The organism is Fodinibius saliphilus, from assembly GCF_005869845.1.
In the GTDB taxonomy this organism is placed as follows: Bacteria; Bacteroidota; Rhodothermia; order Balneolales; family Balneolaceae; genus Fodinibius; species Fodinibius saliphilus.
Genome location: NZ_VAWF01000001.1, coordinates 576,714 through 634,384, shown reverse-complemented (window position 1 = coordinate 634,384; position 57,671 = coordinate 576,714). Strand labels below are relative to the sequence as shown.

The following is a 57,671-nucleotide window of genomic DNA, read 5'->3' as shown; positions in this document are numbered from 1 at the left end:
TTTTCCATCCTTATATCGTTCTACTTCATCAGGGTTCTTTTCAAGAACTTCATCAATAATCGGCTCAATAAAGCTACTATCAGAAACTTGTATCAAGTTCATCTCTTTAGCAAGTATTTCAGCTTCTTTATCTTCTTCAAGCATCGCATCAAAAATCTCAGTCATTGCTGAAGAATTTATCTTATCTCCTTCCCGAAGCTCAATAAGCCCTGCTAGTCGTTCTTCTGAAATAGAAAAGTCTTTAATCCCAATGCTTTGCTCATTAAGTACACGCAGTACTTCAGATAAAATTAGGTTTGCTACCGCTTTTGGATAATCAACATAAGAAAGCACCGTCTCGTAATAATCAGCCAGATACCGATCTTCGGTAAGCGTTTGGGCATCAGCGATGCTCATATCAAAATCATCCCGAAATCGCTTTTTTCGCACATCAGGCATTTCCGGAAGTTTTTCCTTAATTTCCCCTAACATCTCGTCGGTTACAACAACCGGTGGAATATCCGGCTCGGGAAAATAACGGTAATCATGCGCTTCTTCTTTGCTACGCATAGTCCGGGTTTCCATTTTATTAGCATCCCAGAGCAATGTCTGTTGTATAACTTCCCCACCATCTTCGATAAGTGCAATTTGCCGATCAATTTCGTATTGAATGGCCCGCTCAACATTACGAAAAGAGTTCATGTTTTTTAGCTCGGTACGAGTACCAAACTTTTCTCGACCAATAGGACGTACCGAAACATTAGCGTCACATCGGAGGCTACCCTCTTCCATATTGCCATCACAGATCTCCAGGTACTGTACAATCTGCTTAATTCGTTTCAGGTATTCATACGCTTCAGCAGGTGTTCGGATATCGGGTTCGGATACAATTTCAATCAACGGTACCCCGGCCCGATTTAAATCGATCAAGGTATGATAAGGGTCCTGATCATGAATCGATTTTCCGGCATCCTCCTCCATGTGTATACGGGTTATACCGATCCGTTTATCTTCACCATCCGTTGTAATATCTATATGCCCATCGTGGCAAATCGGTGTATCATATTGCGAAATCTGATATCCCTTAGGAAGATCTGGGTAAAAATAATTTTTCCGCGCAAATATAGACTTCCGGGCAACATCACAGTTGGTAGCCAACCCCATCTTAATAATATAACGCACTAAATTCTCGTTTAAGACAGGAAGTGTACCCGGATGTCCTAAACAAAGTGGTGAGACCTGGGTATTCGGTGATCCGCCAAATTCTGTGGATACCGGCGCAAAAGCTTTACTTTCTGTTAAAAGCTGGGCGTGGACTTCAAGCCCAATAACTGCTTCATATTTTTCGTGAACCGAACTGCTCATGTACAACTATTGATTATCAGTTAATTTTGATGGCGAAAGATATTAAACGTCTGGGACTTTTATTAATGAATATCTCAAAATTTAAGGATTTCCTCTTTGAGGAAATTTATATTGGCAAAATTTTTGATTAATCCCAATTTAATGGTGTATAACGAATTACATATTTTTGAGGAGAGCCAGCATCTTTTTTGGGGATTGGTGATTTTTGTGTGTACCTCTCTCGGCACTTACCTGCTGGCAGGATCGTTCATTTTTATAGATTGGAATATGTTCAATCCCAACCAAGTTGCAGCCCTTATTTTATTTCTAATTAGTTTTCGAGGCATTTTTATTTTATCTGAGCCCCTTTATAAATTTGTACTCTATTTTGAGGAACGAACGCTCATCATTGAAATTAGTAAAGGCACCTTATATGAAAATACTATAAAAATACCGGTTGATAATATTGAATCATTAAAATTTACTTCCCACAATGAGCGCAAACCTTCAGAAGCTTTATTCGACTTTTCCACTTCTTACCATCTTATGTACCAAAGTCGTGAAAATGCCAGCTATCACAAACTTATTGATGTAGAGTCAGCCTCTATCACACTGAAAGTTGAAGACATTGCTGATATTATGCGATTCATTAAAAAAGAAAAACCAGAAGTACATATCCCAAAGGAGCAGGCGACCTATTTCAATCTGTAAAACCAATATCAGATCCTAATAAACCTTCTCTATTAGCCCCGATAGATAAACTCGATTTTAGACTTCTCCTGAACACTCCTACCTTCTCTTCGATTTAAAATTCCTTCAAAACAAATTGCAATTAAAAAACAATACTAACGAATGATCACAGTAGGTCAAAAGTTTCCAGAATTCAAAAAAACAGCATGCATTTCCTTAGAAAAAGGGGAAGAGTTCACTGATATCGCTGACGATATCTTAGATAATGATGTTGATCAGTGGACAACCATGTTTTGGTGGCCAAAAGATTTTACTTTTGTTTGCCCCACAGAAATTGCTGCTTTCAATGACAGTTTTGACGAGTTTCGTGACCGGGACTGTACCCTCATCGGAGCTTCCACAGATTCTGAATTTGTTCACCTTGCATGGAGAAATGACCATGAGGATCTTCGTGATCTAAAGTTCCCAATGTTGGCTGACACCTCTAAGTCTCTTGCTGAAGAACTCGGCATTCTGGAGCCCAATGAAAAAGTAGCTTACCGTGCTACCTTCATCATCGATCCGGATGGAATTATCCGTTGGGTAAGCGTTAATGACCTTAATGTTGGACGTAACGTTGATGAGGTTATTCGGGTTCTTGATGCGCTTCAAACAGATGAACTCTGCCCATGCAACTGGGAAAAGGGTGAAGAAACTCTTACCGTATAATTTAAGCTCTTACGTTTTATGTTTGGAATAGCAGATACTAAAGATGTAAAAGATGATCTGGTTGAAGATTTAGGGCTAGAGGAAGAATACTCTTCCTCTTCCCTTGATGCACTCGTTGATGGCGATTCTCGCTATATCAAAGATCTCAGAGTTAACCTGAAAAAGACGCTAAAGTCAGATCATTTGAGCAAAAAGGAAGCAGCTATTATTGCACTGGCTATAGCTGTCAATGAAAAAAACGAACCGCTTAAAAAGTACTTCCAATCACTGGCTAGAGACCATGAGGCCACGGAAGAAGAAATTGGTGACGCCGTAGCTTGTGCTTCTCTGTTGGCAGCTAATAATGTACTGTACCGGTTCCGCCATTTTGTTGACAAAGAAGAGTACGACAAGCAATCAGCCGGCATCAAAATGAATATCATGGCAAAGCCAAAACTTGAAAAAGAGTTTTTTGAGCTTGTCAGCCTTGCTGTTTCAGCAGCTAATGGATGTGAATTGTGTGTACAATCGCATGAACAATCACTTCTTAAACTAGACAGCAACGAAAAACGTATCTTTGATGCAATTCGACTGGCATCAGTTATAACGAGTCTTGACAAGGTTATATATTAACTTATATCCTTTTTACAATCCCCAAGGGCGGCCACCTGGAATATCGGTACCGCCCTCTTTTAATAGGTATAAGGATTGTTACTATTTGCCTACCAGATGCTCAAATAAGGTTCAGCCTAACATAGGTAAAAGTTATGCTCAAGGTCAGAGTATTCAAATTTACCATTAGTTACATATCTCTGAGCTGCCGGTTCCCCAGCGTAGGCTCCCCCCCTGATCATTTACATATATTTCTCCAAGATCATAATCGCTTACATCTTGTCTGCATCTTGGACTAGCTCCATTAGACCAGCTATTTCCGAATGCCGGTAATTCACTCACTACCTCACCACTACGCGATACCTGTACATCCCATCCCCTAACATTTTGGAAAACATTGTTACCCGGATCCTGATCAGTACCCAAATCCACAGAAAAGTTATTGTCATTGGGCAAATTAGGTCCTCCAACATCTATTGCACTGGTATTAATATCTTTGAATGTAGTTCCACGCACTATCAGTGTACCATCGAGTTGCCTGATAGCATCATAGGCTAAATTCACATTAGACTCTTGTGTAAGCACTCCTTCAATAATACTATCAGTTATTTTAACAACAGAAGCACGCATTAAAACTGCTGACCACTGCGTATACTCTATAGTAGAGTTCAGAATCTCGATATTAGTATTTGGCTGATCATTGTCCATTACTATCCCATATTTAAAACGAGCACCTGATGTTGACCCGGTACTGCTGGTAATAGTCGTATTTTCTAATGTTAGATCCACATCATCTTCCAGGTCGAAAGCATAGGCATTCACATGCCCTGTACCGGGTTTAAATACCGAATTGGTGACATTAATAGTAAGATTATGAACATCATCAACCTCGATAGCTCCAACATCTCCCATATTTGAAATATCCGTATCTTTAATATTTAGGGTTACATTTGAAGTGTTAAATCGGTTTAGATAAGCACGTCCAACATTATTCCCGTTAATATAGCTCCGGGTACCGTTATAGCCCCGAACATCTACTGTCATATTTGAGCCGGTTGATATGGCTACTCCTTCCCTGGCATTCATTGTTATTTTAATATCCTCCAATGCAACTGTTGATGAGCTCATGTCGCTTCCGCTCCATATATATACCGCATCGGGGTCGCCATTAAACGTTCCCCCGGTATAACCATTTTCAATATGTAGGTGTCTTAATATTACTCCCTCTCCAATTTTAATTGCCGGGTCCCTCTCAACATCTGGACTCAGCAGGTGTATACTGCTACGATCGACACTCTGGTCTCCCTTAACAATCAAGTTGCCGATAAAGGACAAAGGATAACTTTCTCCGTTATTTTCGTCATAGGTCCCTTTTGCAACACGCATGGTATCGATTGCCAAAAAGGGATCACTATCATTATTGCCAATGCGTGTCAATGCTGCGGATACCGTTTTCAAAGGTGTTGCCTCCATATAGCCGTTAATATCTTCATCAGTACCGCTATTTGCATCAACAAATATTCTTTTAGCTATTGCTGAATATACAACAGTATCAGCATCTGTTTCACCGTCAGAACTCACCTCCAGTTCCAAAATATACTCCCCAGGCAGATCAGGTGTAAAAGTAGGGGTTTCTGAGGATGCATTTGACAAGGTGACTGTACTGTTGGCAGGCTGATTAGTAAAACTCCAGGAATAACTGATAGTTCCACTTCCCGTCGAACCGGATCCATCTGCTGATATTTCAAACCCAACAGCTTCCTCCGAATCTGTTCCTGCATCTGCAGTTGCAGTAGGTGTTCCGCCATTTCCGCCTCCATCATCACCTCCTCCATTGTCTGGGCTAGTACTGTTTCCTGAACAGCCGAAGAGGATTAGCACTGACATTATTAATCCGAATATTGTAGCTTTGTTAGTCATGATTTAGTAATTTGATATTAGAAATCTTTAATTTCAGGAACATTTATTACGGTCTTCCATTGTTACATACGACAAGAGATTATAAAACAGCTCATCCAGATTAATCATCTATGGTATCTCAATCAGAAGTCACTCAACTACTTTGCCAGTTAAAAGATGGTCAAAAGAAGGTCTACGAAAAGCTTTACCCACTTATTTATGAAGAGCTTAGGAAGCTAGCTTATTCACACATGCATCGTCAGTCACCGGACCACACCCTCTCAAAGACTGAACTCGTGCATGAGACCTATTTAAAGATGATAGATCAGTCGAAGATTAACTTCACTGATAAAAGCCATTTTTTAGCAATTTCCTCTCGCTGTATGCGTCAAATTTTAATCGATTATGCCCGCAAGAAAACGGCTGAAAAGCGTGGAGGTAAACAGAAAGATCTCACGTATATAGACGAAATTTTTAAGAATCAGAATAAAAAGTCACAAGAACTTCTGGATATTGATGCAGCACTTGATAGACTGGAAAAACTAAATAGCAGACTCAGCAAAGTTGTTGAAATGCGTTTCTTTGGAGAAATGACAATTACAGAAACAGCAAATACCTTAGGCATTTCTGAGAGTACTGTTAAACGTGATTGGATGAAGGCTCGGGGCTGGCTATACAAAGAATTGAAAGGGCGGTTTAAGATGGAGTAATTTGACCTACCTTACATATTCTTTTACGTAGGTGCATAATGAAGGACCACAATAACTATTAATTGACTCGTACTTGGCATGAGTGAACTCGACTGGCAAGAAGTAGAGACTATTATTGATGAAGTATTAGACTTACCCCAAGATCAGCACCCTGCTTTCATCCAAAAAAGGTGTAAAAATAATAAAACCCTCAAAATAGAAGTCACCCAACTCCTTAACTCGATTTTTGAGTCAGAAGGCTGGCTTGACAACCCATCTACATACAAGAAGGAGTTTTATAACGAACTAGGTAACGAAATTGAGAGTATTACTGAAGAAAATTCCCTAATAGGTAAAAAAGTTGGCTCCTATTCTATTAAAAGCATCTTGGGAGAAGGTGGTATGGGTACAGTCTATATGGCTGAACGTGATGATAAAAAATTTGATCACAAGGTGGCTATCAAAATAATTCGACATGGGAGAGCTACACAATCAAATATACAACGATTTAAAAGAGAACAGCAGATTCTAGCGAACCTTAGCCATCGCGGAATAGCCCAGCTTTTTGACGGCGGAGTTACCGATGACGGGTTTCTCTATATCATCATGGAATATGTTAACGGCATGCCTATTGATGAATATTGCCGCAAATACAATACTTCGATTGATGATAAAATTGAGCTTTTTAAACAAGTACTACAAGCCGTTCGTCATGCCCATGAGAACCTGGTTATTCATCGGGATTTGAAACCTGGAAATATCCTGGTCGATCAATCCGGGAATGTTAAAATACTCGATTTTGGAATATCCAAACTCCACCAAGAAGAGGATGCTTCTTTAACACAGACAGGAGCACGACTTCTGACTCCAAAATATGCAGCACCTGAACAAATTAAGGAAACCAATATCACAACAGCTACCGATCTATATGCCCTCGGTATCATATTTTATCAATTATTAGCAGGGGCCTTTCCTTTCAATTTTGAAGATATCTCACAACATGAAATTGAACATATTATATTAAAAAAGGACCCCTCATCCCCAAGCTCATCAGTTGATTCGATAACCCTTAAAAAAAAGCTACGAGGCGATCTGGATGCAATTGTACTCAAAGCCATTCGTAAAGAAGCTGACCAACGCTACCGTGTTGCCAATGATTTTTTAAGTGATTTAGAAAATTACCGTAAGGGATTACCAGTTACCGCACGTCAAAATTCAGTGCAGTATCGGTCAAAAAAGTTTTTCCAACGACATAAACAAGGCCTTGCTACAGTTGTAGGTGTTATTTTACTCATCATCGGTTTTGCAAGCTTTTATACTTGGCGCATTGCCAAAGAGCGTGATCAGGCGCGTTTTGAAGCAGAACGCGCTGAACAAGTAAAAAACTTTATGCTTCAGATGTTTAATACCGGCAATCCAGATATGAAAAGCTATGCTGGCAATAATGCCACAGTCAATGATTTACTCTTGGCTGGATTCCATAGAACAGAACGAGAGCTAAATGATCAACCGAAAATATACATTGAAATGCTCTCTGCAATTGGGGATGCTTTATCAAATGTGGATGCATTCGAAACCGCTAAAGAAGCTTTAACAAAAGCATTAAATAGAAGTATTACACACTATGGTGAAAAGTCATTACAAACTGCTAACATTCATTCCCATCTCTCAAGTTACTATCACGAAGTCCACAAATACAACTTGGCTGAAAAACACATTCGCAAAGCAATTGATATTAAAATACAGTTATATGGAGACAATTCACCTGAGTTGGCAGAACCTTTTGCGATATACGCAAGTAATCAATTTTTGCAATCTCAATATCAAAAAGCAGAAAACTTATTTCTAAAATCGGATAGTCTTAAAAAAAGATATCATAAGACAGACAATATTTCTTATCACGTTACTTTAGCAAACTTAGGAGAAACTCAGTTATTTTTGGGTGAATATGGGCTAGCTGAGAAACATTTTAAAAAGGCTCTCTCCTATTTCAAGAATTATTATGAACACTCCCATCCCGAAATTGCCCGTACAAAGTATCGAATGGGATTATTATATCATCGTACCAGCAAACATAAGAAAGCTGAATCATACCTACTTGAAGCATTGGAAGAGTTCATCAAGTTGTATGGTCCCAATAGTTCTGAATTAAGTGCCAGCTATGGATTATTAGCCAGAAATTACCGCGTCTTAAGCGAATGGGAACAAGCCGAAAAATATGCACTCAAGGATATTGACCTAACTAAAAGTATCTATGGCGATTCCTCTGTTATATATGCAAAGAGTGTTAATAACTTTGCCATTATTCAAAAAGCTCAAGGCAATTTACAACAGGCAAAGAATAACTACGAGAAATCACTGGCTATTTATCGAAGTAAAATGGACAGCACCAATCCAGACTTGGCAATTCCTATGTATAACCTTGGAGATGTATTAATGGATCTAGGAAAATATAGTAAAGCCCAAAAGTTGTTAAAACAGGTAATCACTATAGACAAGCTACGCCTAGGAGAAAAACATCCTGAAGTTGGCTTAGACCTGAATAAATTAGGTTCAATCTTAATGAAGGCCAAGAAATATGCAAAATCAGATTCCATTTTTACTAAGGCGAAACCTATCTATGAAAACCATTTCCCGCAAGATCACTACCGGATTGGGGAGTTTTTTATGAATTATGGTCTCCTTAAATATCACCAACAAAATTTTTCAATATCAGAAAAATATTTCTCAAAAGCGGTTTCCATATTCAAGAAAAACTTTAATGATAACGATTTACGTATACAAAAAGCCCTGAGCTATATTAAAAACATAAAAGAAAGGCACCACAAGCGTTAGCTGCCTATCCCCCTGGTATTCTATAAGCCGTATAGGGGCTGCGTAATACAATGTATTGCTCCTTGTCCCCATACTAGATCGGCACATGGTATGCCAACAATATCGCGACCAGGGTAATATTGTCTGAAAAGCCTAAGGGCCTCTTGATCATAACGCTCATCATATAATGGGACCAATACGACCTCATTTGCAATATAAAAATTGGTATAGCTGGCCGGCACGTGACTTGACCCATCAACTGTTCTATCCTCTATACGGGTTTCAGGTAATGGCAAGGTTTCTATCGCAAATGAATATCCATGGCGGTCAGTGGCCCGCTGTAATATTTCTAAATTTTCATCTAACACCTTATAGTTGATATCATGCTCAATATCAGAACGCATTGCCAGTATTGTATCTTTATTTAAGAAACGGGCAACATCATCCACATGGCCGTCGGTATCATCTCCTGCCAACCCTCCTTTTAGCCAAATTACTCTCTGTATCCCTAAAAAATCTTGTAATCGTTGCTCAATATCATCTCTTGTCATTTGGGGATTCCTATTGCGATTTAATAATACAGATTCCGTTGTTATCAAGACTCCATCCCCATTGGTATCTATAGACCCACCTTCCAAAACCATTTCCGGTTCATAACGACTTATACCATACTTCGAGGCAAGGTAGCTAGGTAACTTATTATCTGAATCATATGGAGGATATTTATCTCCCCAACTATTATATTCCCAATCTGTTATCGCATACTCAGCCTCTTCTTCCCCCTCTCGATAAACAAAAATGGGGCCACAATCTCGAGCCCAAACATCATTAATTGATTGGATATGAAATATAATCTTATCTAGATTAATATTTCGCTCCCTCAACAAATTTACAACATGCTCATGTAGTATCCTGTTATCAACAAAGAGGTGAATATTCTCATAGCGATGTAATACCTCAATAATATCCAGATAAACATACTCCACCTTTTGTAAACGTTTGCCAGGCCACGTCTTCTTATTTGAAGGCCAATGCATTTGAGTAGCTGAGTGGTTATGCCACTCGGGTAACAGGGAATAGTTCAACTCTGCAGGTATCTTTTCAAGCATATTTCAATCTAATTTTGAGATGCCAGTAGCTCTACACTTCAAGTTATGAGGGTTGCTCAAATATACTATATACAGACAAAAATAAAAGGGCAGTGAGTATCAACCCCACTGCCCTTAACCTTAATATGCGTCATTTATTGACATCTCTCCGCGACCCTCTAACGCTGTATTTTACAGCGGTTTAACATAACATCACTCCTGTGATGCTTAATATGCGCCTCTCTTTAATTTCCTACCTTTTACAAATACCCTCACTTATATAATGCGTAAAATTTATGAGAAAAGTGACAAATTTTCCTAATTTATTTCAATTTTACCTGAAAAATGCTTTTTTAATTAAGGGAATTAATAAAAAAGGGGTAGGATATGACTATAAAAAAGGATGATACAAAGAGATCGTATTTTGTTAATAATATTCACGTCAACACTCAGAAAGCATATAACAAACTATTCTCACTTCTTTATGAAGAGCTAAAAAAACGTGCGTATCTACAACTAATGCCTGAGAAAAATAAAAATGGTATTAGCAACACTGACCTGGTACATGAGCTATATTTAAAGATGCTGAAGCAAAAAAGTTTGAAATGTAATAACTACAATCACTTTCTATCTATTGCTTCTAACTGTATGCATCAAATTCTAATAGATCAGGCTCGTAAACAGGATACAGAAATACGTGGTACCAACTACCAGGAAATAACTTTTCATGAAGAGTTGGGATCAGCAAATGAATGCCCAAAAAGCTACAGCCTTGTAAGTAAATCGGTCGAAGAACTTTCAGTTTATAACAAACGGCTCGCCAAAGTAGTTAGAATGCGATTCTTCCATGATATGACCATGCATAATATTGCCAAATCACTAAAATTATCAGAAAGAACCATAAAGCGTGACTGGAACCAAGCTAAAAACTGGTTGTATAATAATTTAAAAAGTGATTAGCGTTCAATCATTTTCAATATACCGATTTCCTATAGGTTGATAAGTATCTATCCTTCGATCTCTAAAGAATGGCCAAACTCTTCGCTGATTTTCAATTTCTAAAATGTCGATTTCAGCGATCACAGTCTCTTCATCATGACCTGCTTCTGCCAATACTTTTCCAAAAGGACTTGCTACAAAAGAATGTCCCCAGAAATTGACCTCTCCCTCCTCTCCAGTTCTATTCACACTTGCCACAAAACAACTGTTAGCGATTGCATGACTTTTTTGTATTGTTTGCCATGCATCTAGATAGCTCTTTCCAATCTCACCTTTTTCATCCGGCAATGTCCCAATAGCAGTTGGATATACAAGCAGTTCAGCGCCTTTTAGTGCTGCAATACGGGCAGCTTCAGGGAACCATTGATCCCAGCATATCAATGGAGCAATTTTAGCATATTTGGTATCAAAAACCCGATATCCCCCATCTCCGGGTGTGAAATAATATTTCTCATGAAAACCAGGGTCATCCGGGATGTGATGCTTGCGATATGTCCCCATTAAGTTACCATCTGCATCTATAACACAAACGGAATTATGGTAAATACCAGCAGCCCTTCGCTCAAAAAACGGCGCTACAACTACGACCTCCAGTTCTTTTGCCAGTTTTGAAAGCTCTTCAGTAACTGGACCTGGTATGGATTGTGCCAAATCGAAATATTTTTCATCTACAGTTTGACAAAAGTATGGTGTCTGAAATAACTCCTGTAATAATATTATTTGTGCCCCATCATTTGAGGCCTGTTCAATCTTTTTTATAGTCTTCTTCATATTTACTGTGATATCAGAAGAGCATCTGCACTGTATTAGTGCTAACGTTACCTTTTTTATATTCATGGAGCGCACTTTTAAAATCAACGATGAATGTAAATATACAAATCCTCTAACAAGAGGATAAAAAAGAGTTTTAAATAAAAAAGGACTGCCAGATTAACGACAGTCCTTTAAATCATTTATCAATTAGCCCATTATTCTAATAATCATAAAAATCAGAGTTTGAATTATCCAAATAAGTGATATTTGTTCCCGCAACGGTAGCACCCCGGGTTTCCCGTACCATGAAACCATAATTGGCACTATTCTGGATCTCTGTATTCGAAATAGTCAGATAAGCATCGTTATATACCCCTAAATTCCCGGCTGGCATATAAGTCGCCAAATCGCTGCTTCCTCCATACTCTATTTTAACATGATCCATCTCGTTATCAACAGAACCAGAAGCTATTAAGACACCACGCCAAGCTCCTTTCACTTTAGAACGCCCTGTGAAGATAATAGGATTACTACTAGTCCCTATCGCTTTTATTACGCCCGGATCAGTACCACTAGATACTAATAACTTAACATCAGTCCCCATTTCAAACAGCGTTCCGGCCTCGATCGACACTTCCTTTTCAATACTTACCGAACTTGAAAAATAGAACGTCCCGTTGTTAAGGTTACTCCAGGTTTCGCTGCCAGTGGCCTCTGTATCTCCTCCATAGACTTCCACATCTCCGTCATTAAAGTTGGTTAGGTTGTCAATAAAATCAACCTGCGTTGGATGAATTCGCATATCAGAGTTCTGATTATTATCAAACAAGGAGTTGGTTAGAGTGAATGTAGATCCATTTCGGCGGGTTTGAATACCATAACCTGCACTTCCGGTTATTTCGACATTGTCTAGCTCAACTTTGGCCCGATCAATGACCATATTGGCCTTATTGAAGTAGGTAGCCATATTTATACTGCCACCATAGCTGATTTCAACATGCTTCAAGATGTTATCAACAGAAGGTGACCCGATAAATATGCCTCGCCAGGCCCCTGGAGTTTTTGCCGTACCGGTAAATATAATTTTATTATTAGCTGCCCCAATGGCTTTGATGGTTCCATTATTACCTACCTTAAAACCCGCATCAGCTACAAACTCGATTTGGGTACCTGCATCAATAGTCACAAGGTGATCGAAACCTACATTATCCAAAATACTATACTTTGCCCCATTCAACACCGAAATATCCAGGTCAGCTTTTGTTGAGCCGCCAAAGCCTTCTACATATCCACCGTCAAAAGAACTTCCACTGTCAAAATAACCCAATTGACTGATATGGACATATGCATGTTCATCATCATTACTACTGAACTCCATATTTTCCATTGGGAATTCTGAACCACTTCGCCGTGTTTGAATCCCAAACATTCCACTGTTAGATATTTTAGTATTGGCAAGCTGAACTTTAGCCTGATCAATCGTTATATTTGCAGCCTCAAAATAAGTACCCGCAGATTTACTGCCCCCATAACTTATTTCGGCATATTTGATAGCGTTCTCTACAGTATTTGAATAAATATTAATGCCTTTCCAAAATCCATTTACAGATTGGCTTTCACCAGTAAAAATAATTCTATTACTGTCAGTACCAACTGCCGATAATATACCGTCGCTCGCTACTTTTAGCCCCAAGTTTTCTTTAAAATGTATTACAACACCTGGATCAACGGTTAACTTAGCATTGACGTCAACATCACCAACTACTAAATAGTCCGGAATACTAGGTTCTGAAAATATATCTGTTAAGGTACTGTCGGTATTAATATCACCTTCAAGTTCTATTGTTGATTCAGATGATATAACGGATATTGTTGTAGTGGCATCATCGATTATGCCTTTTGAACTATTTTCTATTTCCAGTTTAACTTCATAGTCACCCGCGACATCGGGGATAAACTTTATCTTTGGTTGAGTGGTATTACTTAAGGTAACTGAACTATTTGTTGGTTTGTTCGTAAGTGACCACTGAATATCATAGCCGATATTCTGTTCGTCTTTGGAATTGCCGGCATCCAAGTTAACTTCAACATTGGTTTCGGGTAAACTAGGCGAATGATCGATTACCGCATCTAAGGTAGGTGGATTAGTCGACTTTCCTGAGCCTGAAGGACTGCTGCTACACCCCTGTATTAAAAAAACAGAAGCAATAACCGCTATAACAGTAACTAAATATTTCATAATTTTATTTTTTATTTATTGAGATTAAGATCCAAGACATCTATTGTTATCTACTCTTGAAGAGCCTTGGGGGCTACTGCTTGTAAATGCGAGCCGGTAAGCACAATTGGTTCAAAGTATTTATTATATTCATCACAAATATATCTCTACACAATTATTGGAATCTAATACCCCTTTTGCACCTATGAAATCCCAAGCGGAAATAACCCAGCTATTGGTACATATTAAGGAAGGTTCGGAAAAGGCCTACGACGCTTTATTTCCTTTAGTGTATAACCAACTTAGACAGCTTGCCCATGCTCGGCTAAACAAGGAATATTCTGAAGTAACCTATTCCAAAACAGCATTGGTCCATGAAGTGTATCTAAAAATGGTGCAGCAAGGGAGTATAGAAGCGACTGATCGCAACCACTTTTTTGCCATTTCATCGCGCTGTATGCGTCAGATATTAATTGATCATGCTCGTAAAAAGAAGGCTGAAAAACGTGGCGGGAACCAGCACGAACTAACATATATTGATGGTCTTTTAAATAAAGACACCAGTGCTGAAACCCTTTTAGAAATTGATAAAAAACTTGCTGAACTAGCCCAACTCAGTCAACGGATGGCAGATATAGTAGAACTTCGCTTCTTTGGGGATATGACCATTGATGCAACGGCTGATGTTTTGGATATTTCTGTAAGCACCGTAAAAAGAGATTGGGCTAAGGCCCGGGGATGGCTTTATAAAGAACTGAAATGAGAGACCAACTTTTTTGCTGCATATAACCACTTAACTTAAATACTGGCTATAAAGCCTAACAGCTAATCCTTATTTTAATTAATTAAAACTTTTTGTTCCTTCCTTAGAGTTTTTAAACAATAAAAAATGTCATCTTTCGGCCAGATAAAATTACCACACTAACAGGGTATAAAAGTATGGGACAAACAAATTGGGATAGGGTTGAACAGATTCTTGATGAGGCCTTAACCAAGCCTAAAAACACACGCCTAACCTTTATTGAACAGCAATGTGGCGATAATAAACAGCTGAAGTCATGGATTACCGAACTCTTAGAATCCATTGAGTCCTCAGAGGGTTTCTTGGAAACCGGCAGTGTAGAAAAAGATATTCTGATTCCTAATATCATTGAAGATTTACCTGATGAGCATTACTCTTCTCTTGTTGGAAAACAACTTGGGGCCTACTCCATCACAAAATTGATTGAACATGGCGGAATGGGATCGATTTATCTGGCCGAACGTACTGACGGGGCTTTCCACCATAAAGTGGCTATTAAAATAATTCGGCGCGGTATGGACACCCCCTCCAATATTGCTCGTTTTAAACAGGAACAAAATATCCTGGCCAGTCTCCACCACCCCCATATCGGGCGGCTTTATGATGGCGGTGTTACCAACGAGGGACTTCCATACCTTGTGATGGAATATATCAATGGACAACCTATTGACGAGTATTGTGATGAGCATACCCTCTCTATTGATGAACGTCTTACCCTGTTCCGAAAAGTGTGCAACGCTGTGCAGTATGCCCATAATAACCTCGTTATCCATCGCGATTTAAAACCTGCGAATATACTCATCACCCCGGAAGGTCAAGTAAAAATATTGGATTTTGGTATCGCAAAGCTGCTTGATTCCAACTCCGAAATAGAAAATATCCATAAAACTCAGGCCGGTGCACAAATGCTTACTCTGGCATATGCTGCCCCGGAGCAAATAAATCATGAAACCATAACCACCGCTGCTGACAATTATGCACTGGGCATAGTTTTATATAAACTGCTGATAAGTGTTCATCCATTTGAACCTGGTGAAACAAAAAATCGGGGAGAGCTAAAAAAGCTAATTACTCAAAAAACTGCTCCTAAACCTTCTTCTCATTTTCGAACTTTAGATACCGATACCCAATCAAAAATCGCAGCAAAACGAGGCTTTTCGCCTCATAAGCTTGTTAAGCTTATCTCCGGAGATCTGGATGCTATTGTGCGTAAAAGCTTGCGCAAAAAAGCTGCTAACCGATATAACTCAATTGAACTCTTTGTTGAAGACTTGCGTCGCTATGGTACCGATCAACCGGTTACAGCACGTGCCGAACATTTTCGCTATGTAGCAACGAAATTCTTAAAACGGAATAAAATAGTCATTAACACGGCAGCGGCCTTTTTAATCATATTAATAGGCTTATTCAGTTATCATAGCATCCAGGTTTCACAAGAACGCAATCAAGCACAACTGGAAGCTAAAAAAGCATCTGCCGTTACTAACTTTCTAACAAGTATGATCGAGGCAAACACCCCCAGTGAAGCCCAGGGAGATACCGTATCTATTACAGATTTTCTCGATAGTAGCTTTGAAGAAGTTCAAAATCTTAAAAAGACCCCGTTGGTTCAAGCTGAAGTATTAACTACAATGGGCCGGACTTACCGTACACTAGGCGACATTCAAAAAGCATCTACACTTATAAATAAGGCCCTTAATATATTAGCAAAAGAACAAGTTAAGAATGCCAAAATAGCAAAATCTTATAACGTATATGGTATCATCCAACGTGACTTGGGAAACTATAGTAAATCTACGAAGGCACTGCAGGAATCAATAAATATATATCGTCACATTCGACGTAAAAATACTGATGAATATATTAAATCGCTTAGAGATTTAGCATATGTAGAACGCTTACAGGCAAACTATGGTAACGCTTTGACGCTCATAAAAGAAGCTTTAAAAATAAGTAAAACTCTTTATAAAGAACCAAATGTCAAGACAGCTGAAACGTTATTTATTTATGCCTCAATTCTTCGCTTTCAGAAAAAGTATAAAAGTGCAATAACTATCCAAAAAGAATCACTCGAAATGGTTCGAGAAGTAACAGAAGCTCCCCACCCAGGAATTGCCGCAAATTTAGTCAACCTGGCTAATCTCTATAATAACAAGGGTAAAATAAGAAAAGCCATAGAACTCAATAAGGATGCTTTAAAAATGAGTAATAGTCTTTATGGCGAAGAACACCAAGAAATTGCAAATATTTCAGGTACACTAAGTGGTAACTACTTAGATGCTGGCAAACTGGACTCAGCAGAACAGTATCTCAAAAAAGCATTAAAAATTCAGCGAAAAATAAACCCTGAGAATCCACGACTAGGCAATTTTTACAATAAATATGCTAAAATATACTTTCTTAGAGAAGAGTATAAACTTGCCGAAACTTTCCTAAAAAAAGCACAACATAACTTAGAAAAAAAACATCCTGAAAATCATCCGAGAATAATAAATATCAAAACTAATCAAGCTGAACTTGCTGCCAAGCAAAATAAATTTGATAAAGCCCGTAAGCTTCTCTCTGAGATTTCTAACATTTCGAAAAGTAACTATAATAAACTCGACAACTCGTTGAAAAAAAAGATAGAGAGTTTAAAAAAACTGGTAAATAGTAAATAAATTATATCATTATTTACATTTCATTGTGATCAATTAAATGCAAAAGTTCTGTTATTAATATAATTGGGTTGGAGCAAAACAAATTACCCCCCTATCCTGTAAAAATTTAGGTTAAATAAAAATAGAGAGTCACTTAACTCTCTATTTTCAACATTAAGCTTTAAACTATTTCTTTTTTTCTATCTCAATTGGCTCTTCATTATCATTAATTAGATTACCGATAATGCTCCAGGTGAAGTCCACCTTTACTTTATTTTTAAAATATGGAGCATCCATAGAGAAATATTGATCCGTTAAATAAAAGTGTGTCCCTACTGATTGCGGATCATACCGCGCCTGTCCGTGACAACTCATACAATTTGTCTGCATGCCGTAGAGATTCATCTTTTCCCCAACTTTTTGATAGGATTTAGGATAATATTCGCGAACATCTTTATTTCCCTCTTTAAATACTTCCAATCCAAATCCCGCTTCAAGGTACGGGTTATAGGCATACAAAGATGCTGCATTTTTTCCAGAACCGCCCCGTTCGGCCTGTGCAGGTTGAACCATATTATATGCAACAGCCATAGCATAGTGATTCGCAGCACGATCCAGTTGTTCTATGGGGCGATACCCCGCTATAATACTAGAGCTTGGACTGTAAGGCTTGTCAGGATTTTCGGACCACCAAAATGTCTGCCATGACCAGCGCGTAATCTCTCGCGTAGTAACATGCATACCTAAAAGCACAGCGTAGTCACCAGCTTTGGCATCCTTTCGTTGCTTTGCCTGCTCTTTATCTAGTTTAAAATGGATAAAATCATTTATCGAATAAATATTTTGAGAGCGATCTGTTTCCCCATCTTCTGTAACATATACACTATGGTTCCATTCCTTACTACCAAAAGGCCGCTCGGGCTTACCCCCATCTCCCGGCCAAGCAGCAATACTATATACACCATCTGCATTAGGTTTCGTTAACACCTTAAATACTGGTTTTAAAGAAACACCACTATTGGGAAAGTTAGAAATATTTGCAATCCTCCCCTTGACCAACATCTCATCTAGTGTGCTTTGATAGAATAAATTATTTTCAAATATATGGTCTGCAGCAGTTGGATCATACTTCACAAATCCTATGACTCCGGCCTCTCCCGGTTTAGGCAAAGCTTTCATACTTGCATGAAACTGACGCAGAGTTTTAAGCTCTCCTCTGTTTCGTTTAACATGATGTAGTTCTACCTGATCGTTCTTTTTCCTGTTCTTGTAAGCAGTAATAATATCATCTGGCGTATACCATGTTTCAAAACGACGTAACTTCTGACCATTGATCTGTTGGTCAGTAAATTCAGTTAACGCCTGCCATATTCCCCAACCATGGCTAATAATATTTCGGTTTGTTTCTAGGTTATTCACCTCAGATGATGAACTTACCCATTTTTTAATAGTTGTAGAATCCGTTGGATACGGGTTCCCCGTTATCAGTTCACCTGGCATAGGGACAGCCTCAAAAACATTCGCTGATAGAAGCTGTGATTTTTCTTTTGACTTATTATCTGTATTTGAATCTTCAGTTCGGCATGACACTAAAATTAGAAATGTCAATGCTATAGTAATCCCTCTCTTAAACATATTTCAATCCTCTCTGTTAGTTAGTGATATATTTTATATTACTAATGTTCTTGATATATACGCAAAAGTCAACCTTGAAAACTCTCCATTATATGGCGTATAATTATTTAAGCAATATTTTAAAAATTTTGGTTCCGATATGTATACCTTCAAAAAGAATTACCATAAAAGAAAGGTGCTATTGTTATAAGGTTTTATTACGTCTAACTAAATAGTCATCAATTGCACCGCGATTTTACTTTTCAAAAAAAGGTATTACACATATTTCATCACCTGTATGGACTAAAAAAGTCACCTTAACCTACTATGGTTTTAAGATTTTTTTGAGCCTTAATAAAGCAATCCATGCAATATTTTTTCATGAATTTGCAATTTACCCATTTCCAATTTAGATAATATCAATATTTCTACTCCGTGAACAATACACACAATAAAATACTACCGCAACAAGCTCAAAGCATCAAATTTACTCTTTTATTAAATGTAGGATACCCCTTATAAATCCGCTTTTATTTAGTGTAAAAGTACAAAATCACCTAATTTATATAGGGTTAATAGACCCTATCCATCAAAAATTTTGCATTCTATTTTCCTCCCCATATTCACTAGAAAAATCCTTATACTGACTTCTCTATTTAGAAGTACCTAAGATTGTTATCTCGATTACTAAAAAGCCGATAATTACAACTTAAAAATATCCCAAAATCACTTATCAGATGAGTAATCAAACACACCCGCAAAGCTCTGTGGGACTTGAATATTTGAAGTTAGAAAACAACAGTAAGACACTGTGGAATCTGACTCCTCCTGAGCTTTATGAAGAAGCAATAAAGAATGGTGAGGCTACATTAACAGACGATTATGCAATTCGCATACTAACAGGAGAATATACCGGCCGTTCTCCCAAAGATAAGTACGTTGTTGATCAACCCTCAATCCATGATGATATTGACTGGGGCAAGATTAATCAACCTACAGACGAAGAGGTGTTTGATAACCTTTTTGAAAAAGTTACTAACTACCTACAAGATAAGAAGTTATATATTAAAGACTGCTATGCGGGTGCCGATGAGAAATATCAGCTCAATGTACGGGTAGTAAGTGAAGCGGCCTATCACGGGTTATTTGCCCATAATATGTTTGTACGCCCCTCTAAAGAAGAACTTGAAAGTCATGAACCGGAGTTTACTGTTTTAGCCGCTCCTAACTTCAAGGCAGATCCTGAAGTAGACAATACTAAAACCGAAACGTTTATTTTCGTAAACTTTGATAAGAAAATTATTCTTATTGGTGGTACGCTGTATTCCGGCGAAGTAAAGAAAGGTATCTTCTCGGTAATGAATTATCTGCTGCCCAAGCAAGATGTTATGGCCATGCACTGCTCGGCGAACATGAGTGAGGATGGTGAAACAGCAGTATTCTTTGGTCTCTCCGGAACTGGTAAAACAACGTTATCATCTGACCAAGACCGTATCCTTATCGGTGATGATGAGCACGGGTGGAGCGAAGATGGTGTTTTTAATATCGAAGGAGGTTGTTATGCAAAAACAATCAACTTATCTGAAGAAGGAGAACCATTAATTTATGCAACTACGAAGATGCCGGGAACGATTCTCGAAAATGTAGTACTTGACGAAAATCGTTCACCTGACTTCAATGATACCAGTTATACACAAAATACGCGTTGCTCCTATCCTATCCACTATATTCCCAATGCAAGTGAAAGCGGTACCGGGAACCATCCAAACAACGTGATTTTCTTAACTTGTGATGCTTTTGGAGTACTGCCTCCCATATCCAAGCTTACCCCAGAGCAAGCAATGTACCACTTTATTAGTGGATATACTGCCAAAGTAGCTGGTACCGAACGTGGGGTAACAGAACCACAAGCAACATTCTCTGCCTGTTTCGGTGCACCTTTTATGCCCCTGCATCCTACTGTTTATGCAGAATTGCTGGCTAAGAAAATTCGCAAACATAACTCAACTGTTTGGTTACTCAATACTGGTTGGACCGGCGGCCCCCATGGTGTAGGTCACCGTATGGAACTTACCCATACTCGCCAGATGCTTAGCGAAGCACTGAATGGAAATATTGCAGATGTGGAGTTTAAGATCGATCCGGTATTTGGATTAGCTATTCCGAAACATGTTGATGGGGTACCTAACGACGTGCTTATTCCCCGTAATACCTGGGATGACCAAAATGCTTATGATGAAAAGGCCGATCAGTTAGCCAAGATGTTTGCGGAAAACTTTGAGCAGTTCGAAAATGAAGCAAGTGATGAACTGATTAAAGCAGGTCCAAAGGTAACAGCTTAAATTCGTACAAGCAGGATCCAAAGCTTAATTATTATTTGTACTTAATCGTTATCGGTTATTGAGAAGCAATCTCAATAACCGGTAACGAATTATTTTTGACCCAATACAGCAGGTATCACATATCGATCAAAGATAGTCTGTACTCGGGTAGGCCTTTGCAAATTCCAGGCAGTTATAACACAAACCAATTCTTTTGAAGGCCAAACTATTAAGTGTTGACCACCCGCTCCCCGACCAAGAAAAATTCCCGTATTGTCTATTTTCCACTCCGATTCAAGCTTATTTAATGGATTTAACCACCAAAAATATCCATAGCTATAACTGTAAAATGCATTTTCTTCTGCATGGGATACATGTGTAGAAACCGCATCCTTAATAAAGCTGCTGGAAACAATTTGCTGCCCCTGCCATCGACCTTTATTTAGATAAAGATAGCCAATTTTTGCAAGATCCTGCGAGCGCATGTTAAGTACCACGCCACCATTTTTTTCAGCACCTCCATTAACATCCACAAAATGAATGTTATTGATCTGGAGAGGCTCGAACAGGTATTGCTGGTAAAAGTTGGTCAGTGTCCCATCACTCACCGTCTGTATATACCCATTCACTAGTATTGGATTTCCACTCTGGTATTCAAACATACTGCCCGGTACTTTGGTCACAGGTGTATCCAATATTTTTTTGTACCAATTACCCTTGTATTCAACTATTTTCCTCCAACTATTTTCGGGACCATTCCAAGCTCCCTCCTTCCATTTAAACCCGGCCTGCATCGTCATAAGATCATATAATGTCAGGCTTTTTTTATTATCGTTTAATGCTCTAACTTCAAATTTATCCCTAAACACAGGTAATATTCGTTCGTGGACACCCTCAATTATACCACTCTGTATAGCTATCCCCACTCCTGTTGCGGTTATACTTTTAGTAATGGACTGAAGGGTGTGAAGAGAATCACGATGACTTCCGTTGTAATATGATTCAAAAATCAGTCGGCCATTCTTTATTACCAATACAGAATGAACTTCTCCAAAATAGCCTGATTGAATGCTGTCTTCCATCACTTTAAAGTATTCCACCTCAACCCCCGCCTTTTTCGGAGACCACATTTGCCAATTACTGCCATTCAGTGATTGTGCAAAAGAACCATGGTGGAAAGCTAGCAATAAGAGTGTAAAACTGAAGAAGACATTATCAGGCATAATACTATACTTATCATACTATATTAATAGTATTATACTATCTAACTATGCAAGCTGCAACTGAACGACCATCTTAATGAAATAAAAGGTAGAAGTTTAGATAAGTTACTCCATAACAGCATTGAGCTTATCGAGATTATCCTGCACGCGTAATGCTTCAATAACCTCTTCAATCTCACCCTTCATAATATCTTCCAGGTTATAAAGTGTTAGATTGATTCTATGATCGGTTAACCTGCTCTGAGGAAAGTTATATGTACGTACTTTTGCACTTCGATCTCCTGTCGATATCTGACTTTTTCGCTCTTCATCACGTTCTTTGCGCCGTCGCTCTACTTCCTGTTCATATAGCTTGGAACGCAGCATCTTCATCGCTTTATTCTTATTTTTGTGCTGCGAGCGTTCCTGTTGGCATTCTACCACTACTCCCGTAGGCTCATGAGTAATACGTATAGCAGAATCTGTTTTATTTACGTGCTGCCCCCCTGCTCCACTGGCACGAAAGGTATCAACACGGAGATCCGCTTTATTCACTTCTACATCAACTTCTTCTGCTTCTGGTAAAACGGCAACAGTTGCAGCCGATGTGTGTACCCGTCCCTGCGTTTCTGTTTGCGGAACGCGCTGTACGCGATGAACACCACTTTCATATTTCATCTTCCCATACACTTCATCCCCTTCCAAGCCAAAAGTGAGTTCCTTATAGCCTCCCTTGTCAGACTCACTTAATCCCAACAAATTCAGCTTCCACCCCATCTTATCGGCATAGCGGCGATACATATCAAACAGATCTCCTACAAAAATGGCGGCTTCATCACCACCAGTTCCCGCACGAAGCTCTACAATTACATTTTTAGAGTCATCAGGATCTTTGGGAATAAGCTTGAATTTAATATCCTCTTCCAATTCTTCTAAATGAGATTCAAGCTCCTCATTTTCCATGCGAGCCATCTCGGTGATTTCAGCATCATCCCCTTCTTCAATAAGCTCTTTGTTACCTTTAATATTCTTTTTGGTCTCTTTCCACTCTTCATATAGTTCTACCAACTCCTTTAAATCACTGTGCTCTTTCGTAAGCTCGGTATAATGGTCAGGGTCATCATATACGGCAGGGTCGCTCATGGCCGCCGTAACTTCATCAAATCGTTCGCGAACCTGCTCTAGTTTTGCTTCTATATCCATGTATAATCTTCTATTTCAAATAAGTAGCTTTTGTTAGATACACAAAATACCATTCTTTAATCAAAATTAAGAATATACAAAATAAAACTATGCTCTTAATTACCAGCCGAATAATTCTTATGTTCCGTCTAAATTTTTAAGCATAAAAAACGACTGGGTAATGAATAAAAATCCTTTATCTGCAACCTTTCGCCTTGGTTTCCTCGGTGCCGGTCAGCTGGCACGCATGTCCGGGCTGCAAGCATTTCGATACGGCATTCAGATTGGTGTCTTTTCTGATCGTGAAGAAAATGAGCCTGTTCAATTTATGACCCCTTATTCACAGACCGGCTCTTTTGATTCTTTGGAGGATTTGACCTCTTTTGCCGAAAGCTGTGATGTACTTACCTTGGAAAATGAGTTTATTAGCTCGAATATCCTCAAACAAGCCCAAAAAGATAGTGGAACACCTATCTTTCCTGCCCCGGATAGCTTTGCCCTTATCGAAAACAAGCTGATAGAGAAGCAAACCTTTGAAGACGCAGGTATCCCTGTTACGCCATATGCCCTTATTAAAGATGAAGATCATCTCGAAAATTTTGGAGACGAACACGGTTGGCCCTACCTGTTAAAGTCATCTAAAGGTGGTTACGACGGCTACGGGAATGAGACCGTCCGAGATATTAGTGAAGCCATTATGGCGTTTGAAAACCTGGGTGGTAATAGTGATCGGGATATTATAGCCGAAGCATTTGTTGATTTTACCCACGAATTGGCCGTACAGGTTGCTCGAAACGAAACGGGGCATGTTGTCTATCCGTGTTGCGAGACCGTCCAGGAAAATCATATTTGTGTGGCTGTAAAATCTCCCGCCCCGGTAGATGCATCTGTTCAAAAAAAAGCACAAGAATTGGCGGTACAAGCTACTGAAGCAATCCATGGAAAAGGTATTTTTGCTTACGAATTTTTCTTAAAGCCTAATGGTGATTTGTTACTCAATGAATCAGCTCCACGTCCCCATAACTCGGGCCATTATACTATAGAAGGCTGTGTAACTTCTCAGTTCGAAAACCATGTGCGTGCTGTCATGGGACTGCCACTGGGATCAACTGAGTTACGGACACCCGCAGTAGCTATGATAAATCTACTGGGTACCGACCGGCGAGATGCAAAAGTAGAAAATGCTCTCAAGGCCTTGGCAACATCCGACGGTCACCTTCATTTGTACGGAAAACTCGACAGCAAAGTAGGTCGCAAAATGTCCCACTATACACTGCTGGGCGATGAAATGGAACAAACTTATACAAAAGCAAAGCAAGTGACCGATGGTATTAGGATTTAACGGTAGATGGTACACTCTGAATTTAGTATCCCAAATACAGAATTTTTAAAAAAGGATTTCTGGAATTAACGTTCTAAATTCTATATTAATTTAAATTAAAGCTATTTTCTAATTAACTAGACAGATTATGAGTAAAGCAACACCCCTTGTCGGCGTAATCATGGGCAGTGATAGCGATTGGCCTACCATGAAAGCGGCCTGTGATATTTTAGATGAGTTCGATGTACCTTACGAAAAGAAAGTGATATCGGCACATCGTACTCCAGACGATATGGCTGAGTATGGAAAAGAAGCACGAGATCGGGGCATCAAAGTAATTATTGCAGGAGCAGGCGGCGCAGCTCACCTACCGGGAATGACGGCTGCACATACCACACTGCCGGTTATTGGGGTACCTGTAAAAACGAGTACCTTAAGTGGCTTGGACAGCCTCTACTCTATCGTCCAAATGCCCGGGGGTGTTCCTGTCGCTACCGTTGCAATAGGCAAAGCTAAAAATGCAGGATTGCTGGCAATTCGTATGTTAAGTAGTCACGAAGCTGATCTTGCTAATAAACTGCAAGATTACCACGCAGCTATGGCAGAAGAATCACGAGCTAAAACCAAAAACCTGACTTAAAAAAGCTATTGCCACCTTAAATCAAGGTTTAATGAGTAAATTCTAAAAGCCTTAATTTTGTAGCAGCGGGCAAAAGTTGCAGGGATACATTAAGCCGTTCTGTTTTCAATATTTTTCGTTATAACCGGAACGGGAATTCCGGTCTTGAGTGTAACTGCCGTATTAAAATATGTTGGCTCATCAAAGTTATCTTATTAAAACTGATTAATTAAACCCATGACTCTTTTTAATACTATGTTAGGGCTATCAAAGTATCTTTTCAGGACTTAGCTGAAACTCTTTTATATAACTGTTATCAAGTTTTTATTTGTTGATATAAACAGTATTTCCAACACTAATACTAATGATTACAGACCATTGTTATTGATTATTGATATAAGGAGATGGCTTAAAATGAATAGCAGTTACTTGTATCGCATTTCTTACAATGAATTGATGTATAATACCTCTCAGCAAGATATTACTAGATCTGTAGCATAGCCATAACCGTTATGATAGATAGTTCAACTTAAAACACGAACCATCTCAAATTAACATGTATTCCCTTGTTTATTATGACACTTTTTGAACAAGATTTTCTAATGCGACAGATTCAATATCTTACCCAGCTGTTGCAACAGATTATCTTCAAAAAAAATAACAACCAGAAACAAGAGGCAATACAAAAGATAAATAATGCTCTTGAGCGTGTCACAAAAGGCCATCCAAAACAGTTCCACAAGCTGGAGCTAAAAGAAACAATTTCCCTTTTTATTCAAAATGAAACCTATCAAGCAGAGTTGGCCTTAGCAGTAGCCGACCTACTTGTAGAAAAAGCAGAAATGTTAGCTAAGAAAAAATATAGCCAATCACAGAAAGCATATCTGCAAGCTCTGCTACTGTATAAAAAAGCACAGTTCGATGATGAGGCGGCTGTACCGTTGGATATCCACCAAAAAATTACACACATTAAAAAAAGTTATCTGGTAAGAATACATTAGCGAAAATGAAACAAATTCTTTGTTAGCCTTTCCCAGTGTTACCGATTTAAGGTATCGAACTAAATCTCTAGCAGACCTTAAAAATTCAAATTGTAATATCAGGGAAAAGATGAAATATTAGTGTTCTACACTTAGCTATCAAACAAACTATATTTTGGCTGATTATAACCAACATTTAGAAGACCTTCTTGACCATCACCTTATCGATAATGAGGAATTGGAAAAAAAGAAAAAGCTTGGCGGCGTAGGGTATTTAATAAACGGCAACATGTGCTTGGGAATCTATGAAGACCTACTGATCGCCCGTATTGGGGAATCTCTTGCAAAAAGCATTATAACCAAGCACGGTATTGACCCCTACCTACCCAACAATGATGACTTCAATGATTTTGTATCAGTAAAAAAGAAGATATATAGCCATTCTAAAGCCCTCAAAAAATTTATCGAAGAGAGTATTTCATATACTTCTAAACTGCCACCTAAAACACATGACCGACCCGACCTAGAAGGTTAATACTTTCTATCACCATATTTACCCAACCTTTTCTACTCTTCAAGTAGTTTTTTAATACCCTGATACATTTTTGATAACTGCTCTCTGGTGGTACAGTATGGTGGCATTAAGTAAACAACATTACCCAACGGCCGTATAAGCAATCCTTTATCAACACATTCCTTTTTTATCTTATTTGCTACGGGATTCAGGTAGCCATCAGCATCCTCAGTATCTATCTCCATAGCTGCTATTGTACCGGTAACACGATGCTTCTTTAGCTTGGGATGGTCACGAAGTGGTTCTAACTCTTCTCGATGCCACTGTTCCATCTCGCTAAATACCGGCTCGTTTTCATGCATCAGCTCCATAGAAGCCAAACCTGCTGCACACCCAATAGGGTTGGCGGTATAACTGTGACCGTGCCAAAACGTTTTTATCGGGTCTGAGCTATTAAACGCCTCAAAAATGGTATCTGAAGCTATAGTCAATGATAGGGGTAGAAACCCACCGGTAAGTCCCTTGGCTACTGCTATTAAATCAGGCTCAACCTGTGCCCTTCTACAGGCAAACCAATCCCCAGTACGACCAAAACCGGTCATCACCTCATCAAAAATAAGGAGGGTATCAAACTGACGATTTACCCAGTGCAGTTTTTGCAGAAAGTCTTCTCTACACATACGCATGCCGCCAGCACCTTGGATAAGCGGTTCAATTATAATACCGGCATAGGTTTCCGGATTTTCATCCAACATCTTCTCAAGTTGTCGAATGATTTTATCTTCACGATCCCCTACAGTGTCGTCATCCATCCAAGTATCTGGATAGGGTAAAAAATCGACGTCAAAAAGCAAGTCTTCAAAAACCTCAGTAAATACAGAACGCTCACCGGCCGACATCGCCCCAAAGGTATCTCCGTGATAGGCCCCTTCGAAGCAGATGAACTTGGTTCGCTCTTCTCCCTGATTATGCCAGTACTGGTAGGCCATTTTCATTGCCACTTCCACTGCAGTAGAACCGTCATCAGAAAAGAAGACCCTATTTAACTCGCCAGGCAGTTGCGCGGTCACTTGTTCAGCCAGCCGTTCGGCAGGGTCATGGGTAAAGTTGGCAAAGATAACTTGCTCAAGCTTTTTTGCTTGGTCGGCGATAGCTTTGGCCATTTTAGGGTGCGCATGGCCATGTATATTTACCCACCAGCTAGAAATACAATCCATGATACGGCGACCATCTTCAAGCTCTAGCCAAAGCCCATCTCCCTTTTCTACCTTGACAGGAGTGGGAGCTTCTTTCAAAATTGTAAATGGGTACCAAACATTGCGATGGAAATCGGGCACAGGTTTTAAAAAATATTTTTGATTAAAAAGTAAATGCGTTACAAGTTAAAATGCAGATCAAATGTTTCTTCTAAACCAGAAGCATTTAGAGGATCAATGGTATCAATTTCAGCAATTATATCAATATCACCGTAGTGCTGAATGGCTTCTCGGTTACTTTTATGTTCCGGCCCATTCAATACAACTCCTAAAACAGGAATATTGCGATTTCGAAGTGCTTCCAAGGATAGAAAAGTATGATTCAACGTTCCCAGTGTACTTCTTGCAACGAGCAATACCGGGATCTGTAATTTTTCGATGAGATCAATAATCATCACATCATCGTTAAAGGGTACAAGTAAACCACCGGCCCCTTCTACTACTAAATGATCAGTTTCATAGTCAGGCAACTCAAAATCAGACATCTCGATATAGATATCATCAATTTGGGCTGCTCCATGGGGAGACATTGGAGTTTCTAGCCGATATCGCTCGGGAATAATACATTGCTTTGAAAAGCCGGTTGCTCGCTGGACAAATTCAGTATCAGTTTCTTCTTCAAGTCCGGCTTGTATTGGTTTCCAATAGCTTGCTGAAAGAGCTTTTGTTAGTATAGCAGAAACCACCGTTTTACCAATTCCTGTATCGGTACCGGAGACAAATATTTCGGATGGCCATTGGGAAGTACTCATTCTTCAATAACGTTATGTCGATTTTTAGTTGTTTGTTGTATCTAATTACACTTTAAGCAGTAACAAACCTTATTCCGAATCAAAGTCTCTTTTTACAGCTAAGAATACCAAGTGGTAACTGACAGTTATATCTCCGTTGGCAGATTCATTCCAGTGGTCAATAAGAAGTGATAACTCCTTAGGAGATAATGACCTACCCTTTTTCTGAGTAGCAGTACCAATTGTTTTAAATTTACGGAAAAATGCCTCAGCACTCGTAAACCTTTGAGTAACAGTGTCCTCGTAATAGTCTACCTGGGCCGGTCCCAATGACATCTTCACAACCATTTCCTCTACATCGGGTAGTTCATTGCCCGTATAGGGTAATCCCAGCTCTTTACATTTCTGTTTCCATTCAGGAAAACTTTCGCTACCCGGAAAAGAAACCAACAACAAACCTCCCGGTTTTGTAGCCTCCAGCCACTTTCCCAGTACTTGGGCAGGGTTCTTAAACCACTGTGCTGTAAATCCGCTGATCGTTAACGCATATTTGGGGTTCCCTGCAGGTGTATCCTCAGCATCCTTAACTCTAAATGAAAGATTGCCACGATCACCCAATTGTTCTCGACAATATTGAACCATTTGATGCGAAAGGTCGGTAACTTCTATTTCCCTGTTGGGGTACAACTCCGCCAGCCTTTGGGTAACAAATCCGGTTCCACATCCCAACTCAATGATAGGACCTTTAGGTAAAATATCTCTCCACGGCTTTAATGATGCGATAAGCCGCTTTGCCACTTCTTTCTGAAGGTTAGCATGCTTATGGTATTGTGAGGCTGCAGATCCAAAATTTGCAGCTATCTGTTCTTTTAAATCGTTGCTGCTCACTACTTGCTGATTCATATAAATTATAAAACTAATCCTGCTTTTCTTTTAAGACCTGTCGGATTTCAGGAATTATAAACTCCAGACACTGCCGATGATGTGTTTTAGGTAATGCATGACCGGCGTTTTTAAGTTCAAAATACTGGGCATACTGCTGTAACTGGTTATATATTTGCCTACCCTTTTTATAAGGAACTACCTGATCTTGTGACCCGTGAAGGATACAAACTTTCCCTGCCTTTTTCAGTAACTCAGCATCGAGCCTGGAATCTTGTAAGCGCTGTAAGTCATCCAAGAGTAACTGTAAGTTAAGGTCTTTGAAATTAACTTCTTCGGCTTCCAAAGGAGAAAAACAGTTATCGTAGAATCGTTTTAGTACTTTTTCAGGATTGATCTCCAGTTCATTGACCATCTCCTGTATTATAAGTCGAGAACGACGTTTATACTGAGCAACATAGGGATGGAAGTATAAAAAGCCACCTGTTATAACTAAAAGATCAGCTGTTTCGAGTAGATTTTTGGTAATCCAATGTAAGCCAAATGAATGGGTTAGTAAAACTATTGGTCCACCGCTGTTATCAACCTTTATCTCTTTGGGATCATCAAAATAACCTCGGTCATAGGCATGGAAAGTGCCAAATTCAGAGAGTTCATTTTTCCAAGTATCCCAAGTGTGGCGATCAAATCCCCATCCATGGTGTGCAAAAAACTGGCAGTCAGCCATTACTCCATCGATTTAATGCTGTTAAAAATTCTTCTATCTGTCCTTTTTTATGGTGAGAAGAGAGCGTAATCCTTATTCGAGCACTGCCCCGAGGCACTGTAGGGGGACGTATTGCTGTTGCTAAAAACCCATTATTTTTTAAAAACTCTGCTAAATTTAACGCATTCTCTTCAGATCCCACCATGATAGGTATTATCTGAGATTGTGAACTTCCGATACTAAAGCCAGCCTCCGTAATACCCTTTTGCATAATCTTTATATGCTTATATAGCTCCTCACGTTCCGAATCCATGTTGGGAATCAGCTCTAATGAAGCATCAACAGCTCCAATTACCGCTGGGGGCAGCGCCGTAGTATAAATAAAACCGGGACAAAAGTTCAGCAAATAATCCCTCATTTCTTTTCCACAAAGAACAAAAGCGCCAAATGCTCCAAATGCTTTACCACATGTTGCAAGTACTATATCTATGCCTTTAACAGAGTGGGTAAATCCTAAACCTTGTTCACCCCATACTCCTACAGCATGAGCATCATCTACAAATAGCAGCGCCCCAAATTTATTACATAAATCTGCTATTTTTTGTAGTTCTGCACAATCCCCATCCATGCTAAATAATGATTCGGTAACTACAATAATTCTGGAAAAGTCTTCTTCATCAGCATTTTTGAGCTGATCTGCCAAATCTGTTACCGAATTATGTTTAAATCGACGGAAGGCAGCTCGGCTTGCCAATGATCCCTGCAGTAAACTACGATGACTCAACTTATCCGCAAGAATAAGAGAGTGCCGATCTGTTAAGGTGCTGATAATGGTACTATTAGCCTGAAAACCGCTATTAAACACCAATGCAGATTCCCACCCAAACGTTTGAGCTAACTTTCTTTCTAGCCGGTCATGAATATCAAAGGTTCCATTTATCAACCGTGAAGCAGTAGCCCCTGCCCCATATTTTTCGGTATATAACTGTGACCGTTCTGTCACTTTAGGATGGTGGGAAAGGCCCAAATAGTCATTACCGCTAAAGTTAAGATATTGCTTATCTCCATTAGACAAAGTAACAGCATCTGATGGTATAAAAGATGTTAACTCACGAAATTGATGCCGCTTTTTTCGCTTTGCAAGAGCTTTATCAACAAAGTCGTACTTTTGAGATGAAGACACGTTCTAATTTATTGCCATCGATTTTTGGGAATTAGCTTGCCATGTTGAATCACTTTTGAAGGTCCGCAGCATGGCACGAAATTGACGTACAAATTTGCGTTTATCGTATTTTGGAGCAAACTGGGCAAACTCAAGCATAAAGAGACGACTTGTTTCTTTGTCATAGACCGTAAAGTTGACAAAAGGCCCGGCCATAGCATCTTCAGTCATCCGCCAAACACCCCGGCTTTCATAAACGAGGTCGCCATTCATACGAAAGGTTTCGGTCTTATGAGGGCGCTTGTATGCAGTAGTTACAAAAGAATTTCGCCTTGTGCTGCTACCTTCAAACCATTTTTTATTTAATGAATCGCGCTTGGTATTAATCCAGTCATCATCCACATGGTTAATATTATCTACCTCTTTCCACCATGCCCAAAACCATCGATCATTATTGGGCAGAGGACGTCTCATCGTTAAGAAATGAACCCGTTCATTGTTTTCAGTATAGGTGGTATCTATACTTTTTATCCAGTCATGCTGTACACGGATTTTCCATCCATGATTTTGCCATAAGCTATCTTCGAGAGCAACCTGTTCTCCCCGTTCATAGATTTCTGCCGTCCATCGATTGAGCTCTTTATCAATCAGGTTATCTACAAGTGTTTTTTGGGAGTTTTTAATCTGTGTAGCCAATGCGGAATCACTGGGAGCAGCAAGTAGTAATAACCATTGATCGCGATACCACTGATCTTTTAAGGGAAAAGCAAATGCCTCTCCGTCACGAACTTGACGTTCTACCTCATCACTGAGCAGAGCCCGCATAAATTCTGCGACATTTGTACTATCGTCAATAGGTGAAGCGACAATAACATTTCGGAATTGTTTTAATTGTTCCAGTTCATTATTGCTATCAAAATCACGGAATGTTAAATCAAAGCGTGGAGGTTTGCCGGGAATAGTCTGTGTCCAGCCACCAAATGTCTGGCGAAGTGCCTCAGCTGTTTTACTCTCAAAATCAGCGGAGTCCATTACAACAATAAGCTGTCCAAAACTACCGCTTGCCTTTCTACGATAGTCGCTATCACATCCAACCCAAATAACTGCTAATAACAATATCGAAGCTAATTTGCCTATCTCCTTCATAGAAAATTAATTCTTAATTTTAATAATTACTCCGTACCATACTTCAACGTTCTAACAAAAGCAAATACTTCATCCTTCCAACCTTTTTTAGGGTAGTTTTCTCTTATAGTATCAATGAGGGCACTTCCCACAATAAACCCATCCATATCAGCTGCAATTTTTTGAGCATCTTCATGAGATTTGATACCGAAACCTACCATTTTGGGATTCTGACTGATATTGGTTTTTACTCTATCAATAAAGCGTTGTACCGATTGAGCTACCTCCTCACCTTCCCGGGCTCCGGTAACGCCCGTTACTGAGACACAATAAACAAATCCTTGTGACTGTTCATCGATATTACGCATGCGCTCATCTGACGTATTTGGAGCTACCAAATATATTATTGGCAAATTATGCTGCTCTGCTTCTTTTGTCATAATACCTGACTCTTCAATAGGAATATCAGGAATAATAAGACCATCGACACCAACCTTAGAAGCTTCTTGGCAAAACCGTTCAATTCCATATTTAATAACAGGATTGATATATCCCATTAAGATAATAGGGATCTCTGATTTTTTACGAACTTGCTTTACAATATCCAGGATTTTTTCCATAGTAATGCCCTGCTCTATAGCTACATTGCTGGAATATTGTATTGTAGGACCGTCAGCAAGAGGATCACTAAACGGCATTCCCAGCTCGACCATATCAACTCCGTTTTTATCAAACCCCAGGATTAAGTCTACACATGACTCTACATCAGGATAGCCCGCAGTAAGAAAGAGACTCATTATTTTTGATGAATCATCATGGTTTTCAAATAGTTGTGCAACTCTGTTTTTCGTCGTAATCATTGAGCTTTCATTCTTTTTAGTTCGGTATGTGTTCATTTCCCACACCGTATAATCAAATATTAAAGATTCTTGGAAATTGTAGTCATATCTTTATCACCCCGTCCGGAACAGTTCAAAACAACGATCTCATCTTCTGATGTTTTAGGCATTAGTTCATCCAGGTAAGCAATGGCATGAGCAGTTTCAAGAGCGGGTATAATACCTTCTGTCTCTGAAAGTAATTTTACTCCCTCCATAGCCTCATTATCCGTTATTGAATGATATTTAACCCGCTTCGTCTCATGCAGATAAGAATGCTCTGGCCCTATACCCGGATAATCAAGCCCTGCACTAATAGAATGTGCAAGCTGGATTTGTCCATCGGTATCATGCAGTAGATAACTCATGGAACCGTGTAGTACCCCAGGAGTTCCAATAGTAAGAGTAGCAGCAGTCTCATCAGTATTTGCCCCTAAACCTGCTGCTTCAAGACCATACATTTTGACTTCTTCATCTTCGATAAAAGGATAAAAAGCTCCGATAGCATTAGACCCCCCGCCTACACAGGCCAATAAATGATCAGGCGTCTCTTGACCCTCAGCCTCTTTAAGCTGTGATCGAATTTCATCACCTATTACCCTATGGAAATTACGAACCATCTTGGGGTATGGATGCGGGCCAACAACAGAACCGATGATATAAAATGTATCCTCTACGTTGGTTACCCAGTCTCGAATCGCTTCGTTCGTAGCGTCTTTTAATGTTTGCGACCCACTAGTCACAGAACGAACTTCGGTACCAAGTAGTCTCATCCGTTCAACATTCAGCTTTTGTCGCTCCATATCCTCAGCCCCCATGTATACAATACAATCGACCCCGAACTTGGCACAGGCCGTAGCAGTAGCTACCCCATGTTGCCCGGCGCCGGTTTCGGCAATAATTCGATCTTTCCCCATACGTCGAGCCAATAAAATCTGCCCGATAGCATTATTAATTTTATGAGCTCCTGTATGGCATAGGTCCTCTCGTTTCAAATAAATCTTGGCCTTTCCATAGTACTCAGTCAACCGATTTGCATAGGTCAATTTAGTAGGACGTCCAACATATTCATTTAATAAGCTACTATATTCCTTCAGAAAAGAATTATCATGCCAAGCTTCATTATAGGCCTCTTCCAGTTCTTCAAGCACCGGAATTAATATTTCAGGCACAAACTTCCCTCCAAAATTGCCAAAATATCCTTCCTTCGTTGGTAAATCGTATTTCATATTCTCATTCTCAATATACGTTATAAATAATTAACCTATTTTATATAAACTATTGTCACACATAAGTATAAATTCATTTTGGAAGCTGTCTTTATTACGCATATACAACTTAAAAATGATAAAGTTTAACAGCTATTCAGAAGCTTCTAAATAAATTATAACTCACCCATTTCTTGTTTCTCCCAAATATCTCGCATCTCTTCCATAAATGCATCAACCTTATCAAAATCTTTTATCCCAGGATCAGCTTCTAAACCACTGGAAACATCAACAGCATAAGGTTGAACCTGCTTACAGGCCTCACGGATATTACTCGCATTTAATCCCCCTGCCAAGAAATAAGGTATTCCTTGCGCCACTTCATCCAGTACTGACCAATTAAACGACTGACCGGTACCTCCCCACTGTCCATCAATATTTGTATCAAAAAGGATATACTCCACATAGTCGAGGTATGGCGAAATTCGATTATTAAGATCTGATGCCGTGTCGCCCTTTTCTACATGGATTGCCTTTATGACCGGTTTATCAACCATTGAACAATATTCTGGGTTTTCATTCCCATGAAGCTGCACATAATCTATGCCGGTCTGTCGTCCAATCATATTCACATCATCTAATGGCTGATTTACAAAAACACCGACACATTTTGGGCCATGCAACCAGTTAATCATGGCTCCAGCTTCAGCAGGTGTAATACTGCGAGGGCTTTCTTCATAAAAGATAAATCCCATATAGTGGGCCAGTGCCCCAGATACAAATCGGGCATCTTCAAGTGAGGTAATTCCACAAATTTTTACTTTCGTTCGTTCTTCTGGATCTGCAAACATCTATTCTGTTTCTGAAGTTATTAATTTCTGAAGTTCTGATTTCATTGCCGACACGGCTTCTCCGGGATTACTTTGTCTCATAAAATATTCTCCAATAAGAGCAGCATCAATATTTTGTTCAAACAAAAACTGTAAATCACCAGCACTACCCAGTCCACTTTCAGAGACCAGTACCGTATCATCGGGTGCTTTATGTAACAGCTCTACACCGCGATGTAAGTCTACCTCAAAAGTTCTGAGATCACGATTATTGACTCCCAGAATATCGACCTCTTCAAAGTTAACATATTGAAAATCCTCTTCCGAATAACATTCTACCAGAGCTTGCAATTCAAACTCCTTGGTAGCATGTAACAACTCCTGCAGCTGATGTCCATCGGTAATTGTAGCAATAAGTAATACCGCATCAGCCCCAAAAGCTTTAGCTTCTTTTATTTGATAAGGATCAATAATAAAATCCTTGCGCAGCAATGGAATAGATACTTCCCTGGAAGAAATTTCAAGATACTTTAGGCTACCTTTAAAGGCTGGCTCATCGGTTAATACTGATATCGCTGAGGCCCCTCCCTCTTGGTATTGAGCCGCTATTTTTTGTGGATCAAAGTCCGGTCTTATAAGTCCTTTTGATGGAGAAGCTTTTTTAATTTCCGCAATAATAGCCACATCATTATCTTGTAGTAATGATTCAGCAAAATTTTGTGATTTTTCTTCATAAAGCTCCAAGTCTCCCAGATCACTAAAACTACGTTCTTTCTTTCGCTTCTTAAGATCTGATGCCGTTTGTTCTACAATTTCTTCAAGTATATTGGACATAATTACGACTGATTTGCAACTTCTGTTGTTACCTCTATAAAATCATCTAATGCCTGCAATGCTTTTCCCGATCTTAAACTCTCCTCTGCCATTTCCCTGGCTTCGGATAGATGATCTGCTTTTCCGGAAGCATGTATACCAAAAGTAGCATTTAACAGTATCACATTCTCTTGTGCTTCGGTGGCATTATTAGCCATAATAGAGCGAATAATATTGGCATTATATTCAGCATCTCCACCCTGGAGTTCATCAAGATCAGTCCAATTGAAATCAAGGGACCGAGGATCAAATGTCGTCGCTTCTTTGACCAAACTCCCATTAAGCTCAAATATCTCTGACTGAGCACATAAACTTACCTCATCAAGACCATCATGGGCATTCACGGTGTAAGCAAAATCGGTCTCAAGGTTTGCAAGAATATGAGCAATCTGTCTAGCAACATCTATATTATATGCTCCTATCATTTGCCGACTCACCCCAGCTGGATTTAAAAGTGGCCCAAGAATATTAAAAAATGTTCTTATTCCCATTGCTCGCCGGGCAGGCATCACGTGTTTCATGGCTGGATGGAAAAACGGAGCGAACATAAACACCAATCCCGTTTCTTCAAAAACCTGCTCTACCTGACCCTTCTCCAACATCACAACACCCCCCAGAGCTTCTAACACATCTGCGCTACCGCTCTTACTGGAAACACTCCTATTTCCATGTTTTAACACCGGCACGCCGGCTCCGGATACTACAAACATAGAAGCCGTAGAGATATTAAAAGTCCCTGAGCTATCTCCACCTGTGCCACATAGATCTATAGCACCTTCTGTTTCAACTTCTGGTTTAATGGCCTCTTCACGCATTACTTTTACAAAAGCGGTTAGCTCATCGGTGGTCTCACCCTTTGCTCGCATGGCTGTTAAAAAAGAAGCAATTTGTTCATTTTTGATCTCACCATTTACGATCTGCTGCAGGGCTTGTCGTGCTTCTATATCAGTAAGATCTTTAGAGTTCACTGCTTTATCTAATATTGAACTAAAGTCTTTAACCTTTTGCATACCTTATATTTATAGATTTCATATTGAACATTTACCAATAGTTTATTACTAGTTTGCTGTTTTCAGGTCAAGCCAGTTTTTAATAATATTTGGCCCTTCAGTAGTTAAGATACTTTCGGGATGAAATTGGATTCCCTCGATTGGAAACTCTCGATGACGAAGCCCCATAATAACCCCATCGTCACTGCGGGCTGTAATCGCCAACATCTCTGGAATCTGTTGCGGGTCCAATATCAATGAGTGATAGCGTGTAGCAGTAAAGGGAGTTGGAATATTTTTATAAACTGATTTCCCGTCATGATCTATTGGAGAAGTCTTCCCGTGCATAAGCTCGGGGGCATGGATCACTTTTCCTCCGAACACTTCCCCTATCGCCTGGTGACCAAGACATACGCCCAATATTGGAGTATGGGCTCCCAGCTCTTCTATCACCGACTTGGTTACTCCGGCATCAGCCGGACGCCCCGGACCAGGCGAAATAAGCACCTTGTCCGGGTCTAAAGCCTTTATCTCCTCCATGCTAAGGGCATCATTACGCACTACCTTATAACTTTCAGTATGCTGAGCAACTATATGTACCAGGTTATAAGTAAAGGAATCGTAATTGTCTATAATTAGAACCATAATAAAGATATCAATGGATTAGCTGCTATAGTCGTATGTTTTAAACAGTCCTGTTACCTCACGCACCGGCCCCATTACTTTCTCCGCCCGGGCACGGGCTTTCTTGCCACCGTCACGCAGAATATCACGTACGGTGTCTATATCCTGGGCCAATTCTTTGCGTTTTTCACGAGCCTCAGCAAAATACTCTTCTATCATACCCAGAAGTTCTTTTTTAGCATGACCGTAGCCGTAGCCCCCAGCACGATACTGTTCAGCAATCTCTTTCTGTTTATATTCTTCGGCAAACAGTTTTATCAGTGCAAAGACATTACAACTATCCGGATTTTTGGGCTCATCAAGTGGCGTAGAGTCTGTTTCTATCGACATTACCTTCTTTTTCAACTCTTTGCCTTCATCAAAGATACCAATCGTATTACCATATGATTTACTCATCTTTTGTCCGTCAATACCCGGAACTACTGCCACTGATTCTAAGATATGTGGCTCTGGAAGTTTCAGATATTCATCCCCATAATTATGATTAAATTTACCGGCCAAATCACGGCAAATCTCAATATTTTGCTTTTGGTCTTGCCCTACCGGCACTAAATCAGCATTGTACATCAAAATATCTGCGGCCTGCAAAATGGGATAGGTAAACAAACCGATATTAGGATGTAAGCCCTGGGCAACCTTGTCTTTAAAGGCTACGCCCTTTTCCATCAAACTTACCGGACAGAACGTACCCAGTATCCAAGCGAGCTCAGCATGTTGCGGCACATCACTCTGAGCAAAAAAGGTTGCCTTATTGGGATCAAGTCCCAAGGCCAGATAATCAAGGGCTACATCGATAGTGTTCTTATAGATCTTTTCCCCATCATTAATAGAAGTTAATGAGTGATAATTGGCAATAAAATAGAAGGCATCTCCTTTTTCCTGCATCTGGATATGTTGACGCAAAGCCCCAAAGTAGTTTCCCAGATGTAATTTCCCAGAGGATTGAATACCAGATAAAATAGTTTTCATAGATACGTAAATTTAAAATTAATTATTCTTTATATCCTTAATCTGTAATTGATAAAGCTACACTTAATGCTTCTACTAAAGCACCAGCTTTATTCTTTGTTTCTAGATACTCTTTTTCGGGATTACTGTCGGCAACAATACCGGCCCCGGCTTGTATAAATACCTTTGACTCAGTCACCATCATTGTGCGGATTACAATGCAGGTATCCATATTTCCGGAAAAGTCGAAATACCCAACAGCTCCGGCATAGGGACCTCGTTTTGTTGGTTCAAGTTCATCAATAATCTCCATGGCCCGAATTTTTGGTGCTCCACTCACCGTTCCAGCCGGAAAACAGCGTATCAGTGCATCAACTGAGGTTTGATCATCCCTCAGCTCTCCTTTTACATCAGAAACAATATGCATAACATGCGAATAACGCTCTATCACCTGCTCACGAACCGGGTGTACGGTGGCAGGTTTACAAACTCGCGACAAATCATTTCGTCCCAGATCAACCAACATCACATGCTCTGCAATCTCCTTGGGATCGTTCTTTAAATCTTTTTCCAGTTCTAAGTCTTCTTCTGGCGTTTTACCGCGGGGACGTGTACCTGCAATAGGTAGCAGCTGGGCCGTATCGTCCTGCACACGAACTAACACTTCGGGCGATGATCCAACGAGTGCAAAATCACCAAATTCCAAGAAAAACAGATATGGAGAAGGATTTACCATCCGAAGCGCACGATACAACATAAATCGATCTCCGCTAAAGTTGGTCTCAAAACGCTGTGAAAGCACTACTTGGAAGATATCACCTTCATAAATATACTCCTTCGCCTTTTCTACCATCTGCTCAAACTCTGGCTGGCTGATATTGCTAGACAAATCATCCGGATCTATTGAAAAAGTATCAGTCGTTTGTCCCTGCTGATACACCCGATCTTCCAGCTCATTAAGCCTCTGCTGTGCCTGCTGGTATTTCGCTTCTGCATTATGCTCATCATCAATAAACACTGTTTTTATGATAATGACCTGCTGCTTTACATGATCAAAGGCAAATACCTCATCATAAAAGGCCCAAATAGCTTCCGGTATATCTATATCATCCTGAGGATGATTTTCTAACTGCTCGATCTCACGAACCGTATCATAAGAAGAAAAACCTACAGCTCCACCAGATAAACGGGGAAGCTCGGGCATATCCGGCTCGCTGTGTTGAGTGGTTAGCGCTTTCAGAGCTTCAAAATAGGGTTGATCGATGCAACTAGTATTGCCATCACGTTCCAGTACCACTTCTTCCCCATCGTATTTTAATACCTGATAGGGATCTCGCCCCAAGAACGAATAACGAGCAACTTGCTCTCCCCCCTCCACTGACTCCAGCAAAAAAGGATACCCTCCGTTATCGCGAAGCGAAAGGAACAGGGATACTGGTGTTAATACATCAGCCATCAAACGACGGTGAACTGGTATCGCAGTATATTGCTTTGCCAAATCTGTAAACTTATCAATATTCATATCTGATATACTCTGCTAATTATTTCCCGAAAAGTACCTTCAGGAGGTATCAAACAAGTTGAAAATAAAAAAACCCACTCCAGTTTCCTGCAGTGGGTTCGCTAAAAAAGTGCTTATGTGAATCTAGCTCATAAAAATGCCACTGCCCGTGTATGTTGTTTCACGAGCCACCACCAATTGATATTTTTATGAGCTGATTTTTTCATAACGCTCTGAATATAATAGCCACCTGTACTAAAATCAACAAGTTTATTTAGGTGAAATAAAACCTATATTACGATTCAATAATAAATCTATTTTTCATGGTGCTGTCATCACGATTTCTTTTATGCTTTATCCTCTTGTCTATAGGGGGTAGTCTATCTCTTAAAGCTCAAATTGTAGGCCCTGTTCCCTCTCCAGACCGATCCATTAAGAGTAATTCTGTTTCAAATATGGAAACATTTGGTGATACCTTATGGATAGGTCCCGGTTTAAATCGTACCATAGACAATAGCGCAAATTGGTATTTTCCTGAAAATGCGCAAAAAATTATAAATGAAGAAGGAAGCGTATATTCCCTTGCCTTGGCACAAGATACCGTTTGGGCAGGGTTAGGTTACACAGCCTCTACACCAAACGGGGATGTACAATCAGGACTTGGATTCCACTATTCCACAGATGGAGGGGAAAACTGGAAGTTTATTAAAAATCCGAATGACGAAGAGGATGACAGCACCTTCGTTTATGGTGGTACAAGATATGCCAAGCTTCCTGTTACGGCACAGCAACAATCTCCGTCTTTTGAGGTAGCTTTTAAGGGAGAAACCGTTTTTTCTGCAAATTGGGCCTTGGGCTTAGTCAGAAGCCAAGATTTTGGTGCAAACTGGAAACGAATTATACTCCCTCCTCAGCAGGTCGATACCTTAAGTCCAGACAATGAATATACATTTAACAGCAATGGCACCAATCGTTATGATCCCCGTTTTGACCAGAACCTATTGGGGTTTTCGGTCTTTATCGATCGCAGTAATAGGGTGTGGTGTGGTACCGCAGGAGGGCTAAATATCTCTGATAATGCACTCACTGCTCCTGCCGATAGTATTCGATGGCGACATATCCAAGTAGACGGCTCTTCAGATGGTTTATTAGGCAACTGGATCATCACCATTAAACAGCAGCCCTCTACCGGAGATATCTGGATGACCAACTGGTCATCTGGGCTTCGTGATAATGAAAGTTTTGGTATTGTTCGAACCAGGAACGGGGGAAAAAGCTTCGATCGCTACTTGCAGGGAAAACGTATAAATGACATTGATTTTTCTGACGGGGTTATTTATGCCGCTGGAGATGATGGGTTATTTAAAAGCAGTGACGGTGGTGCTAATTGGACAACTATACCACAGATAACTTCTGCAAATACTTTTATCAAAAAGTCTGCTGCATATTATAGCATTGCCTCTACTACCAATCGTCTATGGGTCGGCACCGGTGATGGTATCGCCTCAACCGCCGATGGTGGAGAGAACTGGGAAATTACACGGGTTAACTTCCCTCTTGATGGGAACAATCACTACCAACAGGATGCTCCGGACGTTAACGCTTATGCCTATCCCAATCCCTTTTCACCCCGACGCCACAGTCTCGTGCGTATCAAATATGAAGTAAAAAAGGCCGGGCAAGTCACAATCCGGTTATTTGATTTCAGGATGAAACTGATCAAAAAGATTGCATCAGGAGACTATACTCCAGGGACTTATGAAGCGGTATGGGATGGCACTACAACCAATGGGAAAGACGTGGCAAATGGGGCCGTATTTTACCAGATTGATAGCCCGGGCAATACGATCCGGGGAAAGATATTATTGATTAATTAAACCATGCAAAAACCAACTGCATACTGTAGATCATTACTTTTATTTTTAATAGTAACAACCTGTACTACCGCTGTACAAGCTCAACATGGCGGGCGAGCTGGTGCTTTCAGTCGGTTGGGTTTTGGCCCCCGAGGGATGGCAATGGGCAATGCTTTCACGGCTACAACACAAGAAGGGATATATAGCTACTATAACCCCGCTGTTGTTGCTCATGCCGGAACAGGCAACCAGATCGATCTTTCTACCGCAGCAATGAGCTTCGATCGCAGCCTGCACACCATCAGTAGTACCTTTCGGTTACCACCCAGTGCGGGAGCATCTATCTCTATTATAAACGCCAATGTAAATGATATTGATGGGCGCAACGCTGATGGCTATCACACAAACATGCTTTCAACTCACGAATACCAACTTACAGCAACAGCCGGACTATCCCTGAGAAACAACCTTTCTGTTGGTCTTGGGGTTAAATATTACCTATCTGATCTACACAATGCAGTTGACAATGCTACTACTGTTGGCCTTGATATCGGGTTGTTGTATAAAATTTCTAATCAACTTCAGCTAGGGGCTACGGTTCAAGATTTAATTGCTGCTTACAGCTGGAACTCCAGTAATTTCTATGGTGATAACCTCTCTTCCCAAAATGACCCATTCCCAACTCAAATAAAACTGGGCATCTTTTATAACCCCATGGATAAATTTCATATTAGCTTGGATGGTGGACAACAGATCCATGAAGAGGGAACTATAACTAATATTAACCTCGGAATGGCATATGGACTTCATGAGCGGGTTACTCTCCGAGCTGGTTGGCAGATTGATGCGATTTCAGCAATTAAAAAAACAAACCATGCCAGTGCCGGTTTCTCCATACATCTCCCCTTTGATTTTATGAACCCATCCATCGATTATGCATTTGTTCAAGAATCCAATAAAATCGCGTATATGCACATCTTTGGTATTCAGTTGAACTTGTAAGAACGAAAATAATCTATTTACTTTTGCTGATGAACAATACAGATAAATGCCATAATATATTTCCTTTGTCTTTTCTCAAGAAACAGAGACCACCATATTTGTTCTTACTTGGTTTGTGCTTAATAAGTACAATGTCAACTAATATAGCTTATAGCCAGCAAACAGGCCTTGACCTTTTGACTATTGGTCCGGGCACACAAGCCTTAGGTTTTAATGAAGTGGTAACAGCTGAACAGTTAGGAGCATCAAACCTGTATTCCAACCCTGCTAACCTTGCATTAGAGTCCAGCTCATCACTCAATGCTGATTATACCCTCTGGATTGGCGACCTTTCCCACACTCATGCTGCGGTAAATTTCAAAAAAGGAGAACGTGGAATAGCTTTTGGATTTACCGGGGCCCAAGATGATGATATTATACTACGAAACCAGGCTGGACCTGCCGAAGGTTCTTTTGCTATAAACCTGCTGTCGCTAAGCGCAGGCTATGCTTACAAAGTAGGCCCCATTGCTATTGGCGGAACCTTTCAATACTTGCGAGAGGAATATTATATCTATAATGCTTCTGGATATGCTACTAATTGGGGAATAGCTAGTCGTTTCTGGAATAAACGCCTACAAATTGGGGTAAGTTTACTAAATCTGGGCAAAATGGATGAACTAATTAATGAAGCTACCCCTCTGCCAACTACACTGCGAGGCGGATTTAATGCCAAACTTTTTACCTTTACACCTCCTGAGAATGATGATCTCCCTGTAACAGTGAATCTTAAGAATGACTGGACCTTTCCTCTCACAGTATCGAACAAGACAACACAGACGACAGAAGAACGGGAACTCTATACGTCTGTTGCTCTTGAATTTAATATCGCAGAAACAATTATGTTAAGATCGGGATATAAAACGGGAGATACCGTTCGTCCATGGACAGCAGGTGCCGGAATAATAGTAGGCTCTGTTATTGCCAATTATGCTATCATCCCGTTTGAAACAGGCTTTGGAACTGTACATTCATTGGGGCTTAGTTACCGGTTTTAAGCTATATTCTTCTTTATCCCTTGCATTTCTGCCTCCTCTTTCCTGATTCCCTAACTCTGACATGCATGTTTAGCCTCTGTCAATCTGCCTATAAAAATAGAAAGACAAAGTAACAGGCTAAAATTACTGATTCTCAGGCCCTATTTCCTTTTTCTAATCAGAAAATTCTTCATCTCCAAAGGCTTCTTTCCAAAAGAAGTAGCCCCCCAGGAGAATTCCCTTGCCCACAAAGGCAGAAAAAACAATCATTAGTCCTACTTCCTGAAATAATAGAATAAGTAATCCATAGAAAATAAAAAGGGAAAGCTTCATCTTATGTTTTTTAATGGATTCTTTATCAAAACTTGGAATCTTATCAAAAGGAATAGTGCTAACCATCAAAAAGGAGAGCAGAATAATTAGGGGTACTAAAACCGTATTTAGTCCATATTCCAAACCTTCAAAAATCTCAATCTGATTATAGAAGGTGAGGTAAAAAGCTGCAATCATTATTGCCTGCCCGGGAATAGGAAGCCCCTTAAAAAAATCGTCTCGGCCCTTGTCATCATCAAAGTTCTCATGTACATCTACATTGTACCTTGCTAACCGAACAGCTCCACAAAGTGGCGGAAGAGCACTTAAAATAATTCCCACAAAAGGCATCTCTGCTAAACCGAAAGCATAAAGTAGAAAGCCCGGGGCAACTCCAAATGATACTACATCGCTAATAGAATCCAATTCAATGCCAAATTGAGAAGTAGCATTTGACAGGCGGGCCATAAAACCATCTAATGCATCAAATAGGCCGGCAAAAACAATGAGCCAAGCCCCAAAGAAGAGTCGTCCTTCGGCAATGCTAATAATTGCCAAAAAACCACAGAACAGATTCATCAAAGTAAAGAAACTGGGGATTACCGTACGCGGTATCTGCTTTTTAGTATGTTTATCCCCATTTCTTTTACGTTTTCTACGACGACGAAAACGCTTCCACTTCTGTATAGGATATTTCATTTTATGCGTTAATGGTAGCTAAAATTGTTTGGCCGGCTACAGCCTTTTCTCCTTCTGAGACGTTAACTTCTACCTCAACCGGAACAAGTATATCCATTCTGGAGCCAAACTTCATCATTCCAAAACGCTCTCCGGCTTCCAGATTATCCCCTTCTTCAATATGATACACAATGCGTCGTGCTAGAAAACCGGTAATTTGCCGAAAAAACACTTTTGTGCCGGATGGATGTTTAACTCCAAAGTCTGCGCGTTCATTAAGCTCAGAAGCTCTATGGTCATAAGCTACTAAGAAAATCCCCGGTTCATATTCCAAGTATTCAAGCTTTCCATTAACGGGAACTCTGTTAACATGAACATCAAGTGGAGAAAGAAATATACTAATCTGTTTTGCAGGACCTTTAATGTATCGGTCTTCTTGCACCTCTTTTATTTGCACAACATTACCATCAGCCGGTGAAATAACCAAATTATCACCTGTGGTTATTTCCCTGTCCGGATCTCTAAAGAAAAACAAAATAAACCCTACGAGCAGTACCATCGCCGTATAAATTATATAGGCCGTCCAGTGGGGCTCAAGATAACGAGCAATACCGCTGACAATAATTGCAAAAATAATGGTTACGAAGATAGTAGTGTATCCGTCGCGTGCAAACATAAATAATGATGAAGTTAGCCGAATTGTCTGAGTATATCGTTGAATGTAACAAATATAAAGAGTGCTATTATAAGCAAAAACCCAATTTGTTGTAGCGCCATCCGAACTTTAGGAGAGGGTTCACGACGTGTAATGCCTTCATAAATCAAAAACATCAGGTGGCCACCGTCAAGTACAGGAATAGGTAAAATATTCATGATGGCAAGTGTTACACTTAAGAAAGCAGTAATATTCCAAAAGCCTATTGCACCTCCGGCATCTGTTGCCTGTTTGGTAACATTAGCAATAGCTACCGGTCCGCCTAAGTTTTCGCGAACGGAGATATCCCCGGCAAACATTTTACTGAATCCACCAAAAATTCCAGAAACCGTTTCATTAGTTTTTTTAACTCCAACATTCAGTGCTTCAAAAAGGCCATAATTAAAACGTTCTACATCAAATATTTCTTTATTAGGGGCATAAATACCCAGTTTATTGTTTTCGTTAGGTGTTACCGCTACTGAGATAGTTTCACCAGAGGAACGCCTTACCATTAAATTAAGAGAATCTTCAGCAGTAGATATCTTCTCTACCAGCTGTAGCCAGTGTGAAATATTATCACCATTAATAGCAGTAATAAAATCACCTTCTTTTAACCCCACTTTATCAGCCGGACTTCCTTCTACCACAGATCGAATTTTACTGGGAAGTGCATGCTGAAAATTAATAAACCCCCGTTTCCCAATCTCATTAAGTAAGCTATCGGGTACCCCAACGGTAACTGTTTCATTCCCTCTTTTAACCGTATAGCTCAATGAAGACGCCATCATTTTATTGGGGGCAAACAGGTCGGAAAAATATGGAACATCTTCCCCATTAACCCCAATAAGCTTATCTCCTGTTTGGAACCCCACTTGGGCTGCCAAAGATTTTTCGGGTACATAGATACTACCTACACTATCCAGATCAACCTTTTCTTCACCAGTACTAAAAGCTAAACCGCCAAAAATAAGTACAGCAAGAATCATATTAAAGATAACTCCGGCAGTAATTACAATAATGCGTTGCCAGACAGGTTTGCTACGAAACTCCCATGGCTTGGGCTCTTCATCCAAGTAATCGTCATCCATGGTTTCATCAATCATACCGGATATTTTCACATATCCACCAAGAGGAGTTGCTCCTATACAGTAATCGGTTTCTCCCTTTTTAATACCAAAAATACGGGGAGGAAAACCCAGAGAGAAGCGCTCTACCCGCATTCCAAAAAGTTTTGCAGCTAAAAAGTGCCCAAGCTCATGAAAGAAAACCAAGATAAGTAGAGCAGCAGCAAAAATTCCGAGTGTTGATAATAAACTTAAAATCCATTCCATGTAGCGAGGTAGTACTGATTAAAAAGTTAATGCCAGATCCCTGGCCTGTTGATCAATATTTTTCAGTGATTCTAACGTAATAGTTCCAGAATTATTTAATGATTCCAGACAATGATCTATCACTTTAGGGATATCAATATAGGTAATTTCTTCGTTCAAAAATCGTTGCACAGCAACTTCATTTGCCGCATTCAAAATTGCCGGGGCCAATCCTCCTTCCTTGGCTGCTTCAATTGCTAACTTCAAGCAGGGAAACCGATTATAATCTACAGGTTCAAATGTTAAGTCAAAAGCCTTTCTCCAGTCCAATTCCGGAGCTTCAAGTTCGAGCCTGTCAGGATAAGTCAAAGCATATAAAATAGGTACCTTCATTGTCGGTGGCCCCAATTGGGCCTTGCTTGACCCATCGGTAAAGGTAACTACCGAGTGAATAATACTTTGGGGATGAACTACAGCTTCAATCTTTGATAGCGGCATATTAAACATCCAGTGTGCTTCTATAATTTCAAGTCCCTTATTCATCATAGTTGCAGAATCGATGGTGATTTTAGACCCCATCGACCAATTGGGGTGATTTAAAGCATCGCTCACTGTTATATCCTGCATCTGTTTCTTAGTCCACGTGCGAAACGGTCCTCCACTTGCTGTTATAATAAGCTTTTCGATCTTCTCAATTGGTTCACCCACTAAACATTGTAACATGGCACTGTGTTCAGAATCAACCGGAATAAGATTATTTCCATTCTCCTGAATAAGTCTGTTGATAAGCCCACCACCCACTACAAGCGATTCTTTATTGGCAAGTGCCACTTTTTTTCCCGCCTTTAATGCTTCAACAGTAGGTTCAAAACCAGCATACCCTACTAAACTGTTAAGGATAATATCAGCTTTATCAAGTTTAGTTAACTGGAGTAAATCCTCATTGCCAACTAAGATCTCGATATTGTTATCATCCAACTTATCCCTCAGTAAATCGCTGTACTGTTCATCACCTAGCAGTATATACTCAGGCTTATATTTATTAGCCTGTTCTGCCAGCTTTTGCCAACTGCTATTACAGCTTAATGCCAACACATTAAATTGAGAAGGATGCTCACAAATCACCTCTAAGGCTTGTTCGCCAATAGAACCGGTGGAACCCAGTATGACAATATTTTTAGACTTCAAACGATTTACTTATTTCTTTTCAAAAGAGCTATGAAGATAGAGAAAAACAGGTAGAAGTCAGAATATGATTATTAACTTTAATCCGTTGTTTTGTCCTTCATCCTTTCAATTACAGAGCCAATTCTAAGGCTGTTTCATACATTAGCGCATGTGCCCTCACCGTATCTCCCAATGTGGGAGCATAACCGCCCGACAACAATAATACAAGTGGAACATCATCATCTATTACTTTTTGTATTACTATACGATCTCTGTTTTTTAAACCATTCATCGTTAAAGAAAGTCGTCCGAAATGATCCGCTTCCAACGGATCTATTCCGCCAAGGTAATAGACCAAATCCGGGGAAAACTGTTCAAATATCTCGTCAAGTGCATCTCCCAAGGTAGACAAATATACTTCATCCTGCGTTTCATCCGGCAACCCAATATCTAATGTAGAGGGAGGCTTTTTAAAGGGATAGTTCTTTGCACCATGCAATGAAAAGGTAAATACGTCGTCGTTATTTTTAAAAATTTTAGCTGTCCCATTCCCTTGATGAACATCACAATCAATAACTAATATCTTTTTAGCCCACATCGACTGCCGCAGTACTTTAATTGCGACGGCTACATCATTAAATACACAGAACCCTTCGCCATAGTCGGGCATAGCGTGATGAGTGCCTCCTGCCAAATTTCCTGATATTCCATCCTGCAGTGCCATTAAGGAGGCGTTGATCGTCCCTTGCACGGCCAACCTGGATCTGTGAGCCAACCTCTTCGACCAAGGCAACCCTAGCTTCCGCAATTCTCTTTTTCCTAAATCCCCATTCACAATACCGTTGGAATAACGTTGAGAATGTACTGTTGTAAGGTTGGGAATATCCACCGGAGAAGGTTCTACAATATCACTGCTATCAATCAGATTTTGTTCTAAAAGATAGTGATGCAGAGCAGTAAATTTTTTCATCGGAAATATATGCTCATTGGGAATAGGAGCATAATAGTCGGGAGAATAAGAAAGTCGCAATAGGCTATGAAAATTTAATATTCTTATTATTCAGTTATCTGGATAAGAGCCATCATCCTACCACTTTTCTTCCCTTCTCGTCGGAAAGAGTAAAATCGTTCCTTATCTTCAAAAGTACAGCCTGGGGCCACTTCAATATGTTTCTGGGGGATGCCACCTTCTTGTAATTGATTTCGAATAAATCTCCGAAGATCTACATGAGGCTTTTCAAAATGCTCATAATCCACAAAGTTATCCGGAAACTGCTCTGCAACTTCTATTCCCACTTCAAAGTTTTTGAGCGATATACAAGGACTTACAAACGCCTTCATATTTTGAGGATCAGCTCCCTGATCAGCCATATCATTAATACCTTTGGGTACAATATCACCAACAGCACCACGCCATCCAGCATGTAAAGCTCCAATAGTTTTTGATTCTGCATCCCATAATAAAATAGCTGCACAATCAGCCACCTGAATAGCTATTGTTAAACCTGGAACAGAGGTAATTAACCCATCTGTATTGGGAAAGGTACCTCCCTGTATCACAATCCTAACTCTATTACTGTGTACTTGATCAGCAAATGCCACCCATTCTTTATTTACTTCTAACGAAGATAATAGGTTAAGTCTGTTTTGAGTAACAACTTCCTTTTTCTCAGATGTATTATATCCAAGGTTTAGACCAGCAATACTATTTTGCTTTCTATATTGATTGTTTTTGAGTGTGAACCATGCCCGAACCCCTTCCTCTTTAAAAAGATTCGTGGGCCGAATAACAGCAAAGTCAGTTTTTAATTTGTTCATGTAATTTACCTCTAACCTTTTTTACAGGGAATGGATGTCCCGTCCATAGTTCAAAGGACCGACTTCCTTGTTGGATTAACATCTCCAGGCCATTTATCGTTGTCGCCTCCACTGAATTTGCCTGTTTCAAGAATTTGGTTTGTATTGGATTATACACAATATCATAACAAATGCAATCCGATAGGAATGCCTTTTCTGTTTCCCGGACTGGCGAATCGTTAACATTGGGATGCATCCCCAAAGGAGTAGCATTAATAATAAGGGCGGCTTCCTCTGCCAATGAGGTCCATTGATTATAAGAAACCATAACCACATGGTTGTTTTCGGAAAACAAATTTCTACGAGCAGGATTTCTAGATACCAAGTATAATTCTTCAATCCCTATATTTAATAGGGCATAAACAATTGCTCTTGAAGCACCTCCGGTTCCAAATATAATAGCTCTTCCGCCCTCTAGTTCTCCGCTATATTGTTTCAACGGGGCCAAAAAGCCAGCACTATCGGTATTGTAACCAACCAACTGATACCCCTCTTTTACAATCGTATTAACAGCACCAATTTCTTGAGCTGAATTGTCAATACGATCCAAGTATTCAATAATTATTTGTTTATAGGGAACAGTAATATTCGCTCCCTTAAAAGAATCATTGTTAAGATATGAGGCCAAGCTATTGAGCTCACTATTATAAAGATCAACCGTATAATATTGAGCATCAATATCATAATAATCTAATGCTAAATTATGCATGAGTGGTGACCAACTATGCTCTATGGGGTGCCCAAAGAGTATATAATGAGGAGACTGGGCTTTTTTACTCTTTTTAAAGGTAGATAAACTCATTTACAAAAAGTAAAGACAAAAAAAATGCGCACTATTAAGTGCGCATTTCAATATCAGTGAGAGACTATTTTTAAGCAGCCGCTTCTTCTTCAGCTTCTGCCTCTTCGTCTGCCTTTTCAATAGCAGCAAGAGTATCATCCGCATTTTGTTTGAAAGTACCTTCTTCGGCTTCTTCCTTAAAACGCTGTAGATCCTTCTTCATCTGTGCAGAAAGACCTTGGATAAAGTTAGCTAATTCTTCCTCTGGCTCACCGTAGAAAGTACGGTAATCAAGGCTGAAATCAACCCGGGTTCGTTCTCCGTTATCCAGCGGAGTAAATCGAATAGTACCAGTCTGATTCAAATTGCCATTGATAGTAATCCACGCAAAACGTGTATTACGGAGATCATCAATGACGTTTGTTGTCCACTCAAATGGTTTCCCACCAAGAGTAGTCGAATACTCAAACGTTTGTGAATTTATTTTGTTAACTCGCTCAATCCGTTCGAAGAAGTGAGGGAAATAGGTTGGGTCACTTAAGTATTCATAGACTTTGGCTAGGGGCAGATCAACATCAATTCTTTCGTGCGCCATAATTTATATACTTCAGAGTTGGTTAAAATTAGTAGTTGAAACGATGAAAAAGGAGATTTTTCAGTTTCCAATTAGGTTTTACCCACAATGCAATAAAATTAATGATTATTTCGCTAATCAGCAATTAATTTCATGCTCGATTTAAGTTTCAATATAGCCCTTAACGCAATTTAACCGTACTTCTAAAGGGCATTTAAAGAAAATAAGACTTTTTTAACCCGCCACTCAGCGCATAATTTGTAAACGATCAATCAAATAATACTGTTAAAAATAAAATGTGAATGAGATTTTTTTAAAAAGAACGATCAATAAGAGTCCAAATCTTATGGTGTACTTCTTCTGTCGGCAATCTCGCATCCACAGTAAAAATACGCTGCTCTTGCTCTGCTAACCTATTAAAACCCTGAATAACTTTGTTATAAAATGAATCTCCGGCTTGCTCCATCCTATCCTTATTTTTTGACATCCTCTTCTTAGCCGCATGCAGCGGTAATTTCATATAGATAGTAAGATCGGGCTCACACTTATGGCTGGCTACCCGGTTCATCATATGAATTTCATCCAGCCCTACTGATTGTCGTCCATATCCCTGATAAGCTACCGTAGAATCATAAAAACGGTCTAAAATAACTGTCTTTCCCTCTTCAATAGATGGTATAACATTTTCTGCCATCAACTGAGAACGTGCAGCGGAAAAAAGTAAAAGTTCGGTAACTGGATCTATATCATAATCAGGATTAAGTAAAAGCTCTCGCACCTTCTCTGAAACAACCGGGCCACCAGGATCTCTAAAAACTTTTACTTGTACCCCATTCTGCTGTAGCCGTCTCTTCAACTTTTGAATCTGTGTGGATTTACCACTTCCATCAATCCCTTCGAACGTTATAAACACTTTACTCTATTAAATTAATCTCAGTTATAGGTTTAAATATAATAATCATCTGTGTCTCAATGAATTACAATATTATTTTATAATGCTAAAAGTATAGAAAATATTAATATGTAACGGCTAAAAATTAAAGTCGTCCATCATTTCGGGCGGCTCTTTATCTAAGGCCAAAGCCAAAGCAATATATACAAACAATGATGTTCCGCCTGCAGCAAAGAGTGTTATAAAAAATAATAGACGGATAACAGTAGAGCTGATACCAAAATATTTGGCAAGCCCCCCACAGACCCCAGAGATCTTTTTATCCGTTCGTGATTTATATAATTTCTTGGATTCACTAAATGCATAGGAGTCAAAATCAAACGCACCAGAAGAAGATTTAGAATTGCTTTTTTTCTTACTATCAACTCCAAGATTATTATTTAATGTAAAGTCCTCTTCATTAGAACTATCTCCGAAATCATAGTCAAAATCATATGTATCAGAAGAACGGTTTTTCTTATTCTTTGTCCGCTTTTCTTTTTTTCTATCCCCGACTAAAAATCCAAAACCCACGAGTGTTACTAGGACCGCCCCTATTAAAGGCATAGCTTCCATAAGTCCACTCAAATTAGGTCCAATGCCTATAAGCATGTTGAGGATAAATACCACCCCTACAAAAAACATGGCAATACCTGCAATAGTAGAAAAGTTCCAGATATTAGTATTAGCTTTTTTCTCTTCCTTCAAGAATTCCTGCATGGTATTTCGAAGTTCATGGTCTTCGAAATCCATCAATGAATCAAGGTTCTGTTGTGTAGATTGTTTGGTTCTTTGTGCCATAATAATACTCCCAAGCCCATAAGTTTGTGCGAACAACAACTATTACGTCATAAGTAATAGATTTGTTACAGCAATATAGAAAATTAATCGCGAGAAATAATGCGCTCTTCTGTGATAATGTGATCTAACGGTATATCAAACTCCTCAACCGGTAATTTCGGAACAATATTCTGTTCAAAACAGAGACCAATTTTAAGGGCTGATACATCCTTTAAAAAACGATCATAAAATCCCTTTCCGTAGCCAATCCGATTGGCACACTCATCCCCTCCCACCATCGGTACAACAACTAAATCAACCTGGTCGATTGAAACCTCTTCACCTTCATCTGGTTCTAAAACGCCCCATTTATTCTCTTTTAGCTGGTCAAATGAATCTAAACGAATGTGTGATAAAGTATGATCTGCAAAATTTGAAATTGGTACAATAACATCCTTATCGCTATTTAGTAGTTCCTTCAGCAGGTGGTGAGTATCGACCTCTCCCCGACTATTCATTGACACGTAACAATGGATAACATCTGCTTCTAAAAAAGCAGGTTTATCTTTAAGGCTGCCAATAATATGTTTAGAACCATGAGAAAAAGCTTTAGCAGTAATCGACTCTCTAGCCTCTAAAAGCCTGCTACGCAGCTCCTCTTTTTCTGATTGAGTATCATTCATTACATGTAAATCAATTTGTGGTGATCAAATTGCTCTTCCTCACTGAGGTTGTTCAGGAGTTCATCCCATATATCAACACCATATTTATTCATATAAAAAATACTGGCGATTACACGTTCTTGTAGCCCATCCCCCGGAAAAGTATGCGCCTTAATTCTCTTAATACGCTGTAACTGTGTTTGATCCTGCTTTTTAACAGCACGGTACACCTTTCCTTTCAGTTTATTTAATTCGTTAAGATATGTTGCTTTTGCTTTTCCAGACGCCCCCTCAAGCGTAGGGTCGATATTGGCGACCTCTTTTGTTTTTTTCTCCGCTAACTTCTCAACATCTTTTTTCCATTCATCAAAAATTGCTTCAATATCGTGCTGCTCGGTACGGTCTACATAAGCAGATTCAAGATCTTCTATCCTGTCTCCATACTCATGGAAATCAAATGGGAGCTCATTGATGATACGATCAATAGCGGGTTCAATAATCGTTGCACTAAGTCGTGGAAAAATAACGGGCATTTCCAAATTAAAACAGGCATACATTTTTTTCATCTGTCCGTAATATGCTGTTTCACCGGGTCCTGCCACATATCCTAATGTAGGCAATAAGGCATCTTGTAAAATAGGTCGTAAAAACACATTTGGTGAAAAATGATCGGGATTCTCCTCAATCTCTTCTACCAACTGATCCGTCTCCCACTCATGCCCGGCATCTGTCTTCCATCCATCTCCATTTCGGGCAATCTTGGTACGTCCCGAATCACCATTTAAATAAAATAGATTAGAATCATAGATAGTAACCTGCCTATGAAATTCTTTGCCAATTCGCTGAGACTGGACATCAAGCTGGTTGCGAATGTCACTTGCTTTGGTGATAGACTTCTTTAAGAATTTATTAGTTGCTTCTTTCACCTCAATATTTTTACTACCCGCCAGCACTAGCCCATACTTAGAGAACAAATTGCTTATCCACTGACCAAAAGCCTCTGAGAAAGTATTTGAAGCAGTAAAAGAATTATCTAATAGGTCCCAGAGTTCCTCTGAGAAATCAGTATCATAAAGGGATTCTTTTAGTTCAGCTTTCATTTGATCAATAGCTTCCGGTATCTCTATTTCTGAAACCGTAGGCAACTTATCATTTTTAGGCGGTAAGGCGTAAGACTGCACCTTATCCCTATCTAGTACTGATATAGAACGTATTTCTTCATAGTCATGATCTTCATCGGCAAGCCAGAAAATAGGAATAACAGGACGATCCAATTTCTGCTCTAGTTGTTTGGCGATATGAATTGTAGTAACCGTTTTTAGGATGGTATACAGGGGACCTCCATATATACCCAACTGTTGGCCGGTAACAATTACCAATGAATCTTCATTAGCTAAGCGTTCTATATTATTATGAGCGGCTTCATCTATATTAAAGGCTGCATTAAAAGCAGTAAGTATTGCTGATGCTTTGCTTCTGTCCCCTCCAAAATCAAACTCTTCCGCTTTCCGGACTATCGCCTTACTATCGAATGGATTAGTCTCATAAAAATCACTTAGCTCATCAAAATTGGTGATATATGTTTTAAAAAGATCTGAAAATGGTAGTGTTTCGAACGAATAATCTGAAAGTTGCAATTCTACTAGCCTTTTAGCTTTTGAATTTCATCACGTAGCCGTGCCGCCTTTTCATAATTTTCAGTATCTATGGCAGTTTGAAGCTCATTTTCTAGCCGTTCTAACTTACTCATCTCAGGGGACTTCTCTTCTCCTTCGGCAGTAGCTGTCAGTTCGTCTCCCTCCTCACCTTCCGAAACGATACCGGCCTCATCAAGAATTTCAGGTGCTACATAAATAGAGGCATCAAATCGAACAGCAAGTGCAATTGCATCGCTGGGCCGAGCATCCTGCTCCATCTGCTGACCGTTTTCCTCATAAATTATCTTTGCAAAAAAGGTCCCTTCACTAAGATCATTAATGAAGACCTGCTCAACGTCAGATCCAAAATTTTGAATCATATTCTTGAGAAGGTCGTGCGTCATTGGGCGAGGTGGCCGAATATGTTCTAACTCAAGGGCAATCGCCTGTGCCTCAAATGTTCCAATAATTATAGGAAGTCGACGATTACCATCTACTTCATTTAAAATCAATGCATAGGCTCCACCACTACTTGGGCTTGTAGAAAGCCCTAATATATCCATCTTAATTTTATCCAATGGTCAGATAATTATTTTTAAATAATAATTTAATTTAGAAACAAATTTACTGATTTTTATGGTACCCGTAAACTTTGATAATACCTTATAATAAACGGATTTTTTGACCTAAATGTTTACTAAAAAGTGAACTAAAATCACCTGTTTTATGGTTTCTAAAAAAATATCCCCTAAAATTCATTCCATAAAGTGGGGATCGGTTACCGTCTCTGATCATAAAACCTATAAGGATGCTAAACTTTTTCCAAGTGGTTCTCGAGAGTGGGACTGGAATGAAACAGGCACCCATCATGTGCCGGGTATTCAACCCGCAGATGTTGAAGAATTGCTTAAACATGGTGCTAGTGTGGTAGTTTTATCGCAAGGTTTTCATGAACGCCTACAGGTTTGCCAAGAAACAAGAAAGTATCTTAGTGAGCACAACATCGACTACCATATCCTAGAAACTGAACAAGCTAAAGAAAAATATAATGAGCTCAGAATGAACTATCCCGTGGGAGCTCTTATTCATTCAACCTGTTAGTAAGTCTCCCACCTATGCACACACTGTTCAAACAAATAAATTGTCCCGTGTTTAAACTCATTTTAAATAAGAAAGGTGAGGTAAATTTATATGTTTTGAGTTTCAGAAATCCTATATTCCTCACCTTGATTTTATTGACATTACAAGCGATTGCCCCTAATTTCCGACTGACTCAAAAAAACTGAAACTGACTGATGTTTTCTAACTATTTACCAATCGTAATTCTTGCAGGAATCGCTATTGTTCTAGCGGTTCTTTTGATGACGTTATCAAAAATTCTTGGTCCCTTTCGCCCCAATAAAAACAAGTTGGACCCTTATGAAAGCGGTATGGACCCTGTAGGCGAGGCAGCCGACCGTTATTCTATTAGCTTTTACCTAGTAGCAATCGCCTTTATTGTTTTTGACCTCGAAGTCGTATTTATATATCCTTGGGCAGTTAGCTTTTTAGACTATGGTCTGGGAACGCTTGTTTCGATGATTATATTTATTTTAGAGCTCTACGTTGGTCTTATTTACCTGATCAAAAAAGGAACGCTCGATTGGGATATGAAAAAAGGAATGTTTAACTG

53 protein-coding genes (2 of these 53 cut by a window edge) are annotated in these 57,671 nt (G+C 39.6%); 18 read left to right on the top strand and 35 right to left on the bottom strand.

Going from position 1 to position 57,671, the window contains the following annotated elements; translation table 11 throughout:
* Window positions 1-1,344 carry the 5' portion of an Asp-tRNA(Asn)/Glu-tRNA(Gln) amidotransferase subunit GatB gene (gatB, locus tag FCN14_RS02585; RefSeq protein ID WP_138429531.1) on the bottom strand. The gene continues 105 nt to the left of window position 1, outside the view, so 1,344 of the gene's 1,449 nt are visible here — the first part of the coding sequence; the start codon lies at window positions 1,342-1,344; its stop codon lies off the left edge, out of view.
* Between the two features lie 96 nt (window positions 1,345-1,440).
* Here gatB and FCN14_RS02580 point away from each other — a divergent pair, with 96 nt between their 5' ends.
* From FCN14_RS02580 to FCN14_RS02570, 3 genes are all read left to right on the top strand, one after another.
* Window positions 1,441-2,034, top strand: a complete 594-nt coding sequence (locus FCN14_RS02580) for a hypothetical protein (protein WP_138429530.1) — start codon at window positions 1,441-1,443, stop codon at window positions 2,032-2,034.
* 141 nt (window positions 2,035-2,175) lie between these two features.
* The gene (locus FCN14_RS02575; RefSeq protein ID WP_138429529.1) at window positions 2,176-2,721 is read left to right on the top strand and encodes a peroxiredoxin; all 546 of its coding nucleotides are present in this window, start codon (window positions 2,176-2,178) and stop codon (window positions 2,719-2,721) included.
* Between the two features lie 18 nt (window positions 2,722-2,739).
* A complete protein-coding gene (locus FCN14_RS02570; RefSeq protein ID WP_138429528.1) occupies window positions 2,740-3,333 on the top strand; it encodes a carboxymuconolactone decarboxylase family protein in 594 nt (197 codons plus the stop codon).
* Between the two features lie 165 nt (window positions 3,334-3,498).
* On the opposite strand, the gene FCN14_RS02565 is transcribed toward FCN14_RS02570, so the two are convergent.
* A complete protein-coding gene (locus FCN14_RS02565; RefSeq protein ID WP_138429527.1) occupies window positions 3,499-5,232 on the bottom strand; it encodes a PKD domain-containing protein in 1,734 nt (577 codons plus the stop codon).
* Window positions 5,233-5,342: 110 nt separating this feature from the next.
* Between FCN14_RS02565 and FCN14_RS02560 the strand changes: the two genes are divergently transcribed.
* Together FCN14_RS02560 and FCN14_RS02555 are read left to right on the top strand one after the other, a co-directional pair.
* Window positions 5,343-5,921 (top strand): sigma-70 family RNA polymerase sigma factor, encoded by a 579-nt coding sequence (locus FCN14_RS02560; RefSeq protein WP_138429526.1) that lies wholly within the window; start codon window positions 5,343-5,345, stop codon window positions 5,919-5,921.
* Window positions 5,922-5,999: 78 nt separating this feature from the next.
* Window positions 6,000-8,735: a serine/threonine-protein kinase gene (locus tag FCN14_RS02555; protein ID WP_138429525.1), complete on the top strand. Its 2,736-nt coding sequence runs from the start codon at window positions 6,000-6,002 to the stop codon at window positions 8,733-8,735.
* A 20-nt stretch (window positions 8,736-8,755) separates the two neighbouring features.
* On the opposite strand, the gene FCN14_RS02550 is transcribed toward FCN14_RS02555, so the two are convergent.
* The gene (locus FCN14_RS02550; protein WP_138429524.1) at window positions 8,756-9,823 is read right to left on the bottom strand and encodes an agmatine deiminase family protein; all 1,068 of its coding nucleotides are present in this window, start codon (window positions 9,821-9,823) and stop codon (window positions 8,756-8,758) included.
* A 366-nt stretch (window positions 9,824-10,189) separates the two neighbouring features.
* Here FCN14_RS02550 and FCN14_RS02545 point away from each other — a divergent pair, with 366 nt between their 5' ends.
* Entirely contained in the window at window positions 10,190-10,762 is a 573-nt protein-coding gene (locus tag FCN14_RS02545) for an ECF-type sigma factor (RefSeq protein WP_138429523.1), read from the top strand.
* A gap of 3 nt (window positions 10,763-10,765) precedes the next feature.
* On the opposite strand, the gene FCN14_RS02540 is transcribed toward FCN14_RS02545, so the two are convergent.
* Together FCN14_RS02540 and FCN14_RS02535 are read right to left on the bottom strand one after the other, a co-directional pair.
* Window positions 10,766-11,638: a carbon-nitrogen hydrolase gene (locus FCN14_RS02540; protein WP_138429522.1), complete on the bottom strand. Its 873-nt coding sequence runs from the start codon at window positions 11,636-11,638 to the stop codon at window positions 10,766-10,768.
* A 136-nt stretch (window positions 11,639-11,774) separates the two neighbouring features.
* Window positions 11,775-13,793, bottom strand: a complete 2,019-nt coding sequence (locus FCN14_RS02535; RefSeq protein ID WP_138429521.1) for a hypothetical protein — start codon at window positions 13,791-13,793, stop codon at window positions 11,775-11,777.
* Window positions 13,794-13,977: 184 nt separating this feature from the next.
* On the opposite strand from FCN14_RS02535, the gene FCN14_RS02530 reads away from it, so the two are divergent.
* Together FCN14_RS02530 and FCN14_RS02525 are read left to right on the top strand one after the other, a co-directional pair.
* Complete coding sequence (locus tag FCN14_RS02530; RefSeq protein ID WP_138429520.1) at window positions 13,978-14,535, top strand: ECF-type sigma factor; 558 nt, start codon at window positions 13,978-13,980, stop codon at window positions 14,533-14,535.
* Window positions 14,536-14,711: 176 nt separating this feature from the next.
* Window positions 14,712-17,234: a serine/threonine-protein kinase gene (locus FCN14_RS02525; protein WP_138429519.1), complete on the top strand. Its 2,523-nt coding sequence runs from the start codon at window positions 14,712-14,714 to the stop codon at window positions 17,232-17,234.
* A gap of 165 nt (window positions 17,235-17,399) precedes the next feature.
* Here the strand turns inward: FCN14_RS02525 and FCN14_RS02520 are convergent, their stop codons facing one another.
* Window positions 17,400-18,848 carry a hypothetical protein gene (locus tag FCN14_RS02520; protein WP_138429518.1) on the bottom strand — a complete coding sequence of 483 codons (1,449 nt, stop codon included), beginning with the start codon at window positions 18,846-18,848 and terminating at the stop codon, window positions 17,400-17,402.
* Window positions 18,849-19,564: 716 nt separating this feature from the next.
* Here FCN14_RS02520 and pckA point away from each other — a divergent pair.
* Window positions 19,565-21,169, top strand: a complete 1,605-nt coding sequence (pckA, locus tag FCN14_RS02515) for a phosphoenolpyruvate carboxykinase (ATP) (protein ID WP_138429517.1) — start codon at window positions 19,565-19,567, stop codon at window positions 21,167-21,169.
* Between the two features lie 89 nt (window positions 21,170-21,258).
* On the opposite strand, the gene FCN14_RS02510 is transcribed toward pckA, so the two are convergent.
* Entirely contained in the window at window positions 21,259-22,371 is a 1,113-nt protein-coding gene (locus tag FCN14_RS02510) for a serine hydrolase domain-containing protein (protein ID WP_138429516.1), read from the bottom strand.
* 105 nt (window positions 22,372-22,476) lie between these two features.
* Window positions 22,477-23,553 carry a peptide chain release factor 1 gene (gene prfA / locus FCN14_RS02505; protein ID WP_171032782.1) on the bottom strand — a complete coding sequence of 359 codons (1,077 nt, stop codon included), beginning with the start codon at window positions 23,551-23,553 and terminating at the stop codon, window positions 22,477-22,479.
* A gap of 160 nt (window positions 23,554-23,713) precedes the next feature.
* On the opposite strand from prfA, the gene purK reads away from it, so the two are divergent.
* The 4 genes from purK (at window position 23,714) to FCN14_RS02485 (ending at window position 26,987) form a co-directional block, all read left to right on the top strand.
* Complete coding sequence (gene purK / locus FCN14_RS02500) at window positions 23,714-24,874, top strand: 5-(carboxyamino)imidazole ribonucleotide synthase (RefSeq protein WP_138429515.1); 1,161 nt, start codon at window positions 23,714-23,716, stop codon at window positions 24,872-24,874.
* Window positions 24,875-25,001: 127 nt separating this feature from the next.
* Window positions 25,002-25,493 (top strand): 5-(carboxyamino)imidazole ribonucleotide mutase, encoded by a 492-nt coding sequence (gene purE / locus FCN14_RS02495; protein ID WP_138429514.1) that lies wholly within the window; start codon window positions 25,002-25,004, stop codon window positions 25,491-25,493.
* A gap of 581 nt (window positions 25,494-26,074) precedes the next feature.
* Complete coding sequence (locus FCN14_RS02490) at window positions 26,075-26,473, top strand: hypothetical protein (protein WP_138429513.1); 399 nt, start codon at window positions 26,075-26,077, stop codon at window positions 26,471-26,473.
* Window positions 26,474-26,627: 154 nt separating this feature from the next.
* Window positions 26,628-26,987 (top strand): TfoX/Sxy family protein, encoded by a 360-nt coding sequence (locus FCN14_RS02485; protein ID WP_171032781.1) that lies wholly within the window; start codon window positions 26,628-26,630, stop codon window positions 26,985-26,987.
* Between the two features lie 32 nt (window positions 26,988-27,019).
* Here the strand turns inward: FCN14_RS02485 and bioA are convergent, their stop codons facing one another.
* The 14 genes from bioA to trpE form a co-directional block, all read right to left on the bottom strand.
* Entirely contained in the window at window positions 27,020-28,303 is a 1,284-nt protein-coding gene (gene bioA, locus FCN14_RS02480; protein ID WP_138429511.1) for an adenosylmethionine--8-amino-7-oxononanoate transaminase, read from the bottom strand.
* Between the two features lie 38 nt (window positions 28,304-28,341).
* Window positions 28,342-28,974 (bottom strand): dethiobiotin synthase, encoded by a 633-nt coding sequence (gene bioD, locus FCN14_RS02475; protein WP_138429510.1) that lies wholly within the window; start codon window positions 28,972-28,974, stop codon window positions 28,342-28,344.
* Between the two features lie 69 nt (window positions 28,975-29,043).
* Window positions 29,044-29,856: a methyltransferase domain-containing protein gene (locus FCN14_RS02470; RefSeq protein ID WP_138429509.1), complete on the bottom strand. Its 813-nt coding sequence runs from the start codon at window positions 29,854-29,856 to the stop codon at window positions 29,044-29,046.
* Window positions 29,857-29,869: 13 nt separating this feature from the next.
* Window positions 29,870-30,562: an alpha/beta hydrolase gene (locus FCN14_RS02465; protein ID WP_138429508.1), complete on the bottom strand. Its 693-nt coding sequence runs from the start codon at window positions 30,560-30,562 to the stop codon at window positions 29,870-29,872.
* Entirely contained in the window at window positions 30,555-31,724 is a 1,170-nt protein-coding gene (locus tag FCN14_RS02460) for an aminotransferase class I/II-fold pyridoxal phosphate-dependent enzyme (protein ID WP_138429507.1), read from the bottom strand. The genes FCN14_RS02465 and FCN14_RS02460 overlap by 8 nt, the downstream gene beginning before the upstream one ends.
* A gap of 3 nt (window positions 31,725-31,727) precedes the next feature.
* Complete coding sequence (locus tag FCN14_RS02455) at window positions 31,728-32,849, bottom strand: DUF4837 family protein (RefSeq protein WP_138429506.1); 1,122 nt, start codon at window positions 32,847-32,849, stop codon at window positions 31,728-31,730.
* A gap of 26 nt (window positions 32,850-32,875) precedes the next feature.
* Window positions 32,876-33,688 (bottom strand): tryptophan synthase subunit alpha, encoded by an 813-nt coding sequence (gene trpA, locus FCN14_RS02450; RefSeq protein ID WP_138429505.1) that lies wholly within the window; start codon window positions 33,686-33,688, stop codon window positions 32,876-32,878.
* 59 nt (window positions 33,689-33,747) lie between these two features.
* The gene (trpB, locus tag FCN14_RS02445) at window positions 33,748-34,935 is read right to left on the bottom strand and encodes a tryptophan synthase subunit beta (protein ID WP_138429504.1); all 1,188 of its coding nucleotides are present in this window, start codon (window positions 34,933-34,935) and stop codon (window positions 33,748-33,750) included.
* 155 nt (window positions 34,936-35,090) lie between these two features.
* On the bottom strand, window positions 35,091-35,765 hold the full coding sequence (locus tag FCN14_RS02440) for a phosphoribosylanthranilate isomerase (RefSeq protein ID WP_138429503.1): 675 nt from the start codon (window positions 35,763-35,765) through the stop codon (window positions 35,091-35,093).
* Window positions 35,766-36,578 carry an indole-3-glycerol phosphate synthase TrpC gene (gene trpC / locus FCN14_RS02435; RefSeq protein ID WP_138429502.1) on the bottom strand — a complete coding sequence of 271 codons (813 nt, stop codon included), beginning with the start codon at window positions 36,576-36,578 and terminating at the stop codon, window positions 35,766-35,768.
* Between the two features lie 2 nt (window positions 36,579-36,580).
* A complete protein-coding gene (gene trpD / locus FCN14_RS02430; protein WP_138429501.1) occupies window positions 36,581-37,627 on the bottom strand; it encodes an anthranilate phosphoribosyltransferase in 1,047 nt (348 codons plus the stop codon).
* A gap of 48 nt (window positions 37,628-37,675) precedes the next feature.
* A complete protein-coding gene (locus FCN14_RS02425; protein ID WP_138429500.1) occupies window positions 37,676-38,251 on the bottom strand; it encodes an anthranilate synthase component II in 576 nt (191 codons plus the stop codon).
* An 18-nt stretch (window positions 38,252-38,269) separates the two neighbouring features.
* On the bottom strand, window positions 38,270-39,259 hold the full coding sequence (gene trpS / locus FCN14_RS02420; RefSeq protein ID WP_138429499.1) for a tryptophan--tRNA ligase: 990 nt from the start codon (window positions 39,257-39,259) through the stop codon (window positions 38,270-38,272).
* Window positions 39,260-39,296: 37 nt separating this feature from the next.
* A complete protein-coding gene (gene trpE, locus FCN14_RS02415) occupies window positions 39,297-40,760 on the bottom strand; it encodes an anthranilate synthase component I (RefSeq protein WP_138429498.1) in 1,464 nt (487 codons plus the stop codon).
* 434 nt (window positions 40,761-41,194) lie between these two features.
* Here trpE and FCN14_RS02410 point away from each other — a divergent pair, with 434 nt between their 5' ends.
* The 3 genes from FCN14_RS02410 (at window position 41,195) to FCN14_RS02400 (ending at window position 44,634) form a co-directional block, all read left to right on the top strand.
* Window positions 41,195-42,616, top strand: a complete 1,422-nt coding sequence (locus tag FCN14_RS02410) for a FlgD immunoglobulin-like domain containing protein (protein WP_246043079.1) — start codon at window positions 41,195-41,197, stop codon at window positions 42,614-42,616.
* 3 nt (window positions 42,617-42,619) lie between these two features.
* Entirely contained in the window at window positions 42,620-43,597 is a 978-nt protein-coding gene (locus FCN14_RS02405) for a PorV/PorQ family protein (protein ID WP_138429496.1), read from the top strand.
* A gap of 131 nt (window positions 43,598-43,728) precedes the next feature.
* Window positions 43,729-44,634 (top strand): PorV/PorQ family protein, encoded by a 906-nt coding sequence (locus FCN14_RS02400; RefSeq protein ID WP_171032780.1) that lies wholly within the window; start codon window positions 43,729-43,731, stop codon window positions 44,632-44,634.
* Between the two features lie 153 nt (window positions 44,635-44,787).
* Here FCN14_RS02400 and pssA read toward each other — a convergent pair whose 3' ends face one another.
* From pssA to FCN14_RS02335, 13 genes are all read right to left on the bottom strand, one after another.
* Window positions 44,788-45,624, bottom strand: coding sequence for a CDP-diacylglycerol--serine O-phosphatidyltransferase (gene pssA, locus FCN14_RS02395; RefSeq protein ID WP_138429494.1), 837 nt, complete (start codon window positions 45,622-45,624; stop codon window positions 44,788-44,790).
* 1 nt (window position 45,625) lies between these two features.
* On the bottom strand, window positions 45,626-46,279 hold the full coding sequence (locus tag FCN14_RS02390; protein ID WP_138429493.1) for a phosphatidylserine decarboxylase family protein: 654 nt from the start codon (window positions 46,277-46,279) through the stop codon (window positions 45,626-45,628).
* Between the two features lie 14 nt (window positions 46,280-46,293).
* Complete coding sequence (rseP, locus tag FCN14_RS02385; protein WP_138429492.1) at window positions 46,294-47,631, bottom strand: RIP metalloprotease RseP; 1,338 nt, start codon at window positions 47,629-47,631, stop codon at window positions 46,294-46,296.
* A gap of 18 nt (window positions 47,632-47,649) precedes the next feature.
* Complete coding sequence (locus tag FCN14_RS02380; RefSeq protein ID WP_138429491.1) at window positions 47,650-48,798, bottom strand: 1-deoxy-D-xylulose-5-phosphate reductoisomerase; 1,149 nt, start codon at window positions 48,796-48,798, stop codon at window positions 47,650-47,652.
* Between the two features lie 109 nt (window positions 48,799-48,907).
* Window positions 48,908-49,807: a histone deacetylase family protein gene (locus FCN14_RS02375; protein ID WP_138429490.1), complete on the bottom strand. Its 900-nt coding sequence runs from the start codon at window positions 49,805-49,807 to the stop codon at window positions 48,908-48,910.
* 26 nt (window positions 49,808-49,833) lie between these two features.
* A complete protein-coding gene (gene pgeF / locus FCN14_RS02370; RefSeq protein ID WP_138429489.1) occupies window positions 49,834-50,595 on the bottom strand; it encodes a peptidoglycan editing factor PgeF in 762 nt (253 codons plus the stop codon).
* Window positions 50,576-51,436 (bottom strand): shikimate dehydrogenase, encoded by an 861-nt coding sequence (aroE, locus tag FCN14_RS02365; RefSeq protein ID WP_138429488.1) that lies wholly within the window; start codon window positions 51,434-51,436, stop codon window positions 50,576-50,578. The genes pgeF and aroE overlap by 20 nt, the downstream gene beginning before the upstream one ends.
* Before the next feature lie 70 nt (window positions 51,437-51,506).
* On the bottom strand, window positions 51,507-52,010 hold the full coding sequence (locus FCN14_RS02360) for an SRPBCC family protein (RefSeq protein ID WP_138429487.1): 504 nt from the start codon (window positions 52,008-52,010) through the stop codon (window positions 51,507-51,509).
* Between the two features lie 292 nt (window positions 52,011-52,302).
* Window positions 52,303-52,902 carry a dTMP kinase gene (tmk, locus tag FCN14_RS02355; protein ID WP_138429486.1) on the bottom strand — a complete coding sequence of 200 codons (600 nt, stop codon included), beginning with the start codon at window positions 52,900-52,902 and terminating at the stop codon, window positions 52,303-52,305.
* A gap of 117 nt (window positions 52,903-53,019) precedes the next feature.
* A complete protein-coding gene (locus tag FCN14_RS02350) occupies window positions 53,020-53,721 on the bottom strand; it encodes a PspC domain-containing protein (RefSeq protein ID WP_212747544.1) in 702 nt (233 codons plus the stop codon).
* An 83-nt stretch (window positions 53,722-53,804) separates the two neighbouring features.
* Window positions 53,805-54,383: a 5-formyltetrahydrofolate cyclo-ligase gene (locus FCN14_RS02345; protein WP_138429485.1), complete on the bottom strand. Its 579-nt coding sequence runs from the start codon at window positions 54,381-54,383 to the stop codon at window positions 53,805-53,807.
* Window positions 54,383-55,999 (bottom strand): bacillithiol biosynthesis cysteine-adding enzyme BshC, encoded by a 1,617-nt coding sequence (bshC, locus tag FCN14_RS02340; RefSeq protein ID WP_138429484.1) that lies wholly within the window; start codon window positions 55,997-55,999, stop codon window positions 54,383-54,385. The genes FCN14_RS02345 and bshC overlap by 1 nt, the downstream gene beginning before the upstream one ends.
* Window positions 56,000-56,004: 5 nt before the next feature.
* Window positions 56,005-56,577 (bottom strand): bifunctional nuclease family protein, encoded by a 573-nt coding sequence (locus FCN14_RS02335; RefSeq protein WP_138429483.1) that lies wholly within the window; start codon window positions 56,575-56,577, stop codon window positions 56,005-56,007.
* A gap of 148 nt (window positions 56,578-56,725) precedes the next feature.
* Between FCN14_RS02335 and FCN14_RS02330 the strand changes: the two genes are divergently transcribed.
* Both FCN14_RS02330 and FCN14_RS02325 read left to right on the top strand, forming a co-directional pair.
* Entirely contained in the window at window positions 56,726-57,100 is a 375-nt protein-coding gene (locus tag FCN14_RS02330; RefSeq protein ID WP_138429482.1) for an Mth938-like domain-containing protein, read from the top strand.
* A 260-nt stretch (window positions 57,101-57,360) separates the two neighbouring features.
* Window positions 57,361-57,671: the 5' portion of an NADH-quinone oxidoreductase subunit A gene (locus FCN14_RS02325; protein WP_246043078.1), read on the top strand. The gene runs 1 nt beyond the window's last position; 311 of the gene's 312 nt are visible here — the first part of the coding sequence; it begins with the start codon at window positions 57,361-57,363; its stop codon straddles the right edge of the window (only 2 of its three bases are visible, at window positions 57,670-57,671).

Excerpts from the sequence above, each read along its gene's own strand:
- FCN14_RS02575 (WP_138429529.1), top strand. The coding sequence starts at position 2,176 with ATGATCACAGTAGGTCAAAAGTTTCCAGAATTCAAAAAAACAGCATGC.
- FCN14_RS02570 (WP_138429528.1), top strand. The coding sequence starts at position 2,740 with ATGTTTGGAATAGCAGATACTAAAGATGTAAAAGATGATCTGGTTGAA.
- FCN14_RS02565 (WP_138429527.1), bottom strand. The coding sequence starts at position 5,232 with ATGACTAACAAAGCTACAATATTCGGATTAATAATGTCAGTGCTAATC.
- FCN14_RS02560 (WP_138429526.1), top strand. The coding sequence starts at position 5,343 with ATGGTATCTCAATCAGAAGTCACTCAACTACTTTGCCAGTTAAAAGAT.
- FCN14_RS02555 (WP_138429525.1), top strand. The coding sequence starts at position 6,000 with ATGAGTGAACTCGACTGGCAAGAAGTAGAGACTATTATTGATGAAGTA.
- FCN14_RS02550 (WP_138429524.1), bottom strand. The coding sequence starts at position 9,823 with ATGCTTGAAAAGATACCTGCAGAGTTGAACTATTCCCTGTTACCCGAG.
- FCN14_RS02545 (WP_138429523.1), top strand. The coding sequence starts at position 10,190 with ATGACTATAAAAAAGGATGATACAAAGAGATCGTATTTTGTTAATAAT.
- FCN14_RS02540 (WP_138429522.1), bottom strand. The coding sequence starts at position 11,638 with ATGAATATAAAAAAGGTAACGTTAGCACTAATACAGTGCAGATGCTCT.
- FCN14_RS02535 (WP_138429521.1), bottom strand. The coding sequence starts at position 13,793 with ATGAAATATTTAGTTACTGTTATAGCGGTTATTGCTTCTGTTTTTTTA.
- FCN14_RS02530 (WP_138429520.1), top strand. The coding sequence starts at position 13,978 with ATGAAATCCCAAGCGGAAATAACCCAGCTATTGGTACATATTAAGGAA.
- FCN14_RS02525 (WP_138429519.1), top strand. The coding sequence starts at position 14,712 with ATGGGACAAACAAATTGGGATAGGGTTGAACAGATTCTTGATGAGGCC.
- FCN14_RS02520 (WP_138429518.1), bottom strand. The coding sequence starts at position 18,848 with ATGTTTAAGAGAGGGATTACTATAGCATTGACATTTCTAATTTTAGTG.
- pckA (WP_138429517.1), top strand. The coding sequence starts at position 19,565 with ATGAGTAATCAAACACACCCGCAAAGCTCTGTGGGACTTGAATATTTG.
- FCN14_RS02510 (WP_138429516.1), bottom strand. The coding sequence starts at position 22,371 with ATGCCTGATAATGTCTTCTTCAGTTTTACACTCTTATTGCTAGCTTTC.
- prfA (WP_171032782.1), bottom strand. The coding sequence starts at position 23,553 with ATGGATATAGAAGCAAAACTAGAGCAGGTTCGCGAACGATTTGATGAA.
- purK (WP_138429515.1), top strand. The coding sequence starts at position 23,714 with ATGAATAAAAATCCTTTATCTGCAACCTTTCGCCTTGGTTTCCTCGGT.
- purE (WP_138429514.1), top strand. The coding sequence starts at position 25,002 with ATGAGTAAAGCAACACCCCTTGTCGGCGTAATCATGGGCAGTGATAGC.
- FCN14_RS02490 (WP_138429513.1), top strand. The coding sequence starts at position 26,075 with ATGCGACAGATTCAATATCTTACCCAGCTGTTGCAACAGATTATCTTC.
- bioD (WP_138429510.1), bottom strand. The coding sequence starts at position 28,974 with ATGAGTACTTCCCAATGGCCATCCGAAATATTTGTCTCCGGTACCGAT.
- FCN14_RS02470 (WP_138429509.1), bottom strand. The coding sequence starts at position 29,856 with ATGAATCAGCAAGTAGTGAGCAGCAACGATTTAAAAGAACAGATAGCT.
- FCN14_RS02465 (WP_138429508.1), bottom strand. The coding sequence starts at position 30,562 with ATGGCTGACTGCCAGTTTTTTGCACACCATGGATGGGGATTTGATCGC.
- FCN14_RS02455 (WP_138429506.1), bottom strand. The coding sequence starts at position 32,849 with ATGAAGGAGATAGGCAAATTAGCTTCGATATTGTTATTAGCAGTTATT.
- trpA (WP_138429505.1), bottom strand. The coding sequence starts at position 33,688 with ATGATTACGACGAAAAACAGAGTTGCACAACTATTTGAAAACCATGAT.
- trpB (WP_138429504.1), bottom strand. The coding sequence starts at position 34,935 with ATGAAATACGATTTACCAACGAAGGAAGGATATTTTGGCAATTTTGGA.
- FCN14_RS02440 (WP_138429503.1), bottom strand. The coding sequence starts at position 35,765 with ATGTTTGCAGATCCAGAAGAACGAACGAAAGTAAAAATTTGTGGAATT.
- trpC (WP_138429502.1), bottom strand. The coding sequence starts at position 36,578 with ATGTCCAATATACTTGAAGAAATTGTAGAACAAACGGCATCAGATCTT.
- trpD (WP_138429501.1), bottom strand. The coding sequence starts at position 37,627 with ATGCAAAAGGTTAAAGACTTTAGTTCAATATTAGATAAAGCAGTGAAC.
- FCN14_RS02425 (WP_138429500.1), bottom strand. The coding sequence starts at position 38,251 with ATGGTTCTAATTATAGACAATTACGATTCCTTTACTTATAACCTGGTA.
- trpS (WP_138429499.1), bottom strand. The coding sequence starts at position 39,259 with ATGAAAACTATTTTATCTGGTATTCAATCCTCTGGGAAATTACATCTG.
- trpE (WP_138429498.1), bottom strand. The coding sequence starts at position 40,760 with ATGAATATTGATAAGTTTACAGATTTGGCAAAGCAATATACTGCGATA.
- FCN14_RS02410 (WP_246043079.1), top strand. The coding sequence starts at position 41,195 with ATGGAAACATTTGGTGATACCTTATGGATAGGTCCCGGTTTAAATCGT.
- FCN14_RS02405 (WP_138429496.1), top strand. The coding sequence starts at position 42,620 with ATGCAAAAACCAACTGCATACTGTAGATCATTACTTTTATTTTTAATA.
- FCN14_RS02400 (WP_171032780.1), top strand. The coding sequence starts at position 43,729 with ATGTCAACTAATATAGCTTATAGCCAGCAAACAGGCCTTGACCTTTTG.
- pssA (WP_138429494.1), bottom strand. The coding sequence starts at position 45,624 with ATGAAATATCCTATACAGAAGTGGAAGCGTTTTCGTCGTCGTAGAAAA.
- FCN14_RS02390 (WP_138429493.1), bottom strand. The coding sequence starts at position 46,279 with ATGTTTGCACGCGACGGATACACTACTATCTTCGTAACCATTATTTTT.
- rseP (WP_138429492.1), bottom strand. The coding sequence starts at position 47,631 with ATGGAATGGATTTTAAGTTTATTATCAACACTCGGAATTTTTGCTGCT.
- pgeF (WP_138429489.1), bottom strand. The coding sequence starts at position 50,595 with ATGAACAAATTAAAAACTGACTTTGCTGTTATTCGGCCCACGAATCTT.
- aroE (WP_138429488.1), bottom strand. The coding sequence starts at position 51,436 with ATGAGTTTATCTACCTTTAAAAAGAGTAAAAAAGCCCAGTCTCCTCAT.
- FCN14_RS02360 (WP_138429487.1), bottom strand. The coding sequence starts at position 52,010 with ATGGCGCACGAAAGAATTGATGTTGATCTGCCCCTAGCCAAAGTCTAT.
- FCN14_RS02350 (WP_212747544.1), bottom strand. The coding sequence starts at position 53,721 with ATGGCACAAAGAACCAAACAATCTACACAACAGAACCTTGATTCATTG.
- FCN14_RS02345 (WP_138429485.1), bottom strand. The coding sequence starts at position 54,383 with ATGAATGATACTCAATCAGAAAAAGAGGAGCTGCGTAGCAGGCTTTTA.
- FCN14_RS02330 (WP_138429482.1), top strand. The coding sequence starts at position 56,726 with ATGGTTTCTAAAAAAATATCCCCTAAAATTCATTCCATAAAGTGGGGA.